This is a genomic window from Leptospira barantonii, from assembly GCF_002811925.1.
GTDB lineage: Bacteria > Spirochaetota > Leptospiria > Leptospirales > Leptospiraceae > Leptospira > Leptospira barantonii.
In genome coordinates this window covers 288,358-346,028 of the sequence record NZ_NPDS01000003.1, presented here as the reverse complement: position 1 = coordinate 346,028, position 57,671 = coordinate 288,358, and the positions used below count along the sequence as shown (strand labels likewise).

General features: G+C 44.2%; 50 protein-coding genes, 1 tRNA gene and 1 pseudogene (1 of these 52 running past the window's edge). 24 read left to right on the top strand and 28 right to left on the bottom strand.

From position 1 onward, the window contains the following. Positions 1-86: 86 nt before the first annotated feature. Entirely contained in the window at positions 87-1,109 is a 1,023-nt protein-coding gene (gene gmd, locus CH367_RS10115; RefSeq protein WP_100762356.1) for a GDP-mannose 4,6-dehydratase, read from the top strand. Between the two features lie 365 nt (positions 1,110-1,474). Here the strand turns inward: gmd and CH367_RS10110 are convergent, their stop codons facing one another. The 4 genes and pseudogenes from CH367_RS10110 to CH367_RS10095 form a co-directional block, all read right to left on the bottom strand. Beyond that, positions 1,475-2,170 (bottom strand): DNA-3-methyladenine glycosylase family protein, encoded by a 696-nt coding sequence (locus tag CH367_RS10110; RefSeq protein ID WP_100762355.1) that lies wholly within the window; start codon positions 2,168-2,170, stop codon positions 1,475-1,477. 24 nt (positions 2,171-2,194) lie between these two features. Then, positions 2,195-3,412, bottom strand: a complete 1,218-nt coding sequence (locus CH367_RS10105) for a cyclic nucleotide-binding domain-containing protein (RefSeq protein ID WP_010572707.1) — start codon at positions 3,410-3,412, stop codon at positions 2,195-2,197. A 48-nt stretch (positions 3,413-3,460) separates the two neighbouring features. Continuing rightward, positions 3,461-4,019, bottom strand: a pseudogene (locus CH367_RS10100) (tetratricopeptide repeat protein). A gap of 61 nt (positions 4,020-4,080) precedes the next feature. Next, positions 4,081-4,365, bottom strand: coding sequence for an LIC10235 family protein (locus CH367_RS10095; protein WP_100762353.1), 285 nt, complete (start codon positions 4,363-4,365; stop codon positions 4,081-4,083). Positions 4,366-4,748: 383 nt separating this feature from the next. Here CH367_RS10095 and CH367_RS10090 point away from each other — a divergent pair, with 383 nt between their 5' ends. The 5 genes from CH367_RS10090 to CH367_RS10070 all read left to right on the top strand — a co-directional run bounded on the left by CH367_RS10090 (position 4,749) and on the right by CH367_RS10070 (position 8,898). Continuing rightward, on the top strand, positions 4,749-5,441 hold the full coding sequence (locus CH367_RS10090; RefSeq protein WP_100762403.1) for a hypothetical protein: 693 nt from the start codon (positions 4,749-4,751) through the stop codon (positions 5,439-5,441). A gap of 255 nt (positions 5,442-5,696) precedes the next feature. Beyond that, a complete protein-coding gene (locus CH367_RS10085) occupies positions 5,697-6,275 on the top strand; it encodes a tyrosine-type recombinase/integrase (RefSeq protein ID WP_100762352.1) in 579 nt (192 codons plus the stop codon). A gap of 64 nt (positions 6,276-6,339) precedes the next feature. Then, a complete protein-coding gene (locus CH367_RS10080; RefSeq protein ID WP_003005878.1) occupies positions 6,340-6,675 on the top strand; it encodes an STAS domain-containing protein in 336 nt (111 codons plus the stop codon). Between the two features lie 34 nt (positions 6,676-6,709). Continuing rightward, positions 6,710-8,209: an ArnT family glycosyltransferase gene (locus CH367_RS10075; RefSeq protein ID WP_100762351.1), complete on the top strand. Its 1,500-nt coding sequence runs from the start codon at positions 6,710-6,712 to the stop codon at positions 8,207-8,209. Then, positions 8,206-8,898 carry an SGNH/GDSL hydrolase family protein gene (locus CH367_RS10070; RefSeq protein WP_244284540.1) on the top strand — a complete coding sequence of 231 codons (693 nt, stop codon included), beginning with the start codon at positions 8,206-8,208 and terminating at the stop codon, positions 8,896-8,898. Before CH367_RS10075 ends, CH367_RS10070 begins: the two co-directional genes overlap by 4 nt. A gap of 18 nt (positions 8,899-8,916) precedes the next feature. On the opposite strand, the gene CH367_RS10065 is transcribed toward CH367_RS10070, so the two are convergent. Continuing rightward, positions 8,917-9,996 carry an SMP-30/gluconolactonase/LRE family protein gene (locus CH367_RS10065; protein WP_100762350.1) on the bottom strand — a complete coding sequence of 360 codons (1,080 nt, stop codon included), beginning with the start codon at positions 9,994-9,996 and terminating at the stop codon, positions 8,917-8,919. A gap of 136 nt (positions 9,997-10,132) precedes the next feature. On the opposite strand from CH367_RS10065, the gene CH367_RS10060 reads away from it, so the two are divergent. Both CH367_RS10060 and CH367_RS10055 read left to right on the top strand, forming a co-directional pair. Beyond that, complete coding sequence (locus CH367_RS10060; protein ID WP_100762401.1) at positions 10,133-10,390, top strand: LIMLP_16025 family protein; 258 nt, start codon at positions 10,133-10,135, stop codon at positions 10,388-10,390. 5 nt (positions 10,391-10,395) lie between these two features. After that, positions 10,396-11,175 (top strand): hypothetical protein, encoded by a 780-nt coding sequence (locus tag CH367_RS10055; RefSeq protein WP_100762349.1) that lies wholly within the window; start codon positions 10,396-10,398, stop codon positions 11,173-11,175. Positions 11,176-11,194: 19 nt separating this feature from the next. Here CH367_RS10055 and CH367_RS10050 read toward each other — a convergent pair. Continuing rightward, positions 11,195-11,266: transfer RNA gene (locus CH367_RS10050), tRNA-Pro, on the bottom strand. Positions 11,267-11,331: 65 nt separating this feature from the next. Beyond that, on the bottom strand, positions 11,332-11,814 hold the full coding sequence (sixA, locus tag CH367_RS10045; protein WP_100762348.1) for a phosphohistidine phosphatase SixA: 483 nt from the start codon (positions 11,812-11,814) through the stop codon (positions 11,332-11,334). 217 nt (positions 11,815-12,031) lie between these two features. Here sixA and CH367_RS10035 point away from each other — a divergent pair, with 217 nt between their 5' ends. The 3 genes from CH367_RS10035 to CH367_RS10025 all read left to right on the top strand — a co-directional run bounded on the left by CH367_RS10035 (position 12,032) and on the right by CH367_RS10025 (position 15,376). Then, positions 12,032-12,946 (top strand): ABC transporter ATP-binding protein, encoded by a 915-nt coding sequence (locus tag CH367_RS10035; protein WP_100762346.1) that lies wholly within the window; start codon positions 12,032-12,034, stop codon positions 12,944-12,946. A 109-nt stretch (positions 12,947-13,055) separates the two neighbouring features. Further along, positions 13,056-13,763: an ABC transporter permease gene (locus CH367_RS10030; RefSeq protein ID WP_341865106.1), complete on the top strand. Its 708-nt coding sequence runs from the start codon at positions 13,056-13,058 to the stop codon at positions 13,761-13,763. Between the two features lie 92 nt (positions 13,764-13,855). Further along, complete coding sequence (locus CH367_RS10025; RefSeq protein WP_100762344.1) at positions 13,856-15,376, top strand: HDOD domain-containing protein; 1,521 nt, start codon at positions 13,856-13,858, stop codon at positions 15,374-15,376. Here CH367_RS10025 and rsmA read toward each other — a convergent pair. The 8 genes from rsmA to CH367_RS09985 form a co-directional block, all read right to left on the bottom strand. Beyond that, positions 15,373-16,278, bottom strand: coding sequence for a 16S rRNA (adenine(1518)-N(6)/adenine(1519)-N(6))-dimethyltransferase RsmA (rsmA, locus tag CH367_RS10020; RefSeq protein ID WP_100762343.1), 906 nt, complete (start codon positions 16,276-16,278; stop codon positions 15,373-15,375). The two genes, CH367_RS10025 and rsmA, sit on opposite strands and share 4 nt — an antisense overlap. Next, complete coding sequence (locus CH367_RS10015; protein ID WP_100762342.1) at positions 16,241-18,286, bottom strand: ComEC/Rec2 family competence protein; 2,046 nt, start codon at positions 18,284-18,286, stop codon at positions 16,241-16,243. Before CH367_RS10015 ends, rsmA begins: the two co-directional genes overlap by 38 nt. A 143-nt stretch (positions 18,287-18,429) precedes the next feature. Next, a complete protein-coding gene (gene trpS / locus CH367_RS10010; RefSeq protein ID WP_100762341.1) occupies positions 18,430-19,398 on the bottom strand; it encodes a tryptophan--tRNA ligase in 969 nt (322 codons plus the stop codon). Beyond that, the gene (locus CH367_RS10005; protein ID WP_100762340.1) at positions 19,395-21,224 is read right to left on the bottom strand and encodes a hypothetical protein; all 1,830 of its coding nucleotides are present in this window, start codon (positions 21,222-21,224) and stop codon (positions 19,395-19,397) included. The genes trpS and CH367_RS10005 overlap by 4 nt, the downstream gene beginning before the upstream one ends. A 6-nt stretch (positions 21,225-21,230) precedes the next feature. Continuing rightward, positions 21,231-21,824, bottom strand: a complete 594-nt coding sequence (locus CH367_RS10000; protein WP_100762339.1) for a LolA family protein — start codon at positions 21,822-21,824, stop codon at positions 21,231-21,233. 123 nt (positions 21,825-21,947) lie between these two features. Continuing rightward, complete coding sequence (locus tag CH367_RS09995) at positions 21,948-22,907, bottom strand: electron transfer flavoprotein subunit alpha/FixB family protein (RefSeq protein ID WP_100762338.1); 960 nt, start codon at positions 22,905-22,907, stop codon at positions 21,948-21,950. An 11-nt stretch (positions 22,908-22,918) separates the two neighbouring features. Next, positions 22,919-23,680, bottom strand: a complete 762-nt coding sequence (locus CH367_RS09990) for an electron transfer flavoprotein subunit beta/FixA family protein (protein ID WP_100762337.1) — start codon at positions 23,678-23,680, stop codon at positions 22,919-22,921. Between the two features lie 82 nt (positions 23,681-23,762). Continuing rightward, positions 23,763-24,104 (bottom strand): LIC10362 family protein, encoded by a 342-nt coding sequence (locus CH367_RS09985; RefSeq protein WP_100762400.1) that lies wholly within the window; start codon positions 24,102-24,104, stop codon positions 23,763-23,765. A 58-nt stretch (positions 24,105-24,162) separates the two neighbouring features. On the opposite strand from CH367_RS09985, the gene CH367_RS09980 reads away from it, so the two are divergent. Beyond that, on the top strand, positions 24,163-25,347 hold the full coding sequence (locus CH367_RS09980; RefSeq protein ID WP_100762336.1) for an acyl-CoA dehydrogenase family protein: 1,185 nt from the start codon (positions 24,163-24,165) through the stop codon (positions 25,345-25,347). After that, positions 25,344-26,039: an O-methyltransferase gene (locus tag CH367_RS09975; protein ID WP_100762335.1), complete on the top strand. Its 696-nt coding sequence runs from the start codon at positions 25,344-25,346 to the stop codon at positions 26,037-26,039. The genes CH367_RS09980 and CH367_RS09975 overlap by 4 nt, the downstream gene beginning before the upstream one ends. Before the next feature lie 124 nt (positions 26,040-26,163). On the opposite strand, the gene CH367_RS09970 is transcribed toward CH367_RS09975, so the two are convergent. From CH367_RS09970 to CH367_RS09955, 4 genes are all read right to left on the bottom strand, one after another. Next, complete coding sequence (locus CH367_RS09970; RefSeq protein WP_100762334.1) at positions 26,164-27,489, bottom strand: adenylate/guanylate cyclase domain-containing protein; 1,326 nt, start codon at positions 27,487-27,489, stop codon at positions 26,164-26,166. A gap of 273 nt (positions 27,490-27,762) precedes the next feature. Continuing rightward, positions 27,763-28,287, bottom strand: a complete 525-nt coding sequence (locus CH367_RS09965; protein WP_100762333.1) for an LIC10415 family protein — start codon at positions 28,285-28,287, stop codon at positions 27,763-27,765. 354 nt (positions 28,288-28,641) lie between these two features. Beyond that, a complete protein-coding gene (locus CH367_RS09960) occupies positions 28,642-29,808 on the bottom strand; it encodes an LptF/LptG family permease (protein ID WP_100762332.1) in 1,167 nt (388 codons plus the stop codon). Between the two features lie 138 nt (positions 29,809-29,946). Then, positions 29,947-32,265 carry a M48 family metallopeptidase gene (locus CH367_RS09955; RefSeq protein ID WP_100762399.1) on the bottom strand — a complete coding sequence of 773 codons (2,319 nt, stop codon included), beginning with the start codon at positions 32,263-32,265 and terminating at the stop codon, positions 29,947-29,949. 168 nt (positions 32,266-32,433) lie between these two features. Here CH367_RS09955 and CH367_RS09950 point away from each other — a divergent pair, with 168 nt between their 5' ends. The 3 genes from CH367_RS09950 to CH367_RS09940 are packed head-to-tail and all read left to right on the top strand — an operon-like array spanning position 32,434 to position 34,010. Further along, positions 32,434-32,907, top strand: coding sequence for a HEAT repeat domain-containing protein (locus tag CH367_RS09950; protein WP_100762331.1), 474 nt, complete (start codon positions 32,434-32,436; stop codon positions 32,905-32,907). A 15-nt stretch (positions 32,908-32,922) separates the two neighbouring features. After that, on the top strand, positions 32,923-33,684 hold the full coding sequence (locus CH367_RS09945) for a HesA/MoeB/ThiF family protein (RefSeq protein WP_100762330.1): 762 nt from the start codon (positions 32,923-32,925) through the stop codon (positions 33,682-33,684). After that, positions 33,681-34,010: a helix-hairpin-helix domain-containing protein gene (locus CH367_RS09940; protein ID WP_100762329.1), complete on the top strand. Its 330-nt coding sequence runs from the start codon at positions 33,681-33,683 to the stop codon at positions 34,008-34,010. The genes CH367_RS09945 and CH367_RS09940 overlap by 4 nt, the downstream gene beginning before the upstream one ends. Here the strand turns inward: CH367_RS09940 and CH367_RS09935 are convergent. From CH367_RS09935 to CH367_RS09925, 3 genes are all read right to left on the bottom strand, one after another. Continuing rightward, the gene (locus tag CH367_RS09935; protein WP_100762328.1) at positions 33,992-35,350 is read right to left on the bottom strand and encodes an LA_0442/LA_0875 N-terminal domain-containing protein; all 1,359 of its coding nucleotides are present in this window, start codon (positions 35,348-35,350) and stop codon (positions 33,992-33,994) included. The genes CH367_RS09940 and CH367_RS09935 overlap by 19 nt on opposite strands. Before the next feature lie 212 nt (positions 35,351-35,562). Beyond that, a complete protein-coding gene (gene lpxK, locus CH367_RS09930; protein WP_100762327.1) occupies positions 35,563-36,594 on the bottom strand; it encodes a tetraacyldisaccharide 4'-kinase in 1,032 nt (343 codons plus the stop codon). A gap of 23 nt (positions 36,595-36,617) precedes the next feature. Continuing rightward, positions 36,618-38,507 (bottom strand): ABC transporter ATP-binding protein, encoded by a 1,890-nt coding sequence (locus tag CH367_RS09925; protein ID WP_165783257.1) that lies wholly within the window; start codon positions 38,505-38,507, stop codon positions 36,618-36,620. On the opposite strand from CH367_RS09925, the gene CH367_RS09920 reads away from it, so the two are divergent. Further along, positions 38,506-40,065, top strand: a complete 1,560-nt coding sequence (locus CH367_RS09920; RefSeq protein ID WP_100762397.1) for an ABC transporter substrate-binding protein — start codon at positions 38,506-38,508, stop codon at positions 40,063-40,065. The genes CH367_RS09925 and CH367_RS09920 overlap by 2 nt on opposite strands. Here the strand turns inward: CH367_RS09920 and CH367_RS09915 are convergent. Then, positions 40,043-42,484 (bottom strand): transglycosylase domain-containing protein, encoded by a 2,442-nt coding sequence (locus tag CH367_RS09915; RefSeq protein WP_100762326.1) that lies wholly within the window; start codon positions 42,482-42,484, stop codon positions 40,043-40,045. The genes CH367_RS09920 and CH367_RS09915 overlap by 23 nt on opposite strands. Before the next feature lie 111 nt (positions 42,485-42,595). Further along, on the bottom strand, positions 42,596-44,452 hold the full coding sequence (locus CH367_RS09910; RefSeq protein WP_100762325.1) for an OmpA family protein: 1,857 nt from the start codon (positions 44,450-44,452) through the stop codon (positions 42,596-42,598). A 110-nt stretch (positions 44,453-44,562) separates the two neighbouring features. Between CH367_RS09910 and CH367_RS09905 the strand changes: the two genes are divergently transcribed. Beyond that, positions 44,563-46,197 (top strand): ABC-F family ATPase, encoded by a 1,635-nt coding sequence (locus CH367_RS09905; protein WP_100762324.1) that lies wholly within the window; start codon positions 44,563-44,565, stop codon positions 46,195-46,197. Between the two features lie 94 nt (positions 46,198-46,291). Here the strand turns inward: CH367_RS09905 and rdgB are convergent, their stop codons facing one another. After that, positions 46,292-46,882 (bottom strand): RdgB/HAM1 family non-canonical purine NTP pyrophosphatase, encoded by a 591-nt coding sequence (gene rdgB, locus CH367_RS09900; protein WP_100762323.1) that lies wholly within the window; start codon positions 46,880-46,882, stop codon positions 46,292-46,294. Positions 46,883-46,888: 6 nt separating this feature from the next. Then, the gene (locus CH367_RS09895; protein WP_010572667.1) at positions 46,889-47,227 is read right to left on the bottom strand and encodes an STAS domain-containing protein; all 339 of its coding nucleotides are present in this window, start codon (positions 47,225-47,227) and stop codon (positions 46,889-46,891) included. Positions 47,228-47,499: 272 nt separating this feature from the next. Between CH367_RS09895 and CH367_RS09890 the strand changes: the two genes are divergently transcribed. Further along, a complete protein-coding gene (locus CH367_RS09890) occupies positions 47,500-48,609 on the top strand; it encodes a catalase family protein (protein WP_100762322.1) in 1,110 nt (369 codons plus the stop codon). Positions 48,610-48,635: 26 nt separating this feature from the next. After that, positions 48,636-49,457, top strand: coding sequence for a hypothetical protein (locus tag CH367_RS09885; protein ID WP_244284539.1), 822 nt, complete (start codon positions 48,636-48,638; stop codon positions 49,455-49,457). 30 nt (positions 49,458-49,487) lie between these two features. Here the strand turns inward: CH367_RS09885 and CH367_RS09880 are convergent, their stop codons facing one another. Together CH367_RS09880 and CH367_RS09875 are read right to left on the bottom strand one after the other, a co-directional pair. Beyond that, entirely contained in the window at positions 49,488-51,575 is a 2,088-nt protein-coding gene (locus tag CH367_RS09880; protein ID WP_100762321.1) for an ATP-binding protein, read from the bottom strand. Next, the gene (locus CH367_RS09875) at positions 51,572-52,378 is read right to left on the bottom strand and encodes an alpha/beta fold hydrolase (protein ID WP_100762320.1); all 807 of its coding nucleotides are present in this window, start codon (positions 52,376-52,378) and stop codon (positions 51,572-51,574) included. The genes CH367_RS09880 and CH367_RS09875 overlap by 4 nt, the downstream gene beginning before the upstream one ends. A 423-nt stretch (positions 52,379-52,801) precedes the next feature. On the opposite strand from CH367_RS09875, the gene creD reads away from it, so the two are divergent. The 4 genes from creD to CH367_RS09855 form a co-directional block, all read left to right on the top strand. Continuing rightward, positions 52,802-54,133, top strand: coding sequence for a cell envelope integrity protein CreD (gene creD, locus CH367_RS09870; RefSeq protein ID WP_100762319.1), 1,332 nt, complete (start codon positions 52,802-52,804; stop codon positions 54,131-54,133). Between the two features lie 78 nt (positions 54,134-54,211). Next, complete coding sequence (locus tag CH367_RS09865; RefSeq protein ID WP_100762318.1) at positions 54,212-55,210, top strand: methyltransferase domain-containing protein; 999 nt, start codon at positions 54,212-54,214, stop codon at positions 55,208-55,210. Then, on the top strand, positions 55,207-57,537 hold the full coding sequence (locus CH367_RS09860; RefSeq protein ID WP_100762317.1) for an FAD-binding oxidoreductase: 2,331 nt from the start codon (positions 55,207-55,209) through the stop codon (positions 57,535-57,537). The genes CH367_RS09865 and CH367_RS09860 overlap by 4 nt, the downstream gene beginning before the upstream one ends. Before the next feature lie 69 nt (positions 57,538-57,606). After that, positions 57,607-57,671, top strand: the 5' portion of a protein-coding gene (locus CH367_RS09855) for an MBL fold metallo-hydrolase (RefSeq protein WP_244284538.1). 871 nt of this gene lie beyond the right edge of the window; the window shows 65 of its 936 coding nt (coding positions 1-65); the start codon lies at positions 57,607-57,609; its stop codon lies off the right edge, out of view.

Genomic DNA, 57,671 nt, shown 5'->3' with positions numbered 1-57,671 from the left:
TGGAAGCCATCCGGCGCGCGTAAACGGGAGAATCCGCCTCTAAACTTTCTTGCCAGATCCGGTTTTTGGGTTTTCCTGGTCTGAAGATGAAAAAAGCGCTCATAACCGGGATCACCGGACAAGATGGATCCTATCTAACTGAATTCTTACTCGATAAGGGATACCAAGTCCATGGGATCGTTAGAAGATCCAGCATGTTCAATCGGGCGAGAATCGAACATCTTCGTGGGAACTCAAACCTCGTACTTCATTACGGGGATCTAACGGACTCCAGTAACTTAAATCGAATTCTTGAAAAAGTAAATCCGGACGAAATCTACAATCTCGCGGCGCAATCTCACGTGGGAGTTTCCTTTGAAGTTCCCGAATACACCGCAGAAGCCGACGCGGTTGGAACGTTGAGAATCTTAGACGCAATCAAACAGATCGGAGTGAAAAGCCGTTTTTATCAGGCTTCCACATCCGAACTTTACGGAAAAGTACAGGCGATTCCTCAAACGGAAACGACCCCGTTTTATCCGAGATCACCTTATGCGGTTGCGAAGTTATACGCGTATTGGGCGGTCGTAAATTATAGAGAAGCGTTTGGAATTCACGCTTCCAACGGAATTCTATTCAATCACGAATCTCCTCGACGCGGGGAAGGATTCGTAACCAGAAAGATTACCATAGGCGTAGCCAATCTTCTCGCAAAAAAAGGCGCGCCGATCCAACTCGGAAACATGGATGCAAAACGTGACTGGGGTTATGCGCCGGATTACGTGGAAATGATGTGGATGATGTTGCAACAACCCGACGCGGACGATTACGTAGTGGCGACCAACGAAACACATACGGTGCGCGAGTTCGTTGAAAAATCTTTCGGGTTTATGGGAGTTCAAGTTCGTTGGGACGGAAAGGGCGATTCCGAAAAGGGATTCGATGCAAAAACCGGACAACTTCTCGTGGAAGTGAATCCTAAGTTCTACCGTCCGACCGAAGTCGACATATTAATCGGAGATCCCGCAAAGGCGAAGAAAAAGTTAGGCTGGGAACCGAAGGTCAAGTTCGAAGAACTCGTAAAGATCATGACCAAAGCCGATTGCGAAGCGGTCGGAATTAAACTTTAAGAATATTCAATTTTTTGAATTCAAAAGCGCGGAGCGGGCGATTCGCTCGCCGGGCTTTTTCCTGAAAAAGGCTCGCGACCACGCTTTCCACTGCAATCCCTCGCAGACTCGATTCTAAAACCAGAAGCTCTTTCTTTTCCAGGCTCGGGATTTCCGTTGCAATCGCTATCGCGGGGATCGTGGGTGAGGATTTTGTAGGAGCTCCGACGATTTTATAGTAAAACGAGGATCGCCCCCACCCGAGTTAGGGAGGTGGTGGTGGGCTTGTGGGAGCAAATTGCACGAGTCTGCCTATATCAGAAAACGTGGTATTCTGCAAGTGCGTTTTTCTTTGCGATTTTGTAGGAACTCCTACAAGTCGCGCTTCAATTCCAACCTTCTCCGCCGTCGACATCGGCCCAAAGATACCAGGAAAGAATCGTACGATACGGAGAATAATTCTTCAAAAGGTGAACGATCTCTTTTTTGTTGTCCTTCGAAATCCCGTAGTGTTTTTCGACGGACTTCCGAAGAATCAAATCGTTGATCGAAAAATGATCCCAACGATCCAACGCAAAGATCAAAACCATCTCCGCCGTCCAAGGCCCGACTCCCTTCAAAGAACAAAGAAGTTCCAGAACATTCAAATCTTCTAATTTACGAAGTTTTGAATCCGTAATCACCCGATCGTTATACGCTTCTGCGACGCGTTTGATCGTTTCGGTTTTGGCCTGGGAAACACCGATTCCTCTCATCTTAGAATTCGGAATCTCGAGAATTTGTTCGGGAGAAGGAATCTTTCTACTTCCCGCCAGGGCGATCAATCTTCGTTCAAAGGTAAGAGCGACCTTGGTCGAAAGTTGCTGACCCAAAACGGATTTGATCAAAACCTGATAGGGAGAACCGATCGTTTGCAGTTTACAAGGTCCGACCCCGTCGATCAGTCTTTTTGTGATCGGGTCTTTTTTACGAAGCCAGTCGGTCGCTTTTTTAAGACGATTCTCCCGATCGGAAGATTTTGCGGAAACGGAGGACGATAAGACTTTGGAAGAATCGGATTTGGAATCGGAAGAAGAGGGCATCTCGGTCGAAGAGCGCGTAACGCGTTATGCCCTTTTCTTGAGTTTGTTTTCCATCTGCGATTTTTTTCTATAGATATGAACGAGTTTTTCCAGTTCCACGAGATCCGTACAACTCAGTTTACCCTGATCGAGTTTGATCCATTTGTTTTTGGTCAAAAGATCCAAAACCAAATTCTCGTCCTTAGGATAAGAAAGACCGACCATTTTGATTAAGTCTTTGGTTCCGATTTCGAAGTTATATGAAACCTTAGGGGCGATTTTAATTCTATTCTTTTCAACAAGAGTCAATAACGTATCCGCGATTCTTCCCTGAGGATCGTTGATCATCAAGTTGGCGAGCTGTTTGTAAGCGGTCCAAATCCTTTCCGAAAGAAGAGTGATCAAACGGGTTGCGAGCTGAGGCTGAGCCTTCACCATTCCTTCGAAGTTTGCTTTGTTGATCGCAAGAAGTTGAACGTTTCCCCATGCGATCGCGGAAGCGGATCTCGGTTTGTTGTCGAGAAGCGCCATCTCACCGAAGATGTCTCCGTTCTGAAGAACCGCGAGCAACACTTCGTTCTTATCCACGATCTTTGTGATCTTTACCTTGCCGTTTTGAATGATATAAAGTTCTCGTCCCGGTTCGTGCTCGCAAAATATCATCTCGTTGTCCGCATACATACGATTGAACTTCGTGAGATCGATCGCAGGAGCCTGCATCGGTTGGTTCATCGTTTGCAGTTTCAGCTTGGCTTGAGTCGCAAACGGACCGTTCGGAAGATACTGAAGATATTTTTGAAACGCGTAAGCCGCGTGTGGACTATTCTTCTGATTGAAGTAGTTCTCTCCGATGTTATAAAGTTCGTTCGGATCTTCTTCCACAGCGGAGCGGAAGGTAAGACGAGTGATCGTCTGGTCGAACTGACGGAGTTTCATGGAGAAGTAGCGAATGATTTTCATCGCTACCGGAGTATTTCTTTGGATGAGAGTTCCGAATTGATCGTAACTCACTTCGATCACCGAAACGTCGGTGAGCGCCACTGCAGATTCGATCTGAGCGTGTTGACTCATCGCGGCGACGACGCCGAAAAAGTCTCCCGGACCTTGAACCGAATTCGGATCTTCACCGACAACCGGGTTTTCTCGGCCGATTTTGACCTTCCCTTCTCGAATAATAAAGAAACTAGGAGAATCCTTTTTGCCCTCTACGATAATGTAGGAGCCCTTCTGGAAATTAACGATTTGGAAGATCCCTGTGGACATGCTGTTGTGTTAGTATTTTTTTTGAAAATCAGAGTTCAACTGTTTTCATTATCGGAATCCGGGAATCGAAACTCGAAAAAAAGCGCTACTTTTCTCCGCATTCCGACATTTCCGTCTTTGAACCGCTTAAAATCTCCCATTCGGAGAGCTCTAAGGAAGCTTTTTCGGCCAGTTCTCGGGAAAAGGATTGGGAACAGATCGATTTGAAGACGTCTCTCGCCTTACTTTCCTCGCCGATTTCAAGATAGAGTTTACCCGCTTCGAAAAAAGCGTTCAGACCTTGGGAAGAATTCGGTTCCTGAGCGTACTGGTGCAGATTGATTTCGAGGACTTTTTCCGGACGACCGAGTCTCGAATAGTTATTCTTTAGAACCTGATAGGCCTTGGTTTTGAATTTACTCGAAGGGTAAAGAATCAGGAAACTTTTAATTTCTTCGATCGATTTATGGAATTTCCGATCCTTATAGGCTTCTTCCGCGATTCTAAGGAGATTTTCGGCCTGAGTTTCTTGGAGGGGACTCGCTTCCGAATTGAGGGAGCCGGAAAAGGAGATCCAAGTTAAGAATGGTATCAGTAAAAAAACGAAGAATCTTTGGGCCTGCAAGATAAACTCCCGAGGAGAACGGTTCCCCTCTAAAGATTATCTGCAGGTTTACCGAAAAGGTTGATTACTTTTTCTTATCGATTGTCTTGCGGTGGTGTTCGCAAAGCCTATAAAGTTTGCCCGAGGAAGGGTTCTTTTTGGAGACTTTATTTCCGCATACGATACAAAGGCCGTTGTTTCTTCTTCTTTGATAGAGAAGTTGAACTCTTTCAGCTCCGGACAGATTATATTTACTAACCTGTATTCTGAATCCTTTATATAGATAATTCCCCACTGCTTCTAAGGATTGAGATTTAACACCTGTTACCAGGGACTCAAGATCGTCGTTCGAAATTTTTTTTGGTTTCATACAGATATTTATGACGAAATCACCTAATTAAAATTACAGAAAAAAGTTAACGTTATATAATTTTTTATATAAGCGACTAAAAAAATGGAACATCTTTTTACCCCAAACAGTGATTAAAGGCCAATCATTTGAAATAATTTCTTTCCTAATTTTAAATAAGGCTAAATCGTTTTATCACTTTAATAAGTGAGAGAATTTCGATCCATCAAAGCCGACCGACGGTCGGTTCGTGAAACGAATGCGAATCAAATTCATTAAGGTAAGGATAAGAGCAAAATCACGTTTCGCTAAAATGCCGAAAAACGGCTAAAAGCTTGCAAAAAACGATGGATCTCCTAAAATTAAAGAGTCTCTTTCAAAAAGAAATAAAGGAGGTTTTTTCCATGAAGAATGAACGATTGTACTTAAACGAAACGGATCAGAACACCTTCTCAAATCAAAAACAAATTCCTAAGAATCAAAATATTGTATATAGGGTCTTTTACCCTATCCTTCTTTTCGCAATCTTACTACCGTATACGGGGTGTAAGCCGACCGCAAAGGAGCAGGTTGAAAAGATATTATCCGATCGCCGGATTCCCGTTGAGGAGAAAATTCGTCAGACCTCCTTTTTACTGTTAGGGGATCGACTGAAGGAAATTGAAATATCCCCCGGTGTTTCGTCTGACGGAACCACTACGGATGCGGTGCGAGTAACGTTGTCGGTGGGCGGAAATTCCGCGTTAACCTTTCTCGGGCAGAAAGAATATAAGGAAAGAATGAAACTCGAAGTCGCTTTATTGTCCTTTCGGCTTTTGCAGACCCTGAAGAATCTCCCGATCGAAAGTTTTAGAGTGAGCATCGTAAAACCGTATTATGTGAAGAATTCTCCCACGGATTCCGTCGAAGAATTCGAGGTTTTCCGGGCGAAAATGGAAAAGAATTCCCTGATACAGATCAAAGGTTTCGAGACTGTGGATTCTTTTGCGGCCGATGGATACGATTCTCCCGAACCCGCTGTGTTGGACGTGATGGTTCAAATCGTCCAATCTTGGAAGGTCGAACTGGACGAATTGAGTCGAGTCGAAGTGAACTGAAACGTCGAAAAAGGACTTCGGTTTTTCGGATTCGATTGTTTTCTATTCTTAAAATAGACTAATTTTTATTTATAATTCGTAATAGAAGTCGCTCCCGGCATTATTCCGATTTAGAATAATTTATGTTTTTTGAATATTCTTAAAACATGTTTTAATCTTCGAAAATTTACGGATCACGGCGCGCGAAAACCGATTTTTGTTCGCATTATTTTACGGATATGGTCAATGAACCGGAATTTTAAAAGGACGGTTTTTATGACCATAAATGAAAAGAATTCCGAGATAACCGGAAATAAAAAAATTCTCACCAATCTCGAAATCAAACGGTTGATCGACGAATGTAGAAACAACCCCAATCATTACGTTTGGATTCGATTTCTGTTTCTATTCGGATTAAAACAGGAAGAGTTGGTTTCAATACGAGTGATCGACGTAAACCTAAAGGAAAGAATATTAAGAATCCGTGGTTTTCAGCGGAGAAAGGATCGTTATCTGGACGTTCCACTTTGTCTGTTGAAGGATTTTTACGGTGCGATTCAAGGGAGAATGCCCGAGGAATATTTATTTCCTGGAATGCACGGTAGGCTACATCCGAAAACGATTCAGAAACTTCTTCAAAAATTAAAACGAAAGACAGGAATCGAAGTGAACATTCCGAAAATAAGAGAGACGATAGCCGTTCGTATGGACGCGAATGGAAACTCAATCCGATTTATCGGCGAGTATCTCGGATTTAAAACAAGGCGCGCTACCTATAAGTTGATTGGGAAAAAATCGAAACCCGAACCGGTAAAAATATTTTCTTGGGAAGAAATTATAGATATCGGAGCTTAAAAATGAGTTGTAAACGCGTTCTGAAACCTTAATTTAGTCCTAATTCTTTAAAAGGAAGCCATCTTTGGAAATTAAAACGAAAAAGATCGGTAAGCACACTCTGGTTGCGCTCAATGGTAGGCTGGATATCGGACATTCAGACGAAGTCGAAGCGAAGTTACTAGACGATGTTCAGTCCGGACAGGGCGATATCTTAATCAACCTGGAAAATATCTCTTACATTTCATCCTCTGGGATTCGTATCTTTGTCGGTATGGTCAGAGAATTGGAAAAGCAGGGAAGAAAGTTGAAACTTTGTTGTATCACTCCTCCCGTAAAAAAAGTATTCGATGTGGTTGAACTTTTAGATCTGTTTGAAGTTTACGAAACAGAAAGTTCCGCTCTCGATTCGCTTACCTAAAATCCGGGATTCATCCCGGATTCCCCTCGGGTCTATGTCCCGGAAAATATTCAATCTAATCCCGATCCAAGCGGTCCACTGGGCCTTCTTGGGATTTATCATTTCCCTTTTCATCTGGGTTCCTTTCAATCAAAGGCTTGAATTTCCGCCCGTTTGGCCGGACGAAGTCCTATTCTTTTCACCAGCTCAGGATTTTGCGGAGAATGGAACCTTAAGAACGCAGGTTCTTGAAGGTTTGATTCCCGGTATGGAAGAAACCACGTTATGGATGCCTCCTCTGTATTTTTTTACGGGCGGCTTCTGGATGAAATACGTTTTTCCCGGAATCGTAGGGCTTCGGTTGTTCACCCTTACAACCGCGGCATTTTGTATATTGGTATTTTATGGAATTCTAAATCGAATCGGATTCTCTCCTCTTTCCAATTTGTTTTCCTGTCTTCTTCTTTCTACCGATCTTTTGTATCTGCGAGTAGGTGCGATGGGGAGAATGGAAGCGGTTTGTCTTTTATTCGCTTTGGCGAGTCTGTTTTTTTTAATCCGAAGTGCGTTCGACGAAAACCCCGATCCCGTCGGTAAGATAGAATCCTTTGTCTCGGGAATATTTCTCGGGCTTTCCTTTCTTTCGCATCCGTTCGGAGCCGTGTTCGGAGTTCCCGCATTGTTTCTTTTGTGGAAAAGAAAGTCGTTGCTCGCTCCTTTGTTTTGGATCGGAGGAATGATTCCGCTCGGAGTTTGGATCGTTTGGTTGTTTCCGAGATTCGATCTGTTTTTGTTTCAGTTCGGATTGCAGTTCGGAAGAAAGAAAGAATTGTTCTCCGTTTTTTCGATTCTAACCAAGATCAAAATTCTGATCGGAGGTTATGAAAATCCGGGCGTAAGAATTCTATTCTATATTTTTCTTTTGGCCGGAATCGGGATCAATCGAAGATTGTTGAAAGAAAAGTTTCAAAGGTTTTTGTTTCTTTTCATTTGGATTTTCGGAACACTTTTCTTTTTGTTTTTATCCACCGAATTTTATTACGTGATGTATCTCACGATCCCATTGTCCGCGTTAGGCGGAATTCTTTTGGAAGAATCCGATCGAAAACGGGTGATTTACGTCGCGTCCGGGCTTTTGTTCTGCAATTTGATCGTTTTGTTTTTGGCTTATCGAAAGGTGGGTTTTTTAAATCCCGAATTCGATCTTGGAAAGAAATTTTCGGAAGAGATTGTCTCGGAATTGAAGTATTCCAAAAAGGTTTATCTTCAAGCGATTCCCGATCCCTATTTCCGTCTTAGGGAAACGTATCCAAATCAAAAGATTTTGGAATTCATTCCGGGAGAATTGCCGGTTCCTCACGAAATGTTCGTTTCCACGTTGGATTCCATCGACACTTTCGTTTTCAGCGAAGGAACCAAACGCAACGAAGCGGTGGAACGTTATCTAATCGAAAATTCTTCCTCTTTTTACAAACGAAACGTTTCCGTTTCCCCGTCGACGACTCGAAAACTCGTACGCGCTCAGGCCGAAATTTATATTCGGAAGAAAAAATGAAATTCTTGCGTTCAGGTTCGCGTTTGCCTTCGGACTTTCGCTTTCGTTTCGTTTTCGTATTTCAGAATATTCTATTTTTCTTATTCTTTTTCTTCGCGAATAACTGCGTGGGAAAAGAACACGAACAACAGGGTCTTTCCGCCTTGTTGCCCTTGGTCGGTCCTCTTTTAAAAGTGGGAATCATCGGAGATTCTCTTTCCCAAAGATCGGACGGTTTCGGTCTTCGAGAAAAACTCGGTTCCCGATTTACGGTAACGGATTATTCCGTTTCGGGTAGGGACGTTCCCGGTTGGACCCAAGCGATCGGGACTGCCTTTACGGAACAACAGGATGTTTTGATTTTAGAATTGGGAACCAACGACGTTTCCGGTTACCCCACGGATCAATTTCCGAATCACTACGAAACTCTTCTTGGAACGATTCAATCTCATACCAATTCTGCGATTCTAATCACCATTCTCCCCCCGACGATCCAGGCGGGTTATAGAGCCAATATCTTTCAGATCAATCCGTATTTGAGAAGTTTAGGTTCCCGTTATCCGACCGCCGATATGGAAACCGTATTTCTGGAAACGGAAAAGACGATTCCTTTGTATCCGACGACGGACCCGATTCACCCGAATCCGGTCGGATACGATTTGATGGGAACCGTCTATGCGGATACGATCCGAAAATTTTACGTTCGTTAAAAAGAATCGAGCCGTTTTCTATTTGCTAGAATTGTTATATTCGCAATTGAGAATGAACGGATTGAATACCTGCGCGATATACAATCTTCCATCGTATGGAATCGCGGTGCTTCCCGCCGAAATCAAATCTCCGGACGTCGCAAAAATTTCCTGAGAACTTCCGTCCGAAGAAATTCGATACACCTGAGTAGGCGCGAGATAATCCGCGTTTCGTAAGTGTCTCAAGAATTTATATACGGAAGGATGACCGACGACGAAAATTCTACCCTGTGGATCCAACTCAAGATTGTCCGGTCCGGAACTGAGAAGAATCGATTTCGGTTCGCCTAATACGGGTTTGCCTTGTTCCCTTGTGATCGGAAATTGGAAAACGGTTTTGTCGGAAAAACCGGATCTGTATAAGAGTTCCTTTCCCTGAGAATCTTTCGTATAGAGGATTCCGTTTCCGAACGAGAGAGGGTTCCCGAGGTTCGACCAAGTCTTTCCGTCGTAGTAGGAAATTTCAGCGCGTTTGAATTTGAACAAATCGTCCCAAAGATAACGTACGACTCCTCCGGCTCCGTGGTCGTTCGAAAGATAGATTTCGTTTTCGGAAACTACGAATAGGTCGTTCGGGCTTGTGATCAGCGGATCTGTAAGAGTTCCCACATGAGACCAATCTTTTCCTTTGCGTTCGAAGATTTCGATCGTGTGGACTTCGTAGATTTTCGGGTGAGAGATTACGTAGAGTCTGTAGACGTCCTTCGTTTTGAGAAGGCTTACTCCGTGTGGTCGGAAGTCCGGCGGATATTTCACGGAAATTTCCTGGGGCGTAGCGGAAGGATTTTTCAAATCGATCGCAAAGATCTTTCCGGTCTGGTCTTTGATTCTTCTTTCATGGCTTGAGACATAAAGAATCTTTTCCTCCGAGTCGATGGCCAGGTCTTCGGGACCGGGAAGTCCTTCGATTTTGGTGCAAGCCGCGCCGGATGGACCGACGGCCTTGATTTCGGCCCCGCAGTTTGTGATGTTTAAGGTGATAAGGAGAATGGTTCCTAAATAGAATTTGAAGGAGTTCCTACATTTCGGGTTTTGTTTTGGCAAATTGGGTTGTTTCATATATTTGTACGGTCTTCGAACTTTCGGGAAATCGGAAACCGGGGCAAGGAAAAAAAGCAAAAAAGTGTTTGCTATTTTTATGCACTGCACAAAAATAGCAATAGAGATCCTCGAAAGCAAATTGAGGGGTTACTGTATGGAAAACAAAAAATTAAACGACATAATCAATGCAGGAATCGGGGCCGTTCAAACTTCTCGCGAGATTTTTGATAAACTCGTGGATGATCTGAACGACGGCAAAGAAAAGATCGAAGAACGATTCGATCAACTGAAAGCCCAGGGCGAAAAGGACATGAGCGACAACGCCCTCAAACTGAAAGTCAACTTAGCTTGGGGATTGGTTCGGTTCGAAGAGATCCGGGACAATATCCTAAATCATTTTATTAAGAAATAAGATTCTTGCTAAACGGCAGAATCCTATTTCTTGCTCTCTGGATTTTAATTTCCGCCGGAGAGATTCAATCTAAGGAAATTACACTATTCTCACACTTCACTGACCCTTCTCCTCGGATTTCCGGGGAGGGGGATCTTCTCAAAGAAAGTTTCACACCGGCTTCCACTCTCAAATATTGGATCGCCTTATTCTTAATCGAAAAAAATTTAGTTGGGCCCGGATTTCAAAAAAGAAGTTTCGAAGCGCATATCCCGGATTCTCCCCGCGATTTGAATCTGAGAGACGCAATGTTTTATTCTTCGAATTCATTTTTTCTTTCGTTTTTCGAAGAGGAGCCGAATCGATACGAAGAATTCGAAAACTTTCTGATTCGAATCGAATACGTTTCCAAAGAATTCAAAAAATCTTATTTAGATAAAAAGAATATATATTTCTCGAAAGCCGTTCAAAGAACTCCGGAACGTCAACATAACTTTATGGTGGAATTTTTAAAGGACGAAGGACGATCCAAAGGAATCAACGAAGAAGATTTTTTACGCTGGAAAGAATCCGCCTTCTGGTCCGAATGCGATTCCGAAAATTCGATCGTCTACGGAAAGACCGGTTCTTTTTCGGGTGCGTTTTGGTTTTTGGGATTTTTGGAAAAGAAACAAAATCTTTGGGAACGTTGGATTCGAAATTCTCCGAAGGAATATACGGTGATTACGGTTTTACAAACGGGGCAGGGCGCTTCGAGAGAAGGCGCGATCGATTCTTTTTATAAGACCGCTCGTTGCAAACGATGACTTCGATTTAGAAAGAATCTCGGAGTGACTGGATTCGAACCAGCGACCCCTTCCCCCCCAGAGAAGTGCGCTACCACTGCGCTACACCCCGATTCTTACTAACTACAGTAAGAATTTACGAAAAGGCTCTTCTGTAAACTGAAAAATGAAAAGGACTTAGCAGAGAAAATCGGGACAGATAAACCAGATGATTTGACCGTCTAAAAATTTTTCTCGAGGAACGTTGACGGCGAGCGCGGAACCCGGTGAAAAAAGAAAACTTTTTCCGACTCCGCCGATTCCCAAAAGTTTTTCGGCAAAGATGGAAACGTCCGGACTATGACCGACCAACAAGATCGTATCCGAGTTGGAATAGTCGCGGATCATCGGACAAACGTTGGACATGTCCCGTCCTGCTTCAAGATAATCCAAGGATTCCGTTTCTTGTTCGGGTTTTAAAATGTCCGTATAAATTTTTGCGGTTTGTTTGGTTCTTTCGTAAGGACTGTGATAGATCTTTGAAATTTTGAAACCGGTCTTGAGAAAATTCGCCATCTTTCGTACGTCGGTTTCTCCCTTTGCGGTGAGCAACCTAGAACGATCGGTTCCGTCCAGAGAAGTCGTTTCTGCTTCTCCATGTCTAGCAATAATAATCTTCATGTTTCCAGAGGATTGACAGGGAATGATTCCCGAAAATCATTGATCCTTCTCAAGTGGAACCTTCGTTTGCAAGAAAGGTCCAACGTTGTCATAGCATCTTACGAAACTTAGTTTTCTTTGATATAAGTTTCGCTTTGCAGTTCCGTATCCCTTACGGAGGATATGGATTCCGCCTTCGTGCGGTTTAAGAAAAGGCTCTGATTCCAAGGAAAAGTGCATGTCCGAATTTGCAATTGAAATCGATTCGATTCAAAAAAAATACAAGGAACAAAATGCTCTCAAAGGCATTTCCTTCCGAGTCCGCCAAGGTTCTGTTTTCGGTCTTCTCGGCCCGAACGGAGCCGGAAAAACGAGTTTGGTTCGAATCCTTATGGGGTTTTCCAAACAAACCGAAGGTAACTTCCGTTTATTTGGACTTCCGTTTTCCTCTCAATTGCGGAAAAGAATCGGTTACCTTCCCGAAAAAGTTTCCATTCCCGGATTTTTAACCGGGGAAGAATTTTTAGCCTTCAGCGGAAAGTTAGCCGGAATCAAGACCTCGGCAATCCGTGAAAAGTCTAAGAGCCTTTTGGAAAAAACCGGAATCGCCGACGCGGCCGGTAAAAAAGTTTCCGGTTATTCCAAAGGAATGTTACAAAGACTCGGACTCGCGTCCGCTTTGATCGGAGATCCCGAACTGTTGATCTTGGACGAACCGGGTTCCGGTTTGGATCCGAAGGGTTACATCGATTTTAGAGAAACCCTTGTGGAAGAGAACAAATCCAAGGGCACAACTGTATTACTAAATTCTCATAGACTTTTGGAAGTGGAAAAGGTATGTCACGAAATCGGAATTCTCAACTTGGGAATTCTCGCCGCGATCGGACCTTTGGAATCCTTGAAAGAAGGGAAGAATCGAATTCTCGTCAAAGTGGAATCGATGAGTTCCGAGTTGGATTCTTATATCCGCAAAATTTCCTCCGAACAAAAGATCGTGGAAAATCAGATCGAGTTTCTTCCCGCAAACGGAATCGATCTCAGAAATATTCCCGCGGAACTCGTGAACTTAGGAGCCAACATATTGAAATACGAAAGAACCACCGAATCTCTCGAAGAGGTTTTCTTAAGAGTCACCGGAGGAAACCATGAATAATTTTTCCTGGATCCGCGATCAGATTCCGAAGGTTTTTTCGATTTCGTTTTTGACTCTGAGAGAAACGCTTCGGAAAAGAATCGTATATTTCATTTTTATAATATCCGCTTTGTTTCTATTTTTAAATTTCACCTGTCAGCTTCAGATCGGAGGACAGGATCAATCCGGGAATCCCGATTTTCAAATTTACGTCGTGTTTTTGTTTTTCGCGTTTTGGAATACGGTTCTCGCGTTGTTTCTTCCGGTTTCTCTTTTGGGAGAGGAGCTGGAAAACAAAACGTACATTCCGATTCTTTCCAGACCCGTTTCTCCACTGACATACATTGGCGGAAAGTCCTTGGGTGTACTTTTGCTCATCTTTGCGAACGCCGTTTTTTTAATCGGAACGTATCTCGTAAAACAGCAGATCGGCGGCGGGAATTTTTCCTGGGATCTTTTGAAAGCCTGCTTCACTATGTTTTTCGTTTTTTACTTTCTGATTCTTTTCGGCTTTGTTCTTGTTTTGAGTTTCGGTAAGAACGCGGCCTTTTTCGGCGGACTTGCGCTTCTTGTGTTTTCCACGTTCTTGGACTTGTTCATCTACGAATCGGCGGCGGCGAGTATGGTACAGACCTCGGATCTGAAAAAACAGATTCTCGAGGTCGTTTATTGGATTCTTCCTCAGGAAGGAACGATCTTCTTTTTCTCGAGTTCGCTTCTTGCAAAAAGTCTTTCCCAGGTCCATTATTACGGAGAATATTCTCTGATCCAAATCGGAGTCTGGGTCGTTCTCTGTTTCGGCTTAGTAAAAGTTGTTCTGGACAGGAAAGAACTCTAAACATAAAGTACCGATTGACAAAACTTTAAAGAGTCATAATTCTACCTTGGGTCGACGTTCAAAGGACCCGAGTAGAATTTGGAAATCGGCACATGAAGATTCAGTGGTTTCACTATGAAAAGGAGGGTTACTTTCTCTCCGTCAAAAACGTCAACGAGCCGATCGAATCCCTCAATCCACTCTATTTAAGAATCACTCATCTCAATCGTAATATAGATAAGATCATCAGCTTTCTTCTGGATCGTTATCTTCAGTATCTGGATATCACACCTCTGCGGGAATGTATCTTTTCCATCCTACGCGAAACCATTATGAACGCGGTAAAGGCCAATCAAAAGAGGGTGGTCTTCAAGGAAGCCGGTTTGGACATCAACGATCCGAGTCAATACGCGACCGGTATGGAAAAGTTCAAAGAGGAACTGATCGCCAATAAGGATCTTTACACAGATCTTCTCGAAAAAAACGGTCTTCACGTTTTGATCACGTTCGGTTTTAATCAGAATAGTTTTCTTTTGAAGGTCGCGAACAACGTGAGCATTCTTCCCGAAGAGGATCAAAGGGTTCAGGAAAGAATTTCGAAAGCGCACACATACAACGATCTTTCCGAAATTTTCGAAAATCACGGAGACGAATCGGAAGGCGCCGGGCTCGGGCTCGCGATGTCTTTGCTGATGTTGAAAAACGAAGGAATCGAAGGGGATTCTTATCGGATCAAATCCGAGGAAGGAGTCACGTCCGCTTATATCAAAATTCCTTTCGGTTTTAAAAAGAGAAACATCAATCTTCAGAAAACCGGAGAGATCTTATCGGAGCTGGACACTTTACCCACGTTTCCCGATAACGTAAATCAGATCATGAGTCTGATCAACAAACCGGATTCTTCGATTCAAAACATCACCGAACTCGTGGGAAGAGACGTATCACTTTCTACGAATATTCTAAAACTTGCAAATTCCGCTTCGTTTTCACAAAGAACGAGGGTGGAAAGTCTGGAGGATGCGATCAAGGTGATCGGTCTTTCGGAATTGAACAGCATTCTTTTGAGTTTGGGAACGAAAAAAATTCTCGAGGAAAAATACAAGGAATTCGAAGCGATCTGGGAAAGGTCCAGTCTTTCGGCTTTTATTTGCAGACGTCTCGGGGAAAGAATGGGTTGGAAAAAACAAACCATCACCGTTCTTGTTTGTGCGGCTTTGTTGCACGACGTGGGTCGAGTCATTCTTATCTCGCTCGAACCGGAGATTTCCGCAAAAATTTCGGATATATTGGGAAACCGTTCTTTCCCTTCGCCGTTGACTTTGGAAGAAGCCGCATTAGGAATTTCTCATACGACCTTGGGGGGAATGATCTGTGAGAAATGGAATTTTTCGGATACGATTCGCGTTTCCGCCGAAATGCATCACAGACCTCTTCTGGTGAAGAAGGAATTTCAAGATTCGGTTTTTTCGATTTATCTTTCGGATATGATCATAGACATTTCACAGGATCTCGCCGATTTTACGCTGATTCAATCCACTGTATTACAGTATTTTAATTTTAAAAAAGAAGGGGAGTTCTCCGAGTTTATGGAGAATATTCTTCAGGAATACAAGGACTTCAACAAGAAGTCTTAGATTACATTCAGAATTTTTGATATATAGTTCGAGAGAAATTTTGCGGCGTTGTGGAAATTCTCGGGACTCAATTCTTCCGGTCTTTTATCCAGATCGATTTTCACGTTTTCCAAAGAATTAAAACATTCTTTTCGAAACGTTTCTTCCGAAAAATTTTCGGAGGAACGAATTTCCAAAGGAAGAGAAGTGATCGGTGCGTCCCGAAAAGAAGAAGTTAACTTTTTTCTTTTTCCCCAGAACGCGGTTCTACAAAGACATTCGAGGGCGAGGAACCCGAATTCGTTTTCGAAAACCGGAGAAGCCTTGTATTCCAAGATCGAAGAATCCACGTTCGGTCTCGGATAAAACGCTCCCGCTTTAACATCCTTTTTTAAACGCCAACTTCCGTAAGCGGAAAGATAAAACCGGATCGATGAAGGTTCGTTTGAAATTCTTTTTGCGAATTCTTTTTGAACGAGAAAGGCCGCGCCCTTTAATCCTTTTAGATTTTTAACGGCGCTTAACGTAAGTTCGGAGGAAATGTAATACGGAAGATTTCCGAAAAGATAAACCGATTGGTTCGAATATTCGGAAAGAAAATTCAAAGCGTCTCCTTCTTTCAATTCGAACTCGGGAAGATATTCTCGCAACCAGTTCGCGTAAACCGGATCGATTTCGAATAAGGTTACAGGTTTTTGAAATTCGAGCAGGCCGTGTGAGATCGCGCCGAGCCCCGGACCGATTTCCAAAATTCGATCGATCTTGGATACAAGGTCGGAACTCAGACAAGAAAGAATGGATTGGATCGCGTTCGGATCGATTAAAAAATTCTGCCCCCATTTCTTCAAAGGTGCGGAGGACTTCGATTCCAGAAATTTACGGATCTCAGTGACTTTCCGAAACGGGTATTCTCTGGAGCTCATCTTTTTCCAGAAACACCCAACTCCCCGAAAGCCCAAGCAGTTTTCGGTTTCGATTCCAGACTTCCGAGTCGTCTTTGCTTCCGTAAGGATGTTCCAAAAGAATCCAACCGCTTCCGGTTTTTGTTCTTTGGGCCAATTCCGTAAGAGAATCCTTTTTTGTATGAAAGAATACGATCTTAGAGGAGTCGCCGCTCCTTGTTTTGGAAAGAGAAATTTCGCGGAGCGGAGCGGATTGTAAGAATTTGAACCCGGTCGCGCGGCTCCAAGGTTCAAAATCTCGACCGGAATATAGAAGTTCCGTTTGAGGGTGTTCTTTCAAACAACGAAAGGCCCAGGTCAGACAGGATTCGTCTTCTACGAGAATTTTTTCGAGAGGGCGATTGTTCCTGTGTTCGCAATAATTTTTTTGAGAGGTTCTAAACGCGGCGGAGATCGTCTTGAATCCGTACTTGCATTTTCCGGAAAAGATCAATGAATCTCCGTTGCGTAAGATAAAAAAGAATCTGTTGTTTACGATTTTATTCTCCCTTGGAAACCAATCGGGTGAACGATACAGAAGAATGTGAATCCCACAGACGGTTATAAAAAATAAACAGAACAGAATCGGATAAAGGTTTTTGATTCTTCGTTTTCCACGGTTCGGGGAAGAATATTCCGAATTTTGAATGTTTTTTAGGAAGTCGTTTTCGTTTTCGTTTTTGTCGAGGTCGGAACGCGGATCGGTTCCCGCTTTCGCTCCAAAATTCGAAACGGAAGAACCGGGAAAAACTTTTTCCAAAACGTAAGCAAAGAACAAGGTTTCGAAACAAAGAAAAATCCATCCAATCATTCCGATCCAAACCGCGTCTCCCATCTCTTTGTAAAAGCCGAGAGGTTTGGAAAGAGATTCGGACAAATAGATCAGAATTTGAATTAAGAATTCCGTAAAGGACCAAAACGGTTCGGTGATCGGAGTCAGTTTTGTTTCTTCCAAAAGCAAAGAAAGATAAAGGATCGGCAATAGAATTCCGGCGAGAGGAACCACGAGCAGATTGAGAAGAATCGATCCGAAACTGAAAGAGCCGAACGCGAAAAGTAACACGGGCATCGTTCCCAGTCCGGCCGAAAACGAAATCGATAGATTCTCCTTAAAGAAAGAAGTCAAAAAATTCTCATCCGAAAGAAATCTACAAACGACTTGAATCGGATAAGAAAAAAGGAATATTCCCGCGACCGCTCCGAAGGAAAGACAAAAAGATACGGTGTAGAACCGGGAAGGATCGGAGATCCACAAAATCCAAGCGGAACAAAGAAGAAGATCGACCGCGCGTAGTTTTCGAAAGAACAATCCTTGTGTCAATAAAAGTCCGGCGAAGATCCAAGCCCTTGCAAGAGAAACCGGATAACCGAGCGTGGATAAATAAAGAAAGCCGGTGAGAAGCGGAATGATTCTCGGGATATTGTGACCTAAGCTCGGGATCAAAGAAAGAATTCTATACTGAACTCCCATCAAAATTCCGAGATGAAGGCCGGACGCCGCGAATAAATGAAGAATTCCTCCTTCTTTGGCCTTCGTTTTAAATTCTTTGGAAAGTTGTTTGGCTTCTCCGAAGATCAATCCGAGCGCGACTCGATTGGAATTTTTTTCGAGATCCGCGCCTTTTAGATCGAGTAAAATTCTTTCCCGAAATTTTTCTTGGAAACGTTTTTCCGGCTCTCCGAATAGATTCTTTTTCTGCGCGGGTACGAAGTTGTTTTTCGGATGGCGTTCGATTGTGAATCGCTCCGGATAAAACGAGGTCGCCGCCGTGAAAAAGAATATTCCATAAATAAAATATTCGGATATTTGAATTCGTTTTTTGAAGAATGTTCCGATCAGCGATCCGATCGAAAATGCAAGAACGAATATTCCGATCCAGAGAAGGGCGGTTCCGGGAAATAGAAGATCACATACGATTCCGGTCAGGGTTCCTAAGGAAAATTTGGAGAATGCGGAGCAGGGCAACCAATTTCGGATATGTTTTTTCATATCCTTTACGGTTCCGGGTTGGTTCGGTGCGGAGGTCGGGGGATTTGGTCGGAAGTCCGGCCGCTCGCGGATACTTTGTAGTCTCCACGAGTGTAGGAACTACCACATTCTCCGCAAAAAACGAAAAGATCCCGAGCTAAAAACTAAAACCGATAGATGCCAAGTTCTTTACGAACTCGGTCCAAAATTCCCGTAATCGTTTTCTGCGCTTTTTCTTGTCCCTTTTTCAACGCTTCTTCCACAAAGGTTTTGTCGGCTTCGATTCGTTCTCGTTCTTTTCTAAAAGGAGCAAAGTAATCCAGAGTATCCTGCAAAAGTTGTTTTTTAAGATCTCCGTAACCTGTGCCGGGAGTTAAGAATCTTTGTTTGAGAAATTCTCTTTCTTGAGCGTTTAAAAACAAAGAATGAATCGCATAAATATGACTTTTAGAAGGATCCTTCGCTTCGTCCACACCCGCGGAATCGGTCATGATGGACATTACGGATTTCTTAAGTTCTTTTTCGGAATCGAAAAAGTTGATCGTATTGCCGTAAGACTTGGACATCTTCTGACCGTCGGTTCCGGGAACAAGCGCGGTTGCTTCGTCGATTTCCGGTTCCGGAATTTTAAAGACAGGACCCACTTCACGATTGAAAGCGGCCGCTATATCTCTCGCATATTCCAAATGTTGTTTTTGATCCTTGCCGACCGGAACACGATCTCCGTCAAACCCGAGAATATCCGCGGCCATCAAAACCGGATAAAAGAAAAGACCACCCCTCGGATGAAATCCTTTTGCGACTTTGTCTTTGAAAGAATGCGCGAGTTCCAATTGATTCACGCTGATCGAATGACTGAGATACCAAGTCAATTCGGTGACTTCGGGGACCGAAGATTGAAGCCAAAACGTACAACGGTCCGGATCGATTCCGAGCGCTAAAAAATCGCAAACCGCGTTGTATGTATTCTCCCTTTGTTTTTCTTTTGAGGAGAATGTAGTTAAAGAATGCAGATCCGCAACAAAACAGAATAAGTCCGTGGTTTCCTGATATTCTTTGAGTTTTCGAATGACTGAGAAGAAATTTCCTAAGTGAAGTTTACCGGAGGGCTGGACTCCTGTGAGAATCCTCATGCTTCCTCCGATCTTGTTGTTTCGTAAGGTTTACCGGCAAGTCTTTCGTATTCTTTCATCAATGAACCGAGTTCCGTATCTATTTTTTTATGTAAGGTCAATTTAGTGATCGTGGTTTTGTCTTTGTAAATCACGGCGTAGTTATAAAGTAATTTCGCCATTTCCAAAAAGACGAAGTCGAGATTTTTTCCGTTCAGACGATTTCCCGAAACGACCGTGGAGTCGCAGTACGGAATGAATCTATGAAGAATTTTGATTTCTTCGATCACCTTTTCTTTCGAAACCAAAACGCGTTCGTTCAACTTGCCAGTCGATTCATATTGTTTTGCGAGAAGATGGTTTTCCACGATGATGTTGATCTTCTCCGCAAACTTGCCCATAAAACCGGCCGCGTCACCCAGAAGTTTCAAAAGATTTTGGGTGATCTGGTCTTCTACACCCGCGGTGGAAGTCGTATGTTCGTTGTAAGTTGCGAAGCTGTATTGAAAGCTCGGATACTTTTTGTTGAATGCGTCCAAAAGACGGAGTAGGTTGTTGATCTGTTCTATATCACCCTTAAAAAGACCGGGCAACATAATGATCACGTCTCTACTCTGATTTTTAGATCCTACTTTAACGGTTCCTTCCAGAATCGGAGCGTAAGAAGCTTGGAAATCCCTCAACAATAAATACATCAACTTGTGGGGAGTTCCTTTGAACGAAGATTTGATCGAAGCCGATTGCATGTTTTCGGGAACGTGATTCTCGAAGTAGTCGTCTACAATGAGATTCAGAAAGTCGAAGTTCATTCTTCCCTTGTCGTCGATTCTGAAATATCTTTCGCGTAGGCTCTGCAATTCTTCCTTGCGGTTCAATCTGGTTTGAATGTCGTCCGCGAGACGGATCAGAGTGGTTTCCACTTCTTTGATGATATCGGAAGAACCTTGGAACTTGGTTTCGTTGATCGGAGGAACGTTGAGTTGTTGAACGATTTCTTCCCAGGTGATCATTCGTTTTGTCGCGACGATATGAAAGGCGCGGATCGCGTCGGACATTCTCGGTCTTCCGTTTTCCAAGTTGAGACCGTAAGAAAGTCCGGCCATAATCTGAGGCATTCTCGGAACGAGCTTTTCATCCTTACGAATCAGTTCGGGAACCTGAGTCATGATGATATCTTTGGAATCTTCACGGCTCAGATGTCGTGCATAATAAAGTTCTAATTTAGTCGCGCGGTTCAAAAAGATTTCCGGAGAAATCTGATCGATGAATAAACTATCCAAGGAAATGATGCTGTTGAGTAGTTTATTAAAATTTAATACTACGTTATAAACGAGCGGTTTCCAATATCTCCAACCCTGTTGTTCGCAGAATCGAAGCGCCTGAATCGTGGCAATGATCTGATCTTCTTTCAAAAATTTGAATAGGTTTTGAACTCCGGGTGCGATCTGAAGTTTCCTTCCTAAAAAACCTACGTCGATCGTTCCCGATTCTTTTGCAAACTTATTGATCGCAGGATTTCCGCCGAATAGATTTGCCAAGAAGCCGACTCCACCTCCTCCGGAGGAGGTTTCGGTTCTACGAGCGGCCGGTTTCGCCGCGGTCTTGGCAGCGTTCGAAGATTTATCGGAACCTCTTTTGGATTTGTCCGCGTCTTCGAACTTCTTATTTTCTTCCTGTTTTTTCTGTTCGAACTCTTCATCGACCTTCTTCATCAAATCGATACGGATAAAGATATCGTTCGACTTTTGAATGACTTCGTCGATCTGCTCCTGATGTTCGGGGCTTCTCTGTTTTCGATAGAGATCCGCAAATATCTTATGGGCGTCGGTCCTTGAGTTCAGAGACAAGAGAATTTATTCCTTTTCGTTCAGAGGGTTTTCAACGATCTGCGCGCTGGAAGGAGCGCTGAAGTTGAACAAAGAAGCCGAAAGTCCTACGTTAGTTTGCACGCCGGAAAAACTGATCGAAGTATATTCTCCGGTTCCTCTGTGTTTCATTCTTAAAGATTTCGGGGTGTTGTCGGGATTCATTGTTACGACGATTTCTTCGTATGTTTTAGTCGACGATTTGAGTCGAATGGATCCTCCAACTTGAGCCACATCTTCATAACCGCTTAACAATCCGAAGACGCCCCCCGTACTTCCGCGGAGGTCTTGTTTGCCGACGATTGCTCTTGCTGGAGAATAGAACCAAAGAAATCTTCCGTTGGAAGATACAACTCTACCGTCTGAGAATTTGACGTGTAAATAGTTCGGTTTCTTAAAGGAAAGTGTTCCGGAAATTTCGTTATTGATCGTAACGCTCGCTCTCAATGAGCTGATTTCTCCCATTCTTCCTAAGAGAGCGTTGAGTCTGTCTCGTCCAGGATCCCCTGAAACAGAAATGCCGCAGACCATGATCAGTCCTGCGGCACCTGGGAGGATTCTCCTGATTTTCAAAAATGCCATAGTTTCAAACTATGGGCAAAGGTTGATTATCCAAGTACTTTTTTGAATAAAAACTCATGCTCAACTCCCTCTAACGCAATTCCGCTCTCTACGGATCGCGAAATAGGTCGTTTCGCAGGTTGATTATCCAAGTACTTTTTTGAACTCTGCAGTAACCGCAGGAACAACCTCGAACAGGTCGCCTACGATACCGTAAGTCGCAACTTTGAAGATCGGAGCGTCTCCGTCTTTGTTGATTGCAACGATATACTTGGAAGATCCCATCCCAGCTAAGTGCTGGATCGCGCCGGAAATTCCGCAAGCGATGTAGCAATTAGGAGAAACGGTTTTTCCCGTTTGCCCAACTTGGTGAGAGTGGGAAATCCAGCCCGCATCCACAGCCGCGCGAGAAGCTCCGAGAGCCGCTCCGAGTGTGTCCGCAAGTTCTTGAAGAATCGGCCAGTTCTCAGGTCCTTTGATACCGCGACCACCGGAAACGATGATGGAAGCCTCGGTCAATTGAACCTTAGATCCTCCGCTCAGATCGGTAGAAACGATTTTTACTTTCGCGTCACCCGCAGAAGGAGAAGCCGCTTCAACAGCGCCCGCACCCGCTTTCTGAGTGATTTCTTGAGAGTTAGGACGAACGGTGAAAACTTGAATCGCGCTTGTAACTTTGAAGTTAGCGTACGCTTTTCCGGAATAGATCGGCTTTTTCGCTACGACCTTTCCTCCGTCAACGGAGAATCCCACAACGTCCGCAACGATTCCCGCTCCGATCTTAACGGCTACGCGAGGAGAATAATCTTTTCCTTGAGAAGTGTGTGGAAGAAGAACAACCGCAGGGTTTTGCGCTTTCACAACTTCCGCAACGATTGTGGAATAAGTTTCAGCGTTGTATTCTCCGGAGTTAACGGTTACGATCGTGTCCGCACCGACTGCCGCTAATTCAGGAGCGTGTTTTTCAACTCCGCTACCGATAAGAAGAGCCACAACTTTTCCGCCGATGGAATCAGCGATTTTCTTTCCTGCAGAAGTGATTTCTCTGGAGATTTTTTTAAGTTCTCCGTCTTTCAATTCGCCAACAATTAATACGTTGCTCACTTGTGTTCTCCTTATATAACCTTAGCTTCTTCTCTGAGAGCTTTAACGAGTTGAGATGCGAAACCGTTCGCGTCCGCGGCTTCCAGTTTTCTACCTGGAATTCTTGGTGGAGGAGGTTCGAGTCCTACAACTTCGATTTTGCTTGCTGGGCTTCCGAGATCCGCGGAGGATTTCGTTTCAACAGGCTTTTTCTTAGCGGTCATGATTCCTTTAAGAGAAGGATAACGAGGTTCGTTCAGACCTTTTTGTGCAGTGAGAGCGACAGGAGTTGAAGTTTCAACGGTTTGAGTTCCGCCTTCCACTTCTTTCGTAGCTTTTACCGCAGTTCCGTTGATTTCAAGGCTAACCGCGAAAGCAACGTGAGGAATGGAAAGAAGTTCAGCGACTTGAACCACTACTTGAGAAGAATCAGTATCGATGGATTGTCTTCCTCCGATGATTACATCGGCGCTTTCCGCTTTTGCGAAGTTAGCGATCAATTCTGCTGTATTGTTCGTGTCGAAAGGAACGTAGTTATCAACTTTGATATGAACTGCGCGGTCTGCGCCCATAGCGTAAGCGGTTCTAAGAGCTTCTACGACTCTGTCGGGTCCGAGGGAAACGGCGATTACTTCGCCACCGTGTTTTTCACGTAGTCTGATCCCTTCCTCGATAGCAAATTCATCATAGGGAGAGATAATCCATTTGATTCCGGCTTCGTTGATGGATTTATCCCCTACTTTAATACTGGTTTCGGTGTCAGGTACCTGTTTCACTAATACGATGATTTTCATTAAATGGGTACTCCAAAAAAATTAGTGCTGTTAACACAAAAATCTTGTGTCTATGTCGTGCAAACCACTTTTTTAAACAGGTCTAAGCGGTCTCATCCGTTGAGAATAGATATTTCAACCAGTAGTAGGTCCAGATCATAAATCCGATTACGATCAGAACGTTCGCGTCCGTTTTTAGGAAAAAAGCAAGTCCCCAAAATAAGGGCAAAAGCATCCAAGCACAAAGAGACAGAAGTAGGAAGACCGATTCTTTCCGGAAGGGAGAATGGAGAGCTTCCTGAAACCGAGAACGTAAAAAGGACAAACGAAAAGATATCGAATTATTTTCCTTTTGGGCCCCGCTCTTATAAGATAGAATCAAAAAAAGTCCACAAAGGATTGTCAAAATGAGTGCGTAGATCATAAGATAGTTTTTGGAAAACAAAGATTCTCTGTCGAGCTGTTTTAGTCGTGGGGAAGAGGATATTAGAGAAGAGGACAACATGAGAGCAATACTTGAAAAACCGAATGATTTATACAACCCGACTGAGAACCATCTCGCTCTTCGGGAAAACGTAGCAAAGTTTGCAAAAGAGAATATGGATGCTCAGGCGAAAGAGCACGACGATCACGAAACCTTCAATCTTCCTCTGTTCCGAAGAATCGGTTCCGAACTCGGACTTTTCGGAGTAACCGTTCCCGAAGAGGACGGCGGAATGGGAATGGACGCGGTTGCGGCCGTAATCATTCACGAGGAAATGTCCGCATACGATCCGGGTTTTATGCTGTCGTATCTGGCTCACGAAGTATTGTTCGTAAATAATTTCTATCATAGTTCCAGTCCGATACAAAGAGCGAAGTATCTTTCGAAAGTGATTTCGGGAGAATGGATCGGAGGAATGGGGATGACCGAACCCGGAGCGGGAACGGACGTGCTCGGAATGAGAACCGTCGCGGTGAAGAAAGGCGACAAATACGTGTTAAACGGTTCCAAGCAGTACATCACCAACGGAAACACGGGAAGCGTATTCTTAGTATATGCAAAAATGAGCAAGGACGCTAAAAGGCCGACCTCGTTCATCGTCGAAAGTTCCTTTCCGGGTTTTAGCGTAGGAAAGAAAGAAGAAAAGATGGGAATGCGTTCCTCTCCGACGACTCAGCTTATATTCGAAGATTGTGAAGTTCCTGCGGAGAATTTAGTCGGTCAGGAAGACGGCGCTCTCGTTCACATGATGAGAAACCTGGAGATCGAAAGAATCACCTTAGCGGCTCAGTCTCTGGGAATCGCAAAACGTTGTGTGGACGTTATGGCCGATTATACGATCCGTCACAGAGAAGCGTTCGGAAAAAAACTCGCGGAGTTCGGACAGATCCAAAGATTTCTAGCGGAATCTTACGCGGACTACCAAGCGGCTCGGGCCCTGGTTTATCAAGTTGCGAGCGGAATCAATCCGGATAGCAGAAATTCTTTAGGCGCGGCTTCCGCAAAACTCGTGGCGACTCAAATGGCAGAACGAGTGTCTCGGAATGCGATCCAAGCCCTCGGCGGTTACGGATATTGTAGAGAATATCCCGTGGAAAGACTTCATAGAGACGCAATTCTTCTTTCGATCGGAGGAGGAACGAACGAAGCGATGCAGAAAAACATCGTAGCGGACTTGAAGAAAATCTACGAAGGAACTCCTTGAGTCGAAAGAATATTCAACTTACGGAAAAGCTGGAAGATTATATCTTCCGGAATTCCGTAAGGGAGCCGGACTCTTTCCGAAAACTTAGGGAAGAGACCGGCAAGATGGCGCAGGCCAATATGCAAATCAGTCCCGAAGAGGGACAATTCCTCGGTATTCTTACCAAACTCACCAACGCAAAAAGAATCATAGAGATCGGAACATTCACGGGTTATTCCTCGTTATGTTTTGCATCCGCGTTGCCCGAAGACGGAAAAATTCTTTGTTGTGATATCAGCGAAGAATGGACAAAAATCGCTCGCAAGTATTGGAAAGAAACCGGTCTTGAATCCAAGATCCGTTTGAAGATCGGATCTGCATTAGAAACTTTGCAAGTATTGATCGATTCCAAATCGGCTCCGGACTGGGCGCCCGATTTTGCATTCGGTCCCGCGTCGATCGATTTGGTTTTTATGGACGCGGATAAGGAGAATTATCCGAATTATTATCCTCTCGTTATGAAGTTACTCAAACCGGGCGGGCTCTTGATTGCGGATAACGTTCTTTGGGATGGAAGTGTGGCCGATTCTTCCCATCAAGAACCGTCCACGATCGGAATCCGTAGGCTCAACGAGATGATCTTTAAAGACGAATCCGTCGATCTCAGTTTGGTTCCGATCGCCGACGGAGTTTCGTTAGTCAGAAAAAAATAAATCTCGTTGATTCAAAAATTTTAAAGTAAAATTGAGGGGTTTCCCGCGTCGCAGAATCGAGCGACGTATTCAAAGAAACGTCGTGTCTTATTTTGCTCGTTCTTCAGCGTTTTCGCTCTTACAATTAAACCTTATCCAACTCGTAAACGTCGACCGGTTCTTCCCTTCCTTTTACTTGAATGGAAGAAAGATGTTTGCCCGAAATCGTTTCCTTGATATCGTCATAAACGGCTTGAGTGACCAAAAGTTTTGTTCCGAATTGTTTATTCAACTGTTCGACTCGGGACGCGAGATTGACCACGTCTCCGATGATCGTATATTCTTTTCTCGTTTCGGAACCTACGTTACCCGTCATCGCTTCGCCGGTATGTAAGCCGATTCCGATGCTGGTTTCCGGAATTTTACCTTCTTGATTTAAGAATTCTATTTTCTTGAGAATTTCGCGGGAAGCGTCGACCGCATTCTTTACGTCGTTCGATCCGTCCGAAAGGGGAGCGCCGAACACGGCCATAAAACCGTCTCCGAGAAACTTATTGATCATTCCGTTGTGCTGATTTACGATATCGATCAGGTGCGTGAAGATGTAGTTCAGATAATCGATCACTTCTCCCGGAGCTCTTTTTTCGGAGAATCTCGTGAAGTTACGAATGTCTAAAAACATAATACAAACGCTTTTGAACTCCGAAAAATTTTCGTTCTTCTGTTCCAGAAGTTTATCCACGACGTCCGGCGAAACGTATTGGCCGAACATTCCCACCACCTTATTCTTTTCCTGAACCGCGGAAATCGCGGAAATCAAGGAACGTTTTAATTGATGTCCTACCAAACCGGCGGCGATTCCGCCAAACAAAAGCAAAACCGCCTTGGAAATAAATGGTGCGAATGAATTGAAGAATTGAACCGGCATAGGAATCGGATTCTGTGGAATATAATAATATGCTAATGCGAAAAGTTCCACACCGGCCACAAATCCGGTAAACGCGCTCAGCCAGAATTCGAGGCGTAAAACCGAAAGAATGATGAACACGAAAAAAATCATCACCGCGGGAGAATATAATGGAATCAAAGGTGAAGCGAATATTCCTATGTTCAACCAGATCAGCAAACCGATCGCGGATATTTCCACGAAAACGTTTCCAAATCTTGCGACGCCGATGAGATTCTTTTTATTTCTCAAAAGATACTGGAAGACTTGGTTCACTACGAATTCGTAAATTGCAATTCCGACATTGACCCCGAGAACGGGATAAAAAGGAAAACGAGTTCCGATTTCCTTCGAGATCTTATCGTAGAAAAGTGTGAATACGATTGTCAGTAAAACGGAAGAAAAAGAAAAAAAGATGAATAGAATTTTCGTGCGAACGATTTCGCTTTTTAGAATTTCATACGTTAGCGGATCTATCGTCCGCTTTTTTGATTTATCATTTGTCTCTTGAGTTCGACTCACAATTTTGGCTCCAAATAATTTACCGATCCAACTTTAACGAAGTAACTTCAATCAAAGTCGGGGTATCATTGGAAGGCGGGATCAAAAGGAAACTATAAATCCTAGAAGCAAACGAAAAAGAATCAAACTAATAGTCGGTTTGTTTGATAAGAATCAAAAGGAGATCTGCGAGAAAATGAAAGGTCGCTTAACGTAAAAGTTGGATCTTGGATTCTCGAGAATCGGAATCCGATGTTCGGGAAAAACGGGGAATCGAATTGAAAAATTCCCCGATTCTTATTCTTTAATCAATCTCTCGATCGTTCTTTCGGAGAGTTGTTTCATCTGAACGTTTTTGCCGGTGATCGCTTCCAAGGATTTGGAAAAATTATCCTGTCCTTTCAACATTCCCACGGAAAAAATATTTTCGGATTCTACTTCTAAGTTACGGATCGCGTCAGTGATTTTGTTTTTCTTTTCCTGAATCTGCTCTTTGAGAACGGCTTGGTCGATATCCGGATTCTCCGCAAGTTCTCTGAACAAAGGAGTTTCTCCGAACAGAATGTTGATGAGTTCGCTGTTAGGCGTACTTCCTTCGTTCAGAACTCCGAGTTTCATTTGCTCGCGAGTGAATTCACCTTGAAGACTTGAAAGGGTTTCCTGAATTTTCAGATAACGAGATGTGAGTCCCGAAGAAAATTCGGTTTTGTCCAGACTTCCTTGTCCTTCTTGAGTGGATACGGTTTTGCCGCTAACGGAAGACCGTTTATCGCGGATGAGCTTTTCCGCAGAGCTTATCAGATTTGTGAGTGGAACGTCCATGTTCTTTCCTCCTCTTCAGAATTCAGATCCGGAAAGAATACCGACTATGTTGTAAAACTTTAGAAGGGACTTCTTTCGTTGAATACTCTATGTCGCATCAATGATCTTACTTCTGTAGACAATCTATACTAGATATCGGACGGTACCCGGGAAATAAATGAATTTTTTTTCCGAAATTATAAAAAAATTTCGGCTCGAACTAAAGGTGTTAATAATTTTTTGACTGCTGTGGCCGTAGTTCCGACCCAATTCGAGATCCACGGATCAGGTCCGATTTCGGGCAACGTTCTCGTTCTGTCTCATCCCTACCGGGCTTTTGCGATTTTTCCTCAAATTGTAACCTGAGTGAAGATCTCAGAGGTTCATTTTACGGAACATCCAAAGGCACAATCCAAGAAAAAGTCCGGGTGTAAGCCAAACTCCCAAGAACGGAGGAATGACTCCGTTTTCTCCCAGAGATTTCCCCGCGGAATTGAATATATAATAGATCAATACGACTCCGATCGTGATTCCCAGGGACGCGACTCCGGCCGTCTTTTTGGTGAAATAACCCGCGATCGTTCCGATTAAGGTTACGATGATCGTCATCATAGGAAGTGCGAAAACGGAATGTCTTTCGGTGAGAACGTCTCCGTATGAAAGACCTTTTTGAATTCTTCTTTTTTCCTCTTCGCCCAATTGAATGAGATTCATCTCTTCCACCGAACCGGCGGGAACCTTAAAGTAGGTCGGGTCCTCGGGAAGTTCGTATTCTTTTTCATCGAAGGATTCTTGCGAACTCAGTTTCAGATCGTTGTCGAAATGCCATTCTTCAACGCGTTTCATCTTCCAAAGTCTGCTTTCGTAGTTGTACTTCGCTTTCAAAGAAGATATAACGGTTTCGGGAGAGCCGTCCGGTCTGAGTCGAATATAATTGAATCCGCCGTTGATCTCGTCCTTATCAGGATCGTAAAAATACAAATAATAGAATCCTTCCTTTCCTTTTACGTGGAACTGATACACGCTGTTGGCGAGTGTTCCCATTCCTTCGGTAAGAGTGTCGTGTTCTATCTTTGCCAATTTATTGACCGGTCTTACGATGAACTCGGTTCCGATCAACATAACGACCCACATCAAAATTCCGAAGAGGATCAAAGGCGTTACGATTCTAAAGAATGAAACACCGGCGGCCATCATCGATACGAGTTCTTTGTTCACCGAAAATTGACCTACGGTAAAACAAATCGAAAACATCAAGGACATCGATACGACCGTGGTCGATATGATTTTAGGAAGACTGTAGAGTAAAAATAATGCGACGTGATAACGAGGCGCCTTGGTCGTCGTGAAGTTTCTCATGTTGTCGTTTACAAGAGAAAGAAGCATGATTCCCGTAAGAAGGACGACGGTTCCGATAAAGATTTTGAAAAACTCTCCGAACAAATACTTGTCCAAAATTTTCGGAGGAAAGAATTCTTCCTTCCACTTATGAAAGAAGGGTCGAATCGAATTCGGATTGAGTTGAATCGAAGGTATTTTCATTCTTTTTCGAAATCTCGAACCATTCTCGCAGAGTTCCCGCAAATGACAACACCGTTTGATTCGCATCCAGATGGAATTGAATCGACTTCGGACTCGCCATTCTCGCGCGGTATTTTGAGTTTGTGTCCGCGAAAATTCTTATCGAAAAACCGCAAAACTTGTGAGATACAGCGCGCCTCCGAGAATCGAGGTCGCGACCGCAAATCTTAGAAAACCGGGAACCAATCCGTCGGCGGTTTGAAAACGATCCCATAGATCCAAACGTTTTTGAAGTTTGCGTTCCTTTCCCGGCGTGATCGTCGGATAATTCGGAACCGCTTTCGAAGCGATCGGCGCAGGTTCTAATTCTTTTTTCGGGTTTCGGATTTTTTCGGCGATCTTGGATTCCGCTATCAATAACTTTTCCAAACTGATTTGTTTGAGCGCGTATAAAATTCCGATGGCCTCGTCGATCCAGGAGTCCACAACTTCCAACCATTTCTGCATATTGTCTTGGGTCGCCGGAGTGAATTCGAACTTGCTAAAACCGGAATTCCAATCCTTCAATTCCAATTTTTCCAATATCTCGGAATCTAATATTATACTTTCCTTATGTTTGTGAATTTCGGAAAGAGCGTCGTAAACCTGATTGCCCGCCGAGACAAGACGAAGCAATTCCGCGGAACTTACGTGACGATCCGCGGTGACGACCGCGTATACGTTGTTCAATAAACCTCTGCCGTCCTCTAAGTTGGCTCTTAAGTGATCGGCGTAATGGAGAATCTCCAACAAACCCCGCAGATATTCCGGCCATCCCTGACCGATTTGTTCCGCCGCTTTGAGATGAGCGGAGCGGCATTTTTGATCGTGTTCGAAGAGTTTGGAGTAAGCTCCGTCGCAATCCCGATTTAGATCCTCGATCACTCCGGTCAGTTCGCGCTTTTTCAATTCTCTTCCGCGAAAACGTATGATTCCGTCGGGCGGAGTAAAATATCCTTCCTGAAGCGCGGTCAAAAGATTTCTTTCCTTTTCCAAGGAGCGAATTCTTTCCAATTGTTCGGATAAACTCGGAGGATAAAGACTTTCTAATGTTTCTTTGACGTCCGAGATCGGATGTTCGTAATAATCGTTCGGAGATGACGCATAACGTGTAAAGGATCTTCCCAAATACGCGCCCCTGTATTTGCTGTTCAGATATTCCTTCGCGTAAAACTTGTCCACCGCGTCGAGGATTTCCGGATCCTGTTTGAATTCGGTTCCAAAACCGGAAAGAATCCGATCCGTAAATTTCTCTCGTAGTGATTCCGCGTCGTCGAAGATCAACCAACTGCTTCTATCATCCAAGACGTTCGGCACATATCTTTTTTTCGCATTCGCTTCTCTTTCGTGATTGTACGGATGGGTCGCCCACATTCTCGGAGGTTGTGCGATTTCGGATGTAAAAACACGGTGACGTTCCGGATTCTCCGAAGGCATTATCGGAACCGTTCCGTAATTCGGATCGTTCCAAAGTTTTCTGGAATGATCTATGATTTTGGATTGAATCGGAAATATATCCTTCGCGGATTTTCCGGATCGAATCTGATCGGAGATAAAACCTTGTGTGGTTTCCCAAGCTTCGTCCGCCGCTTGTAACTTATGAAGTGCGTGGATCAACGCGTCGCTTCCCGTTACGGAAACCGCGACCAGGTCCGCTTGAAATTCCATCTCGCGTGAAAGAGCCCTTTGTGCTAATACGACAACATTGAAAAAAGATTCCAATGCGGATCTCAAGGACCAGATGATTAAACGAAGAATCCATCCGATCCACGCGACTCGAATGTCGAAACGGGAAACCGAAAGTAAAAAATTATCCAACGCGTCCCTGCTTCCGATCAGATGAGAAGCGACTTGTTGCGCGATGTACATCCAATTTCCTACGGCCATGCTACGTTGTGCGAAATGGCCGAACTCGTGCGCCAATACCGCCTTCAATTCGCTGATGCTCAAAACGTTTACGAGCGCGAGTCCGATCTCCAAATTCTTTTTGGAAGGAAATATAAAATTGAGAATCGAAAGATCGTAAAACACGCAGGCGTTCACTTGGGCGGAAAGAAAAACACGATGTGGTCTTGGCGCTCCGGTTTCGTCCGCCAATCGATGAAGAAAGTGAAACAACTGCGGTTGAGTTTCTTGGGTGATCTCGAACGGATCACCCAAATTTCCTTTCTTAACGAAGAATAGCGCCTTCACCATAAAGAGCGCGATCAAACCCGAACCGATTCCGGTGATCCAAGAATAAACTTCCCATCCCGGTCCGAAACCGTGGACGAATAAAGAATAAGAAGCCCAAACGAACCATCCGCATAAGGCGAGATAAACGAGAATAAAAAGAATCAGACCGAGAACGGTAAACCAGAGATTCCGTTTGTGCGCCGGATTCAAACCTGTGAGATCCGAGGGAACGTGCGCGGGATTAGCGGGGTATAAATGTTCCATAACAACTTCCTTGAATTCGAGGATTTTGCGACCGTCCATTCTATCGGTAAAGTAAGAAACGAAAGACACAAAATGAAAAGAACCGGCGGAACGGGTGCAGTGAAGACGAATATTTAGATTGACGCTTCCGTTTCTTTACGCGATTCTTCCGAAGGAAAGGAGTCACTCATGAAATTTCGTTCTATTCTCATTCTTGCGCTCGTTGTATCTTTTTCATCCGGCGCTCTTCTTGCGGAAAAATCCACCGAAGAACATATCAAAACTCTTTCTTCAGGTTCCGATTCCGAAAAATACGAATCCGCAGTCGCACTTGGAAAGAATAAGGAAAAGTCCGCAATTCCGGAACTCATCAATCTTCTCAATCGCAACAACGAACCTAAGATCGCAACCGCGGCGGCAATCGCCCTCGGAAGAATCGCCGAGCCTGGCGACGCGGCGATCGCTCTGAAGAACAAAATTATTTCCTCGGAAAACGGAGATATCGTTTACGCTTCTTTGGCTTCTCTTTTGAACATTTCGACTAAAAACGAAAAGCTCGAAGATTCCACAAAAGAAGCATTCGAATACGCGGATAAAAATCGCAGAGGCGACGAATTCGTTTCCGACTTTCTGGATCTTATCAAAAAGAAATTAAAACTCTGATTTTCTCCTAAGACCTTGTTGACCCCTCCGGAAATCAGCCGGTATTCCCGGAACATTCTTCTGGATGAAGTAAAACGCAAGGGTCAGGAAACGTTAAAGTCCTCTCGCATCACCGTTATCGGCGCGGGAGGATTGGGTTCTCCGGTTCTTTATTATCTCGCCGCGGCCGGTGTCGGAAAAATTCGAATCGTAGATTCCGACGTTGTGGACACCACCAATCTTCAAAGACAGATTCTTTTCAAACATTCCGAGATCGGTTCTTCCAAATCGGAATCCGCAAAACAGAGAATCGAAGAATTAAATCCTTTTATAGAAATCGAATCCGTTCCCGTTCGTTTAAGCGCGGATAACGCGGAGAATCTTTTGAAGGACAGCGACCTTGTTCTGGAAGGTTCGGACAATTTCGAAACGAAGTTTCTCGTAAACGACGTATGTTGTTCTTTGAGAATTCCGTTTCTCATCGCCGGAATTCTCCGTTTCGACGGAATGGTGTTGGGAGTTCGTCCCGGAGTCGATCCTTGTTATCGTTGTATCTACGAAACCCTTCCGCCCGCGAACGCGATCCCGAGTTGTTCCGAAGCCGGGGTGATCGGAAGTATGGCGGGAATCATCGGAAGCGTTCAGGCGACCGAGGCGGTAAAGTTTCTATTAGGATTGGTCGACGAAAAATCGAAAGGTGTTTTCGGTTCCATTCTCCAGTTGGAGGCGAAGTCCATGGAGTTCCATAAGGTTTCCCTAATGCGTCGTTCCGATTGTAAAAGTTGCGCACATATATGAGTAAAAAAGAATATTCTAAACAATCACAGGGATATGAGGATCAGTCCGATATTCTCAATGAATTCCGAACGCTTCCCGGAGTGGGTAAGTCGATCGCTATGGACTACTGGAATCTCGGTTTCAGAAGTTTGGACGAGATCGGAAACGCGGATCCGGAAGAATTATACGTCCGTTGTTGCCAACAACACGGCGGTTACGTGGATCGTTGTATGCTCTACGTTTTTCGTTGCGCTCATTACGCTCTGAACACCAAAAAACCGAATTCGGAAAAACTAAAGTGGTGGAACTGGAAAGATTCCGAAAAACCTCAAAAGTCGAAACGGTAATTCGCGCCGACTTGAAAATACGTAAGAATCGTTTTGGAATCGAGTAGGATCGGAATCAGAATTCTCGGTCCGAAAACCTTCAGACCGATCTGATCGGGATTCGAATCGTTGTCCGAGATATAACCGGTTTGAAGCGTGTTCTTCAAAGTCATGTTGCTCGCTTCCGCGAATAAACTCAGGTTGTTGTAAACCTTCGCGGAAAGTTTGAGATTGACTTCGGTTCCTTTGGAAGTCCACCAATAATCCAAACCGGTCGTGTTGAGCGCGGTCGTTCCGATGGAATTGTCGGTTTTGTATTCGTAGTTTTTCGAAGAGGACGGGGTGTTTCCGCTGATTCTTAAAATTTGTCCTTGAAGAGTGAATCGTTCCAAAAACTTAAACTCGAAACCGATTCCGAAACTTCCTCCTCGGAACGTGCTCGTATATTCACGAAAGCTAATGCGTGTTGGATTGATGCCCGTCGCCGTGACTCCTCCGAAACTGTCCACTTCCTCGCTGGTTCTGGTCCAAATTCTTTCCACACCGCCCACGACCTGAAGATCCAAAACCGGATGCGGATACGGAGTAAAACCGACCCTCGAAGAAACTTTTTGAAATTTGGTGTGCGCGTCGCCCATAAGAATGTTGACCGCTCTGTCTCCCGAAGAACCGCCCGAGCCCCCGCTACTTCCGTAGGATAGGGTTTGAAAGCCGGTCGGATCGATCGTTCCTTTCGCTTCCGTTCCTCTCAGCTCGAACGTAAAACGGTTCCAAGCATATTTGATCCGAGTCGTAGAACTGCTGTTAGGCGTTTTGTAAGGATTGGTGAGAATTTCCGCCTGACCCGAACTGCTGAATAAAAGTCCCGCGTATTGAATGGTTTGATAAAAAGGCCGTAACTCGGTTTGTTCGTTTCCGCTTCCGACTCCAAACGATGCTTCCAAATAATGACGTTTCGAATTGACGAGTTCCTGTTCGCGCTTCTTGGCTTTTTCTTCCTTTGCCTTGAGCTTGTCCTCGTCGAGTTTTCGTTTTTCCGATTCGGCCTTTTGTTTTTCTGCGAGTTCGGATTCTTCTTTTTTCTTTTTCTCCGCTTCCTCTTTCTCTATCTTCTGAGCTTCTTCCTTTTTGGAAGTAGGCTCCGTGATTTTTGCGAATGAGATCTTTTTGATCTGGGACTTTTGATAAACCTTGGTCGTTCCGTCCGTAAGTTTGAAGGTTACGGTTTCCTTGTCTTGGCCGACTATGTTTCCGTCCAATTTTTCTCCGGATTTTAATAGAATGGTTTCGCTTCGAAGAGAAGAAACGGAAAAGACACAAACACAAAGGAGGAGAATGAAGTATGAAATAATTTGTTTCATAAAGCTCTTTATCGGAAAGACGTTATCGGGAATGTTAACACAGGGTTTAAATACTGCAATTCGATTTAGATTTCCCGAGATTAAATTCGATGGAAAAGAATTTCTTTTTCTTACTTGAGGGAGGTCGATTTTTTGAAAGCAAAACGAAACGGAAACCGAAAAAGTAAGATTACAAGCGTAATAAAAAACCCGAAACGAAAATCGAAAGGTTGTTATGCGATTCTTTCTTTGAGAAAGGAAACGAGTCTTTCTTCCTTATCGAGTTTGTTTTCCAAAAGAAGAATTTTCAGATTCTCGGGCGGTTTTGAAATTTTGACGAGATCCTTTTCGGTACAAACGAGATAGTCGTAGTCCTTGGAGATCGTGTCCAAAGCGTTTTCGTCTTCCATCGTATAAGAATGGTGATCCCGAAACGCTCTGGTTTCCAACTCGAATGGCTGGAACTTGCGGATCATCGAAAAGAAAACTTCGGGGTTTCCGATTCCGGTAAACGCGTAGATTCTTTTGCCGTAAAAAATCTTAGGAGAATCCAACTGCAGATCCGGCGATAAAAGTTTATCCGGCTCCGATGTAAAACGAAGGATTCCTTTCGGAAATTTCTTTTGTATGTTTTGTACGGTTCTTTCCACGGAGGATTCGTATTTGGAGAACACGATCCAATCGGCTCTGTTCAAAGAGGAAATAGGCTCTCTTAGATTTCCGGCCGGGATCAGAAATCTTTCCTTATGAATTTTACTCGAATCCAATAATACGACATCGATATCCCTTTCAAGTCTATGATGTTGAAACCCGTCGTCCAAGATCACGATCGGATTCTCCTTTAGATTCGATTCTTTTTTAAACCTAAGATAAGACGCGAGTCTGTCCCTGCCGATCCAAACTTCCGCAAACGGAAGATGTTTTTTTAAAAGAAGAGGTTCGTCTCCCGCTTCTCTCGGACTGGATTGTTGAGTTACCCTATGTCCGTTTTTGGATCCGGTCGCTCCGTAACCCCTGGATAAAAGAACGATCTTCTTTTCGGGAAATTCCCTGTGAATGAGTTTTGCAAGATGAATCGAAAACGGGGTTTTGCCGGTTCCGCCCATGGAAAGATTTCCCACGCTGATCACGAACGCGCCCGGAAGTTTTTGTTTTTGTGTGAGCTTCTGATCAAGAAGAAAAATTCCGCGATATACGAAGGACAACGCGTATAGAATCGGAAATAGAACGACGTGCAGAAGTGAAAAGGGAGTGAAGGATTTCATTAGAAAATTAGAATATTTTAAAATTAAACGATTTCGGAGGATTCTACGAATTGGATGTCGTAGAGTTTTTTATATTTTCCGTCGAGTTGGATCAACTCGTTGTGAGTCCCGGATTCCACGATTCTTCCGTCTTCCATTGCGAAAATTCGGTTCGCGATTTGTACCGTGGAAAGACGGTGTGCGATGATGATTACGGTTCTGTTTTTATAAAGCGATTCGAGCGCTTGTTGTACGAGTCTTTCCGATTCCGTGTCGAGCGCCGAAGTCGCTTCGTCCAAAATCAGAATTTCCGGATCGAGAAGTAAAGCGCGCGCGATCGCGATTCTTTGTCTTTGGCCGCCGGAAAGCATCACGCCTCGTTCGCCCACGATCGTATCAAAACCATCTTCGAATCCAAGGATGAATTCCATCGCAAACGCTTGTTCGCACGCGGCGTAAAGTTGTTCGTCGGTTACGCTCTGGTTTCCATAACAGATATTTTCGCGGATCGTTCCGTTGAATAGAAACACTTGTTGAGCAACGATTCCGATTTTTTTTCTAAGATTGCTCAGATCCATTTCGCGGATGTCTATGTCGTCGATTAAAATTTGTCCTTCCTGAGGATCGATCAAACGAGGGACAAGATCGACTAACGTGGATTTGCCGGCGCCCGAAGCTCCCACGAGCGCGATGGTTTCCCCTTTCGGAATTTCAAGGTCGATTTCCTGGATCGCGGGATTTTTGGCTCCGGGATATGTGAAGGTTACGTTTTTAAGACGGATTCCTTTCTCCATTTTTTTTAGGAACTTAGGACTTGCAGGATTTTGAATGTCCGTTTCCTGATCCAGAAGTTCGAACACCCGATCGCCCGCGGAGATCGCGCTTTGGATCGAGTTGGAAAGCATACTCATCTGTTTGAAAGGTCGCATTAAAAAAATCAGAGTTAAAAAGAAGGCCATAAACATCCCGCGGGAGAACGTTCCGTCTTCCATCAGAAAAGCCCCGAAACTTAAGAAGATCACGGCGACGATCGAGCTGAACAATTCCGTCAACGAAGGCCCGACCTGATGATAAAAATGTCCTTTGAACGTTTTATCGGAAAGATCCTGATTGAATTCCCAGAAACGTTTCGCTTCCGTCTTTTCCATCGAGAACGCGCGGATGACTCGGATTCCCGAAATCACTTCTTGAAGATGTCCGTTTAACGAGGAAAGACGTTCCTGTTGGTTTCTGGTGGCTCTTCGGATTTTATCGGCGAACGCGGAAACCGGTCCCATCACGATCGGAACGATGATAAAGACTGCGAGAAACATCTTCCAGCTTAGATATAACAGAAGAAGCAAGTGTGTGACGATATAGAAAAAATCGGTGATCGCATCCTTCAAATCGGAGCTGATCAACTTGCCGAGAACTTCCACGTCGTTGATGATTCTACTCATCAGAATTCCGGTTTTTTCCTGAACGAAATGATTGAGCGGAAGGGTTTGAGCCTTTGCGTATAGCTCCGCCCTTAGATCCCGAATCGCAAGATAACCCGCCGAGTTGATGCAGTAAACCGCCGCCGCGAGAAAGATCAGTTTTAAAAGATAAACCGGAAAAACGATAAAACAAAAAAGTAAAACGAGTTCGTCATGACTCATCTTCTTCAAGGAAGAATTGAGTTGCACCTTCCACTCTGCGAGTTGCAGTTCGATGGATTCCACACTCGTAAAAGAATCCTTTTCTTCCTGACGTTGTAGGAGGGCCTTGTCTTTTTTTGTGAGAGAAATTTCGAAATTCGTTTTTTCTCCCGTACCGAGAGAATCAAAGATGGGAATCAAAGAAGTAAGAGAGGCTCCGTTTAAAACCGAAACGAGAAAAGACAATACGATCCCCGAAATCAATCTGTATTTGTACTTGAAGGAATACTTTAGGAGCCGTTTATAGATGTTCATTGACAGGTTTAGTCTTTTGAATACTTCTCTACCCTTTTTTGCAGGAATCCTTGTTTTGTCCCTTCTTTTTTCCGGTTGTAATTCTCGGGAAGAAGATCCGGAAGAATTGATTCTTTCCATACCTTCGGATCCGATCAGTTTGGATCCGATCTTTTCCACGGACTTATCTTCGCGAACGCTCGGAAAATTTTTATATCCGTTTTTGTTTCAAAAAACACCCGATGGAAAACCGGCGTATCAACTCGTGGAATCGTTTGTGTTATCGGGCAAGGGCGAGGTTCGATCACTCAAGCTCAAACTGAGATCGCATCTTTTGACGAACGGGGAAGAATTAAAATCGGAACAGGTTCGCGATTCTTTACAAAGGCTGATGACGACGCCCGGTCCGAGAAGAAATCAATATTCGTTTATCAAGGAAGTCAACGTTCTTTCGGAAAAGGAAATCGAGCTGAAAATTTCCGGCGGACTCAGACAAGCGGTGGACGCTCTTTCCATGCCTCCGGCAGGAATCGTATGTTGTAAAACAAACGAAGACGAAACACTCGAAGCCGAATCCTTTGAAACATTAGAAAAGAATAATGCTGTTTCGATTCCAAAGGCCGGCAAATACGTTCTCAAAGAATGGAAGAAGAACAATTATATCCTTCTCGAAAAAAATCCGAACGTCGCCGAGGATCTTCCTAAAAAAATCCGGCTGAGGGTTTTGGCTTCGGCTTCCACCGGAGTGTTTCTTTTTTCCAAGGGGAGAATGGACCTCATGCGTCTTCCCAATTTTCTATTAAAAAATCCGCATATTCAAAAAGAGAATCTTCGTTTTCGAAAAGGCGCGGGCGTTCAATACGTTGCGATCAACGCGAAAGAATCTTGTTTCGACAATCACTTTAGAAAAGCGTTGAATACCGCGGTCGATCCCAAACTTGTGATCGATAAGTTGTTGGAAGGAAACGCCGATTCCACGTTCGGATCGGTTCCGCCGGAAACGATCGGACAATCCAAGATTCAGGAAGTGGTCGCGGGAAATCCGGAAATTCTTCTGATACAAACTCGTTCTCTCGAAAGGGCGAAGGAGTATCTCAAAAAATCGTCCTGTTATCCTAAAATTCTCGAGCGAGAAATCGATTTTAGAATGCGAGGAGACGAAGAGAACAGCGCGAACGGATTGGCTTTGGCCGGTTTTTTAAAACAACTCGGATTGAAGGTGAAAATCAGTCCGATGGAAAAGGCGATTCTTTATAAGGAGAATTCCGAAGGCAAAGGAGATCTAACGTTACTTTTTTGGTACGCCGATCTTCCTGGAGCTTGGAACTTTATCGATCCGTTGTTTTCGGGAAAGGATAAGGGCAACGGTGGGAACCGAGCGCATTACGAAAACAAGGAACTCGAAATTCTTTTTTCCAAAGCGAGAAGTTCCGATTCCTTAAATCTGGAATCGGAAACTACCAAGGTTTTGCAGATTCTTCTCAAGGAATATCCTTGGATTTTTCTTTGGTCGCCGTATGAGGCTTTTCTAATATCGGAAAAGGCGAAACGTTATCCTAGTTTGGCGGATTTTCTGTAGACTCGGGAAGTTCCAGTTCCACGGAATCTCCGTCCCCGTCTTCCGCTTGCGGAAGAATCGTTCTTTCGCCCGAAGCAGTTCCCGGTTCTTGGAAAGAATTCTCCTGTGCGGTCGTAGTGGATGTCGCACCGGAAGGAGCCGGAGGTTGTTCGCCGATATAATAATACTGACCGTACAAAGGATACATACAAGGTACGGAAGAATGAAGCAACAAACCGGTCTCTCCACAAACGTCCACCTTCACAAAATCACCGTTAAACGGTTTGACGAGAGTTTCCGAAAAACCTATGTTTCTTGCTACGTAACTCGCATAACGAAACCAGATGTTTCCGCTGATCGCGGAACCGGAACCTTCAAACGGAGCGCCCACGTCGTTTCCGATCCACACCGTGGTTACTAAATCCGGATTCACACCCGCGAACCAAGCGTCTCTTACTCCTTTGCGAGATCCCCATTTCTTACGCGCTTCTTTCGGAGATTGAACGGTTCCCGTCTTACCTCCCATTGGAAAGGAATCTTCCGCTTTGAGTTTGAGCTTCATCGTTCCTTGTTCGCTTAACACCGCTTCGAGAAGATTGATCGTTTCCGCACAAGCGACTGGATCGAGAATTTGAATCGCTTCGTTCGGATCCTTGAGAGGAGCGGAAAACATTTCGCTTCCTTCAAAGTCCGTGATTCTTAAGATCTGAATAGGAGTTACTTTTTTTCCGCCGTTTGCGATCGTCGCGTAGATCAAAGCGAGTTCCATCGGCGACAATTCTCCGGAACCGAGTGCGAGAGAAAGATTGGGTTGGAATCTTTTTTCAAGAGTCGCCTTATCGATGTCGAGGATCATCGAAACTTTTTCCAAGAAGTCGTTCACTCCGAATTCGTTTAACAATTTTACCGCGATCGTGTTGATCGATTGGGCGAACGCGATTCTTGCGGTGGTTTCCCCTTTAAAACCTTTGTACCAGTTCTTAGGAGAATAACCTCGGATATTGATTCCTTCGTCCATAACCTTGGAGGACGGAGTGATGATTCTATTCTCGAAAGCGATCGCGTAAACGAGCGCCTTGATCGTGGAACCGGGTTGTCTGAGCGCGGACACGGCGCGGTTCAGTCTGAATATATTAGAAATTTTGTAACTACCAACCATCGCCTCGATATAACCGTTGTTCGGGTTGATCGAGATCAATGAACCGTTCATGTTGTCTATGATGGATTGTTGGATTCTCGCTTCTTCGGAGTCGCCCTTTTTTACGTAAGCGGCTTTGACGTCTCCGAGCTTTTTGCGAACCGATTCGATTCCTTCTCGAAGCGATTTCTCCGCGGCGTCTTGTTTATCGTAATCGAGAGTCGTGTAAACGTTCATACCTCTCGTTTCGATATCGATTTCGGAAAACGTATCGAGGATATGCTGACGGATTCCGTAATTAAAATCCGGAGCGAGGTTCACGGTAAAATCCTTATCAAAACCGTATCGTGCGATATCGGAAGAATAGAATTCTTTTTCTCCGTCTTTCGTGATATCTACCTTGTAAAAAGAACGGAACGATTTCACACCCGCGTCCAACTTCTTCGCAAAATTCTTACCGATGCTCGAAGGGTTCGGATGAAGATTTTGATTCTCGGACATCGGAGTTAATACGAGCCTTTGTCTTTTGAGCGCGGTTTTTAAACTGCGGACCGGATTGTAATTGGAAGGAGCGGGAATGATTCCCACAAGCATCGCGGCTTCTTCCGGGGTCAGTTCCGTTGCGGCCTTGTTGAAGTAGTAACGACTCGCTTCCTCAACGCCCGTGTTTCCTTCTCCCAAAAAGATACGATTGAGATACATGGAAAGAATTGTGTTCTTGTCGAACTGACTTTCGAGATAAAAAGTACAGTAGAATTCCGTAATCTTATTGAATATGTTTCTCGCGCCGAGATCCAGAGTCAGCTTTGCGAGCTGTTGTGTGATCGTGGAACCGCCTTGTTTTTGAAACGTGGTCAGGTTGATTAGAATCGCGCGCAATAACGCGGTGTAATTGATACCATGATGATTGTAAAATTCGCGGTCTTCCGAGGAAAGGAGCGCCCACACGATGTTTCCGTGTTCTTTGAGATTGTCCGTGCGGATCGGTTTGAACTTTCTTCTGGAGAATTCTCCGATTAACTTTCCGTTTCGATCGAGGATTCGAATCGGACGAATCTGACTGACTTCGTAATAATTTGTGACCTCGTTTTTAAACTTATCGAGGTTCGAGACTACCTCGTCCTTTTTCGAGAGCCAAACGACGTAAGAACCTCCGATCAAAAACGAGGAGATCGCGATGAACGCGATCGTCGCATAACGGAGAATTTGTCTCCAATGCGCTTTGGAAAAGAGGAATAGTTTTACAAGAGTTTCTTTGATCGAAATGAAAGCGGAGATTTTTTTTTCGTTATCGGATGCCATCGTTTCCTCTTATCTGCTCGGAGCTCAGAGAAAGACAATAGAAACGGCCTGAACTTTGTAAAGTATTAGAAATCTTTTCGAGTATAATTCCGGTTGGAATCTACTCGAAGATCATTTCTTCTTGAGAATGGTAAAGTTCACCCTTCTGTTTCTTTTACGGCCTTCGTCCGAATCGTTTTTCGAAAGGGGAACGGAATCGCCGAAACCTTTGGTCTGAATTCTTTCCTTGGAAATCGAATGTTTTTGGGAAAGATATTCCGCAACCGCGGTTGCGCGTTTTTGGGAAAGAATCAGGTTGTCTTTTTTCTTTCCAACGTTGTCGGTATGACCTTCGATCTGAATTTCGATCTCGGGATTTTCCTTAACGATTTCGGCGAGACGATCGAGTTCCGGCGCGGATTCGGGAGCGATCTCGAAGCTCTTAGATTCGAAGAATAAATTATTGATCTGGATCGTTCCTCGTTCTCGGATCGGAGGAAGTTGTAAAACGACTTCGACCTTTTCCGAAAATTTCTTTTTGGAACTGAGGTTCAGGTTTTGAGAAACGGGAAGATAACCTTTCTTCTGCGCGTAAAAACCGTAGTTCTCGCCGAATGGAAGAACGATCGAAAAATTTCCGGTGGAAGGATCGCTTTTTGCGCTTCCGATCTTTTCGTGAGACTTTAGAGATTCGTAATATATATCGGCGGACAAAGGATTTCCTTCCGTGTCCAGAACCTTACCGTCGATCACGACGACTTTTTCGGGACGCATCTCTTTCGGAAGATACGCCATAAACAATTGACCTTCCTTGCTGATATACGCCCAGTCGCTGTTGGCGGGAATCGAAAAGAAGTTCACACCTTTCAGGTTTTCGGAAACTTCCACGGGTTTGGTCCACTGATCCCAACCGTCTCCGATTCTTCTCGTCATGTAGATCGAAAGGCCTTTGTGTCCGTCGCTTGAAAAATAAAGGGTTCTATCGTCGCTCGCAAGAAACGGAGCCATCTCTTCGTGATCGGTGTTGATGACTTCGCCTAAGTTTGCGCCGAGCGGAAACGTTCCGTCGCTTAACATTTTACTCGCGTAAAGATCGAGCTTGCCCTTCGAGTCCTTGTGTTGCGAGGAATAGATCAGAATTCTTCCCGAAGACGAAAGAGTGGAACCGCCGAACACTTCCTGACTGGAATCGTTTTTCTTTCTGTAGAGATTGTAAAAATCAGGAAACTTTAATATACTCGGTTTCGACCAGGAATCCTTTTCCTTAAAACTTTTATAAAGAGGAACTCTTCTCGTGATCTGTCTCGACTTCTCGTCGTATTCGGCTCTGAGTTCCTCGATTTTTTTTCTGTACTCGTTCGAGTTCTTGGAGGAACGCGCGGCCAATTCTCCCTTGGTCTCGAAATCTTTTCCGAGTTCGTCCATGAGTTCCTTTTCTCCGAACGTGCCGAAGACGAAAAGTTCGTTTCCTCCTGGAAGCGCGGAGATCACCGCCGAAGGCATCTCGTTGTTCAAGGGCGCGGTCATTTCCTTTCCGTCTTCCCAAAAACCTTTTTCATCCAGTTTGGAAAACCAGATCTTCTGCGTTCCGGACTTGCCTCGTTTGATGTAGGCGGTCCAGAAAAGATATTTCCCGTCCGGAGAAGCGTTCGGATTGAACGCGAATATATTATGATTTACGTAATCGGGAATTTTTTTGATCGTCCAGGGTTTGATCTCTTTCGAATCGAGGAAAGGAGCGATCTCGTAACGAACCGGATTGCAAGTGGAACCCTTCATGTTGCAGAGAATTCTTACGGTTTTATCGTTGAGTTTGGAAAGTTCGGAAGTGATTTCGTTGGATTCGATCGGGACGTATGCGTTTTCGGTGGCGAGTAGTTTTCCGAACTGGAGAATCTTACCGATCAATAATTTATCCTCGGCTTGAAGGCCGGTCAAAAACGGAAAACTTAGAATCAACGGAAGAATGGATCGAAGTTTAGAACGCATACGATATAAACTTCGGAAGAATTTCAAAAGTCCTTAATTCTCCTTTTTCTTGGCAAAAAACCCCTTCTTGAAAATCATGGTCATGATTCTCCCCTGGCAGGTATTCTCTAATGATCAGCACTTCCGGATTAACCCTAAATTTTGGTAAAAAAATTCTTTTTGAGAACGTTTCGGTTAAGTTTAAGGAGAATTGCAGATACGGTCTGATCGGGGCGAACGGTTCCGGTAAGTCCACCTTTATGAAAATTCTCGCCGGCATGGAACAAGCGGCGAACGGCGCGGTTTCCATCGACGCCGGATTAAAACTCGGTTACTTAAAACAGGATCATTACGAATACGAAAACGAAACCGTTCTCAACACGGTCATCATGGGGAATCCCGAACTCTGGGAAGTTTCTCAAGAACGCGACGCGATTTATGCAAAGCCCGAAATGTCCGACGAGGATGGAATGAAAGTTTCCGAACTCGAAGAAAAATACGGAGAACTCGGAGGATACGAATCCGAAAGTACCGCCGGTGAACTTCTCGAAGGTTTGGGAATTCCCACCACAAGTCATACACAAACTCTCGCTTATCTGACGGGCGGTTTTAAACTCCGCGTTCTTTTGGCTCAGGTTCTATTCCAAAAACCTGATATTCTTCTTTTGGACGAACCTACCAACCACTTGGATATCAAGACGATTCACTGGCTGGAAGAATTCTTAACCAATTACCGCGGCGTTGTCATCGTGATTTCTCACGACCGTCACTTTATCAATTCGATCGCGACTCATATCGCGGATTTGGATTATCAATCCTTAACCGTTTATCCGGGCAACTACGACGACTATATGGAAGCGTCCACGATGGCCCGCGAACGTCTGTTAGACGAAAACAAACGTAAGAAGGAAAAAATCGCCGAACTTCAGGACTTCGTAAACCGTTTTAGCGCGAACGCGAGTAAGTCCAAACAAGCGACTTCCAGACAAAAACAAATCGAGAAGATCAAACTCGACGACGTCAAACCTTCTTCCAGGGTTTCTCCTTATATCCGTTTTAAAATGAAAAAGCCCCTCGGTAAGGACGTGATTCTTGCGGACAACGTATCCAAGTCTTACGATCGACCGATCTTCAAGGACTTTACGATCAACATCACCAAGGGAGAAAAGATCGCGATCATCGGAACCAACGGAGTCGGAAAGACCACTCTTTTGAAAACTCTGATGAAACAACTCGAGCCCGATACGGGAAAGGTTGCGATGGGGGATTCGGTCACTTCTTCGATCTTTCCTCAGGATCATAGAGAAGGAATATTAGAAGACGCTGATACGATTGTGGAATGGCTTTATAGATACGCCGATCCGGGAACGGAAATGGAAGAGATCCGCGCGATTTTGGGAAGAATGTTGTTCAGCGGCGATATGGCCAAAAAACCTACGAGCGTTCTTTCCGGGGGAGAAAAATCCAGAATCATCATCGGAAGAATGATCATGACCGGCGACAACCTTCTCGCGCTCGACGAACCTACCAACCACTTGGACTTGGAAACGATCGAAGCGTTGAACTACGCATTGACCATCTTTGAAGGAACCGTGATCTTTGTTTCCCACGACCGCGAGTTCGTGTCCTCTTTGGCGACTCGAGTGATCGAAGTTTCCACCGAAGGAATCCGCGACTTCAAAGGTTCTTACGAGGACTTCTTGGAAAGAGAAGGCGCCGAGTTCTACAAACGATTGTCCGGCGGGCCCGTTTTGACGGAATCTTGACGATCGACCTCGTTCGTGGAAAGAGCGTCGTTTAACGAACGAGTTCCGCGCTCGGATCCGAGTTTGTTCGATTATCGTAAAATTCTAATATAGTTTAGGATTTTGTTTTTAAGAATTCCAAAAGCCCTTCGAGGGCTTTTTTTCTATGCGAAACCGAATTTTTTTCCACTTCCGGGACCTGTGAAAAAGGTTTTTGAAAGGGCGGATAAATAAAAACCGGATCGTAACCGAAACCGTATATTCCGATTGTATCATATTCTTCGGAGATGATTCCTTCACATTTGCCTTCGAAAGTATGTTCGGTGTTTTCGTCCACGTAGGCGATGACGCAGGCGTAATGTGCCTTACGATCCGGGTTTCCTTTTATTTTTTCCAAAAGCAAACGTGCTCGACCTTCGTCGTTCAATCCTTCTCCGCCGAATCTCGCGGAATAAACGCCGGGATCTCCTCCGAGTGCGGAAACACAAATCCCCGAATCGTCCGCGATCGAAGGAAGTTTCGTCAAACGGAACAATTCTTTCGCTTTCAAAAGAGCGTTTTCGGCAAACGTTGTTCCCGTTTCCTCGACGTCGAAAGAAACGTTCAGATCCTTTGGCGTAAGGATCCGAATTCCGAGCTCCATGAGAATGGAGCCGACTTCTTTTACTTTATGGGAGTTGTTTGTGGCGAGAGCGAGTTGCTTCAAAAAGGGTTAACGATTCAGTTTGAATTCGTCGAAAGCGTCTTCAATATTGGGAACCACTTTGAAAACCTTGTCCAACATGGTGATTTCGAAAAGTTGGAGAAGATCCTCGTCGTTTACCACGATGATGATATCGCCTTCCGCACTTTTGAACTTCTTTTTATAAGAGACAATGATGCCTAACGCAGTGGAACAGATATGATTCACTTCCGTCAGATCGATGATGATCTTAGGGCTTGGATCGAAATTGTGTTCGCTTAGGTTTCGGTCCAATTCTTCGCTGTCCGATTGAAGAATCGATCCTGCAATTTTGATGATATGAATATCGTCTTGTACGGTTATTTCCATGGGGTTCCCGATACTTCTGTGGCTTTTTGATTTTGGTTTTTCAACAAAAAAACGAAGTTGGAATGGGATTTTGACGTGTTTTTTGATCATTCAGACTTTTTCTATGTCGCTTGGAAGGAAGAATCCTAAAAGAAACCGTGGAAGGACCTTCGAAGCGCTTTCATCGGAACCGTGTAAGGCGCCGAATTACCATTCTCCAAAAATAAAAGAGAAGAATTTTCCGAAATTTATGATTCGATCCTTGAAACTTTCGAACTGGTGGTACTTGAAGAATGGGAAAAAAGATCGGATATATAACGCTTGGAATTTTTATTTTAATCGGTTTGTTGTATTGGGTGGGGCAGGGGCCGAGGGTGGAGATCCCTAAGGATGTAAAACCGGGAGCCGAATTCGTTTTTCCGGGCGAAGAGGAAACCACTCGGGACACTCTCGCGCTTTTAATTTCTTCCCTTAAGGAAAAATATCCAAAAGGCAACGAAGCCAAAAGGGACGCACATCCTTTCGCGCACGGTTGTGTGAAAGCGAGTTTTACGGTTCTACCTTCCGTTCCCGAAGATCTTAAATTTGGAATATTCAATTCTTCTAAAACGTATTCCTCTTGGATCCGTTTTTCAAACGGTTCCATCACTAAAAAGCCGGACTTCGAAGGGGATATTCGAGGAATGGGAATCAAGTTGTTGGGAGTGGACGGTCCTAAGTTGGCCGAGGATGAAAAAAGAACCCAAGACTTTTTACTCATCAATCATCCCGTTCTTCCCGCGGGCGCTCCCGCGGAATATCTTTCCTTGTTTAAGGCGGCATTCGCTAAAAAACCGATGTCTTATTTTTTCGGAGGAATGCCTTGGAATTGGAAGTTGACCGCGTTGAAAGAATCGATTTCGATTCGAAGAAAAAAAATTCCGGACGTTTTGGAAATCCGTTATTGGAGTACGACTCCGTATCGTTTGGGAAACGATTCCACTGCCGTTAAATATTCCGCGAGACCTTGCGAAACAAAGGATCTTAAGGTCCCCGAAAATCCTGCGGAGAATTATCTGCGTCAAACTATGGTTTCTCATCTCAAAGAAAAGTCGGTTTGTTTCGAGTTTATGATTCAAAAACAAGGGAACCCGATTTCAATGCCGGTCGAAGATCCTGCAGTTCATTGGGATGAAAAAGATTCTCCGTTTGTTCCCGTCGCAAAGATCGAAATTCCGGTTCAGGATTTCGCGACCGCGGAACAGGATCGTTTCTGCGAAAATCTTTCCTTAAATCCTTGGCATTCTTTGGAAGCGCACCGTCCTCTTGGAGGAATCAATCGTGTTAGAAAACTTGCATACGAATCGATCGCAAAATACAGACACGAACAGAACGGTGTAAAACAGATCGAACCTTCGGAATGATTTTCGATTTTCTTTGGAGGAACCGGATGAAACGTCTTAGGTTTGTATTGATATTCTTTCTTGTCGCATTAACGAATCCTTCGTTTTCTCAAACTCAGGGAGGTTATTACGCGTTTGTTTATTCCAAAAGCGGAGTGATCGGTTCCATCGAGTTCAACGGAATGACGATCGTTCCCGAATCGAACAAGGAAGACGTGACCGGTCAAATCGATTTGAATATTTGGATTCGTCCCGGTGTAAACAAGATCAAGGTAAAAGGAATTCGCAAAAGAAAAGAGGACGAGTTTGCTCCTCGGTTAAAGGCGATTCTTTATCTCGCACAAAAGGGTCAGTTCCCGGACGAGGGACAAAAGATCGCGGGGTTTGAATGGCAAGAAGGAGAGGGCAAACCGGTTCTTCCTTTGGAAGAAGAGATTAGTTTTACTCCGACCGAAGTTCCTCCTTCCGAACTCTGGAATATTGCGGAAGAAATTCAATTGAATTCGGAGGATAAGGAAAAGATTCAAAAGTTGATCTCCGATCTATACGACGCCTTTCGGAAAAAGGACGAGAAAAAACTTTTTGATCTGATGGAATTCAGAGCCAGAGAACTTGCAAAAGCGAGATACGAATCTCCCGAAGAATATACCGCCGATTTGAAAAAAGGAATTCAATCCGTTTTAAAATCGATCGGAGGTCAGTTGGATAAACTCGATCTTAAGAATCTTCAATATCAGGTGATCGCGGATAAGAAGGTGGTTTTCGTGACTACAAAATCCGGAAACAGTCCGATCGAAAATAAAAAGAAAGGATACTCGGCTCCGATTCATGTTTCCAAGGTTAAGGGAGAATGGATCATTTCGCGTTAAAAAGTCGATACGCGAATTCGTCCGAGCGAGTTAACGGTTGTCGAACGAACGCAGAATCTCCTCGATTTGAGACACGTTATACGGCTTTGTAAGAAGGTCGTCCATCCCCCTTTGGACGGCTACGTCCTGGATCTCCGGGGCCGCGTTTGCCGTTAGACCGACGATACGCACAGACTTTCCTTTCGGGAATTTGCGGATGATTTCCGTCGCGGAAAGTCCGTCGATTCCCGGCATGTTGATATCCATAAAAATCAGATCGTAGTGCGAACGTCTCACCTTTTCGACGGCTTCCATTCCGTCCTCGACGAGGGAAGGTTCTATATTCTTCTTTTTTAATATTCTTCCGAGAAGTTTTTGATTGATCGGATTGTCCTCGACGATCAAAACTTTCAGCTCCGAAAAATCGGATTGTTCCGAAGTGGTCTCGTTCGATGAGGAATTTTCGATCGTTTCCGTCTTTTCCGAAGTCGGAATTTCAAGCCGAAGTTCGAACCAGAATCTGGTTCCGATTCCGGGCTGACTTTCTACTTGGATTTTTCCGCCCATCAACTCGACCAATTTTTTGGCGATCGACAATCCGAGTCCGGTTCCTCCGAAATTTCTCGTGATGGAAATGTCGGATTGAACAAAAGGCTCGAAGACGGAATTGAGTTTGGAAGCGGGGATTCCGATTCCGGTATCGGAAACCCAGGTTCTAAAACGCACCGATTGATTCTTTTTTTCTAATATATGAAATCCGATTTCTACGGTTCCTTCCTTGGTGAACTTCGTCGCATTCGATACGAGGTTCGTAAAAATCTGACCGATTCGAACCGGATCTCCGTTGAGAGTCTCCGGAAAATCGGAAGGAAGTTCGATCTTCATTTCGTTTTCGTTCTTCTCCGCTTCCACGCGTAAAAGCGCCGTTAAATCCCGAAGAAGTTTTTCCATACTGAACGGGATCGATTCCAACTCGATCTTACCCGTGTCCGCTTTGGAAAAATCCAAAAGGTGATTGATGATCTTGAGTAGATTGTCCCCGCTTCTTTGGATCAACTCCAACGAATCCTTTTGATCCGGAGCTAGGGATGTCTGTAAAAGTAATTCAGTAATTCCTAATATTCCGGTCATCGGCGTTCGGATTTCGTGACTGATATTGGACATGAAAACGGTTTTGGCGAGATTCTCCTGTTCGGCGATTTCGCTTTTTTCTTTGAGCGCCTGATTCAAAAGCGCCAGGGTTTCCTGTTGAAGATGAAACGAGGTGATGTCCTCGAAAAACCAAAGTCTTCCCGGCGCGATCTTCCCCGGCAAAAGAACACAAGTGACTTCGAAGAGTTCTGTTTCGGGATTCTCGAATTTCCACTGGGTCGAGAACTTCTCCAATTTCGGATTGGATAAGTTTCGATTTACTTCGAGTAAAATTTCCTCACGATTGACCGAGGACTGCATCAATCTAGTCATCGCGTTGGAAACTTCCCAAGAAGAAACGTCTCCTCCTTTCGGAAAAGAAAGCAAGGCCGCCGCGCTTTCGTTGATCCAGGTTTTGCCCGTTCCCGAATCCATAAAGATGATCGATTGAGAACTCGTCTTGACGATCGAATCCAACTGAGTATGGACGGAATTTAGGGAGATCTCCTTGTTTTTGATCGAAAATATTTCCCGAATTCTCGGAGACAAACCGGTTAATACGTTTAGAAATTCGGGAATGTTCTCTTCGTTTTCTGAATATAAGAATAAAAGAATGTTTCGAATTCCGGTTTCCGAACTCGGAATCGGTAAAACGAGGGCTTGTTCGAAGTTCAATTCTTCCAAAGCGTCGAAGTTGGAGAATTTTATCTCTTCGCGTTTGAGGACGAATGCGTTTGCTGGTTTTTCGTTCGGATAAGAAAGGGAAAGAAATTCGGTATTGGTTTGTCGCAGGGAAAAATCGAAATTCGGTTCCGATTCCGAGATTTTTAAGGAAAGAGGATCGCCACTTTCCAATAATATTAGAAAATCAGCATGAACCGCTTTTCTACAAAGGGCGTAAAACGCCCTCATCTCCTCCAGATACGAACCTTTGGAAAATAGTTCGTAGCAGTTTCCGTAAAATTCGTGAATCGTTTCGAGGGATTTGTTTTCGGAAGAATCTTTCATCGAGCCGGTTCTGTTTCGAAAAAGGATTTTAATTCTCGGATCACGGACTCCGGAGAGCTAAAATGCGGAAGATGTCCGGTTGCGGGAATGGAACGAAAGGTCGCTTGCGGAATATTCTTACCGAGATATTCTCCCGCTTCCATAGGCACCGCGATGTCGTCTGACGGTTGCAGAATCAATACGGGATGTTTGCTCTGAGGAAGATCCTTTCTGTGATCGGATTGAAAGATCGTTCTCGCGACGGACAGTCCGATGTCGGGGCGAATTTCACGAAGTGAAGACGCGAAATTCTGCGCCAGCTCGGGACGATCCGGATTTCCCATGGCCATCGGAGCGAAACCTCCCGCCCATGAAAAAAAGTTGAGTTCCATCGCGGCGTAGAGTTGATTCAGATCGTTCTGTTCGAATCCGCCCTTATAACCCGTGTCGTTTAGATAACGGGGAGAGGCGCTGATAAACGCGAGTTTGGAAAATAATTCCGGCCTTCGGATCGAAGCGATGAGACCGATCATACCGCTTACGGAATGTCCAACATATAAAGAATTTTGAATGTGAATTTCTTCCAAAAGAAGGATCAAATCCTCCGCGTAAGCGTAAAGATTGGAATATCGATCCGGACTAAAAAAGGAAGGATCCGTTTTTCCGGAACCGATCGTGTCGAACAACACGAGTTTATAGTCGTCTTTGAGATGAGGAACGATTTTGTTCCAAGTGGATTGGTCGCAACCGAATCCGTGTCCGAGCACGATTGTTCTGTCACCGGAACCGATCGTCTTCAAATTGTGGCGAGACGCTCTTTGCATAAGTCGTTGTTTATTCCCGATTTGTTTTTAGTCGAGGTTCGTTTTCATTTAAGAAATAAGACTCTTTCAATTCCGGATTTTAATCGATTTCCTTTGGAAATACGATCAAAACAAACGCGTTGAAACGAATTTATTCCGCCCGTATTTTTTGGAATAGAAAATTATGAAACGAAGGGTTTTATTCTAACATCGATTTTCCAAGGTTGATACAATTCGTGCGGGTCGACGAAACCTTTGGCGCATTTCCGTTTTTTTTAAGACGCAGATTTAGAATTCTCGATCCGCGAAAACTTACGTTTAAAAAAGACCGGATACCCCGATGAGGAAAAATTCTTTCGTATCGAATTATAAGTCGTTGTCGAAGCGGAGTTTTGCGCGACACGATAGGCTTGACACCGCGGAAAATTATATTAGATTTTGATCATGGAAGTAAAGACTCCCCTCCAACAGTTGTTTCTTTGGTTTCGGAATTCGCTTACGATCCGGATTGTCGGGATCGGAATTCTGGCTCTTTTACTTTTGATTCCTTCCTTTATGGTTTCCAACCTGATTCAGGAAAGGCAACAAACACGAAACGAAGCCGAAGCGGAAGTCACTTCCAAATGGGGAGATTCTCAGACGATCGGAGGTCCGATCGTTTCGGTTCCATTTTACGACTCGATCAAAAACGATCGAGGGGAAATAGAAAGTATTCTACGTTATGCGCACTTTCTTCCGGAAGAATTGCAGATCACCGGAACCGTGAAACCCGAAAAAAGATACAGAGGAATTTATGTGGTTCCTTTGTATCAGGGAGAATTGATCCTTCAGGGACGTTTCGGCGCCTTGGACAAACATTCTCTCCCGATCTCCAATAAGGATCTGCTTTGGTCCGAAGCTTTTCTTTCTCTCGGGATCAGCGACGTAAAAGGAATCCGTGAAAAAATTTCAGTCGATCTCGGCGGAGTTAAGAAAGAGATGGGACCGGGAACGAGAAGTAACGACGTTTTTGTTTCGGGTGTAAGTTTAAAAACTCCTTGGGACGCGACGCGTTCGAAAGAATTCTCCTTGAAACTTTCGTTTAACGGAAGCAAGGAATTGTTCTTCTTGCCGATGGCAAAGGAAACGAAGGTCAATCTGGATTCTCCTTGGCAAACCCCTTCTTTCGAAGGCGACTTTTTACCGGACTTCCGAGACGTTACCAACTCCGGTTTTAAAGCGAACTGGAAAGTATTGGAACTCAATCGGAATTATCCTCAGGATTTTATAGCGGATTCACAATCGAACGGAATCAACGGATATCGTTTCGGAGTTCGTTTTCTTCTTCCGGTCGACGAATATCATAAGACCGTTCGCTCTTCCAAATACGGCGAGTTGTTTTTGCTTCTTACATTCATCACGTATTTTTTCATCGAAGTTTACAAAAAGGTAAGACTTCACTTTATCCAATATCTTCTTTTGGGTTTCGCGGTTCTACTTTTCTATATTATGCTTTTATCATTAACGGAACACATCCCGTTTAACTTGGCGTATTGGATCGCGAGTTCCCTGATTCTCGGGCTCGTCACATTATATTCCAGAGCTTTTTTTAAGGGAGAATTCGTCTTTATCGTCGCAGGCGGCACGATTTTTGTTTTCTATCTATTCTTCTTCGCGCTTCTTCAACTCGAGGACTTCGCATTGTTGGTGGGCACGTTCGGATTGTTCGTGCTACTTGCGGTCGCGATGTATTTTACGAGAAGAATTCAAGAATTGGAATCGGATAAGGATTCTTAACGCAAACGAGTCGTTCCCGGTTTTTGCGTTTGAGAAAATGGATTGTGAAAGAATTCGAATCCGTTGAATCTGACGCCCATGAAAGAATTGAATCGGAAACAGTTTTTAAAGTCCTTTCTTTATTTGTATTTGAGCGGATTCGCTTTGGATCTGCTTTCCAAGGATAAGAAGGAACAGAATCTTTCGCAAACGAAGGAGAATTCGAATTCTTTAGACGCGAATCTCGAATCGAATTTTAAAAACGTCTATCTCGATCCGAAACTCAAGGAAGAATTCTTTCTTTTTCTTCAAAACGTATATCATCTTTATCCCGAGGAAAGTTTTCATAAACTTATATTCGATATCTCTAAATCGAAACAAAACGATCGTGAAATCTACGAAACGATTCTCAAGGAGATTCCTCGGATCAAACCTTTTGCGGGAATCATTACATACGCTCTTCCCGCTCTCAAAAAACAAAAATTAGAAATTTCTAATGAAGTCGTGGACCTTCTGGGGGAGGGAAGTTCCGTAAACGGTTATATGGAAATCGGAACCACGGGGCGATACGTCGGAAGTCTCAAAAAGAAACTGAAAATTTCCGGCGATCAATTCGTGTTGAACGATCTGGAACCGAAATACAACCCCGAAGATGTGGCGGAGAGAGGACAACTCGGTAAGGTCGGCAAATTTGTCGCGTTAGGCGATTACGATCCGATTCCTAATTCTGCGGTCCAATCGGCGAGTCTGGATTTGGTTACGAACTTTATCGGCTTTCATCATTCTCCCGCAAAACGGTTGGACGGTTTTATCGAATCGATCGCGCGGGTTTTGAAACCCGGAGGAAAATTAGTTCTCAGGGATCACGACGTGAATTCGAAGGAAATGAAATCGATCGTCGCCTTGGCTCACGATGTGTATAACGTCGGTTTGGAGATCTCCTGGAAGGAAACGGCGCAACAAATCAGGAACTTTACTTCCGTTGCGGAGATCGAAGAAATGGTGAGCAGATTCGGTTTAAAACCTTTGAAAAAATACGTTCTTCAAAAAGGCGACCCTACTAAAAATACTTTGATGGCTTTCGAAAAAACCGCATGAAAAAAACAGCAATTCTTTTAGTCTTCTTCTTTTTCGGTTCTCTTTTTGCCGAACCTACGATCGTAAACGACGTAACTCAGATCAATCCGATTCCGGTAAACCGGGTCGTAGTTCCGACCACGTTAGACGAAATACAAAATCTCGTCAAAAATCAGGAAGGTCCGATTTCCATAGGAGGCGGAAGATTCTCCATGGGAGGTCAGATCGCGACCGAAAACGCGTTGTTTATCGATACGAGAGAATTCGATAAAATTCTTTCCTTCGATCCGAAAGCGAAACTGATCACGGTCGAACCGGGAATCACCTGGAGAAAACTTCAGGAGTTCATCGACCCATTCGATCTTTCGGTTCAGATCAAACAAACCTATTCCAACTTTACGGTGGGAGGTTCTCTCAGCGTAAACGCTCACGGAAGATATATCGGTTACGGGCCGATGATCCTTTCCGTTCGTTCCATTAAACTCGTGTTAGCCGATGGAAAATCGATGAACGCGAGCCCGAAAGAAAATCCGGAATTGTTTTATGCGGCGGTGGGCGGTTACGGCGGAATCGGAATCATTACCGAAGTCGTTTTACAACTCACCGATAACAAAAAGGTAAAACGATTCGTAAAAAAACTTCCGATCACGGACTACAAAAAATTCTTCTTTGAAAACATACGCAACAATCCTAAGGCTCAGTTTCACAACGGTGACATCTATCCTCCCGCTTATGAAAACGTGAACGCGGTTACTTGGGAGGAAACGGAAGAATCCGTAACCGTTCCGGATAAGATCGTTCCGGTGAAAGAAAGTTATTGGCTCGAAAATCTAATATACTTCTGGTTAACGGAACTTCCTTACGGGAAGGAATTGAGAGAATCCGTTCTCGATCCTTTGTATTATCGCAAGGATAGAATCGTCTGGAGAAACTACGAGGCCAGCTACGACGTTCAAGAGTTGGAACCTCCGACTCGAAAAATCAGCACGTATGTTCTGCAGGAATACTTCGTTCCCGTGGAGAAGTTCGACGAATTCTATCCGTTGATGAGAACCATTCTTCGGAAACACGACGCGAACGTGATGAACATTTCGATTCGTCATTCGAAAGCGGATTCGGGTTCGTTGATGGCTTGGGGAAGAACGGAGGTTTTCTCGTTCGTCATTTATTATAAACAACGCGTCTATGCGAGCGCCAAAAACGAAGTGGGAGTTTGGACCCGAGAGTTGATCGACGCGGTTACGAGCGTGGGCGGAGCTTATTATCTTCCGTATCAATTGCACGCAACCGTAACTCAATTTCACAAGGCGTATCCGAACGCGAATCGTTTCTTCGCATTAAAAAGAAAACTGGATCCGAAATATAAGTTTAGAAACAAACTCTGGGACAAGTATTACTTTCACAACGAAGACGATCAGAAAATCAGACTGACCCTGGATTCTCTCAAGGATTATTCGCGCAACGAGGATCAGACCTTTCTTACCTTGCCGGAATGGTATATCGTTTTTAGTTCGGACGAATATGCGAATTTTTTAATGCATTCTCGACCGAGTGCGTTTCCGTATTTCGGAAGTATCGCGCAATTCTGGAAAATGTACGGAAGAGTGATCGTCAAAACCTGGAACGACTACGAATTCAACTGGGGGTATCACCTCATGATCAACGTAATCGGAGTCAGTTATTCTGCGGAATTGATGTTGAAATCCTTGTATGAAAATACGTTCGGAAGATGTACGGAATGGATCGCCGGGACCAACGGACTTAGTTCCGAAACCAACGTGGAAGCCTATATGCAAAAAGTTGCAAGGGATTATACGGACTTCGTAAGACTTCGGCCTTGGTATGAGTATCCGTTCTATTCCAAGTTCAAGGAATTTTGGACGATTCGAGACGGAGACAATACGAGTTTCGTTCGAAGATGGGAAAGAAGATTCTTCTTCTCGACGGAACTTCTTGTCAAAGCGTTGTACGGAAAATTGATCGCGCTCGGAACCGAATCCGTTTACGCTCCGGAAACTTTTGAAGTAAGGGCTTGGGTTGTGGAGAATGGAAAAGGTAATATACGATCGATTCCGAGATACGAAGCGTTTACAAAGGCCGTTCCCGAAATCGTTAAGAAGAACGTTTCCTTTGTGGAGATCGCGGGAAATCGAAAAATTCTTTTGACGTTGATTGTTCCTTCCGAAACAAATCTTCGAGATCGGGAAGAAGTGTTATACGAATGGAATATTTTGACCGAGCCGAATCAAAAACGAGTGGCTGTGGTCGCCCCCGTTTCAAGACTTCATGAGATTCTAATAAACTCGGAAAAGAACGGATTTAAGGTGGATCATATATTCGACTATTGATCGAGAGATTTTATATTCGAATTTCAAATCCGTCTTGATGATTTCCGTTTATTTGGAATTTTACGAAACATGAGATACCTTTTACAACTTTCCTGTTTCATCTTATTTCTTTCGTGTGCGGTGACTTCGTATTC

What these genes read in the sequence shown, in the direction of transcription:
- CH367_RS09950 (WP_100762331.1), top strand. Translation starts at nt 32,434, where the DNA reads ATGAAATTTCGTTCTATTCTCATTCTTGCGCTCGTTGTATCTTTTTCA.
- CH367_RS10035 (WP_100762346.1), top strand. Translation starts at nt 12,032, where the DNA reads ATGTCCGAATTTGCAATTGAAATCGATTCGATTCAAAAAAAATACAAG.
- CH367_RS10105 (WP_010572707.1), bottom strand. Translation starts at nt 3,412, where the DNA reads ATGTCCACAGGGATCTTCCAAATCGTTAATTTCCAGAAGGGCTCCTAC.
- CH367_RS09875 (WP_100762320.1), bottom strand. Translation starts at nt 52,378, where the DNA reads ATGCAAAGAGCGTCTCGCCACAATTTGAAGACGATCGGTTCCGGTGAC.
- gmd (WP_100762356.1), top strand. Translation starts at nt 87, where the DNA reads ATGAAAAAAGCGCTCATAACCGGGATCACCGGACAAGATGGATCCTAT.
- CH367_RS09860 (WP_100762317.1), top strand. Translation starts at nt 55,207, where the DNA reads ATGAAAAAAACAGCAATTCTTTTAGTCTTCTTCTTTTTCGGTTCTCTT.
- CH367_RS09955 (WP_100762399.1), bottom strand. Translation starts at nt 32,265, where the DNA reads ATGGAACATTTATACCCCGCTAATCCCGCGCACGTTCCCTCGGATCTC.
- CH367_RS09925 (WP_165783257.1), bottom strand. Translation starts at nt 38,507, where the DNA reads ATGAACATCTATAAACGGCTCCTAAAGTATTCCTTCAAGTACAAATAC.
- creD (WP_100762319.1), top strand. Translation starts at nt 52,802, where the DNA reads ATGGAAGTAAAGACTCCCCTCCAACAGTTGTTTCTTTGGTTTCGGAAT.
- CH367_RS09935 (WP_100762328.1), bottom strand. Translation starts at nt 35,350, where the DNA reads ATGAAACAAATTATTTCATACTTCATTCTCCTCCTTTGTGTTTGTGTC.
- CH367_RS10015 (WP_100762342.1), bottom strand. Translation starts at nt 18,286, where the DNA reads ATGAAAAAACATATCCGAAATTGGTTGCCCTGCTCCGCATTCTCCAAA.
- CH367_RS09990 (WP_100762337.1), bottom strand. Translation starts at nt 23,680, where the DNA reads ATGAAAATCATCGTATTAGTGAAACAGGTACCTGACACCGAAACCAGT.
- CH367_RS09865 (WP_100762318.1), top strand. Translation starts at nt 54,212, where the DNA reads ATGAAAGAATTGAATCGGAAACAGTTTTTAAAGTCCTTTCTTTATTTG.
- CH367_RS09980 (WP_100762336.1), top strand. Translation starts at nt 24,163, where the DNA reads ATGAGAGCAATACTTGAAAAACCGAATGATTTATACAACCCGACTGAG.
- CH367_RS10075 (WP_100762351.1), top strand. Translation starts at nt 6,710, where the DNA reads ATGTCCCGGAAAATATTCAATCTAATCCCGATCCAAGCGGTCCACTGG.
- CH367_RS10090 (WP_100762403.1), top strand. Translation starts at nt 4,749, where the DNA reads ATGAAGAATGAACGATTGTACTTAAACGAAACGGATCAGAACACCTTC.
- CH367_RS09915 (WP_100762326.1), bottom strand. Translation starts at nt 42,484, where the DNA reads ATGGCATCCGATAACGAAAAAAAAATCTCCGCTTTCATTTCGATCAAA.
- rsmA (WP_100762343.1), bottom strand. Translation starts at nt 16,278, where the DNA reads ATGAGCTCCAGAGAATACCCGTTTCGGAAAGTCACTGAGATCCGTAAA.
- CH367_RS10070 (WP_244284540.1), top strand. Translation starts at nt 8,206, where the DNA reads ATGAAATTCTTGCGTTCAGGTTCGCGTTTGCCTTCGGACTTTCGCTTT.
- CH367_RS09965 (WP_100762333.1), bottom strand. Translation starts at nt 28,287, where the DNA reads ATGGACGTTCCACTCACAAATCTGATAAGCTCTGCGGAAAAGCTCATC.
- CH367_RS09960 (WP_100762332.1), bottom strand. Translation starts at nt 29,808, where the DNA reads ATGAAAATACCTTCGATTCAACTCAATCCGAATTCGATTCGACCCTTC.
- CH367_RS09895 (WP_010572667.1), bottom strand. Translation starts at nt 47,227, where the DNA reads ATGGAAATAACCGTACAAGACGATATTCATATCATCAAAATTGCAGGA.
- CH367_RS09885 (WP_244284539.1), top strand. Translation starts at nt 48,636, where the DNA reads ATGAAACGTCTTAGGTTTGTATTGATATTCTTTCTTGTCGCATTAACG.
- CH367_RS09910 (WP_100762325.1), bottom strand. Translation starts at nt 44,452, where the DNA reads ATGCGTTCTAAACTTCGATCCATTCTTCCGTTGATTCTAAGTTTTCCG.
- CH367_RS10065 (WP_100762350.1), bottom strand. Translation starts at nt 9,996, where the DNA reads ATGAAACAACCCAATTTGCCAAAACAAAACCCGAAATGTAGGAACTCC.
- CH367_RS10085 (WP_100762352.1), top strand. Translation starts at nt 5,697, where the DNA reads ATGACCATAAATGAAAAGAATTCCGAGATAACCGGAAATAAAAAAATT.
- CH367_RS10025 (WP_100762344.1), top strand. Translation starts at nt 13,856, where the DNA reads ATGAAGATTCAGTGGTTTCACTATGAAAAGGAGGGTTACTTTCTCTCC.
- CH367_RS09890 (WP_100762322.1), top strand. Translation starts at nt 47,500, where the DNA reads ATGGGAAAAAAGATCGGATATATAACGCTTGGAATTTTTATTTTAATC.
- CH367_RS10095 (WP_100762353.1), bottom strand. Translation starts at nt 4,365, where the DNA reads ATGAAACCAAAAAAAATTTCGAACGACGATCTTGAGTCCCTGGTAACA.
- sixA (WP_100762348.1), bottom strand. Translation starts at nt 11,814, where the DNA reads ATGAAGATTATTATTGCTAGACATGGAGAAGCAGAAACGACTTCTCTG.
- CH367_RS10060 (WP_100762401.1), top strand. Translation starts at nt 10,133, where the DNA reads ATGGAAAACAAAAAATTAAACGACATAATCAATGCAGGAATCGGGGCC.
- CH367_RS09880 (WP_100762321.1), bottom strand. Translation starts at nt 51,575, where the DNA reads ATGAAAGATTCTTCCGAAAACAAATCCCTCGAAACGATTCACGAATTT.
- CH367_RS09940 (WP_100762329.1), top strand. Translation starts at nt 33,681, where the DNA reads ATGAGTAAAAAAGAATATTCTAAACAATCACAGGGATATGAGGATCAG.
- trpS (WP_100762341.1), bottom strand. Translation starts at nt 19,398, where the DNA reads ATGAGGATTCTCACAGGAGTCCAGCCCTCCGGTAAACTTCACTTAGGA.
- lpxK (WP_100762327.1), bottom strand. Translation starts at nt 36,594, where the DNA reads ATGAAATCCTTCACTCCCTTTTCACTTCTGCACGTCGTTCTATTTCCG.
- CH367_RS10000 (WP_100762339.1), bottom strand. Translation starts at nt 21,824, where the DNA reads ATGGCATTTTTGAAAATCAGGAGAATCCTCCCAGGTGCCGCAGGACTG.
- CH367_RS10110 (WP_100762355.1), bottom strand. Translation starts at nt 2,170, where the DNA reads ATGCCCTCTTCTTCCGATTCCAAATCCGATTCTTCCAAAGTCTTATCG.
- CH367_RS09905 (WP_100762324.1), top strand. Translation starts at nt 44,563, where the DNA reads ATGATCAGCACTTCCGGATTAACCCTAAATTTTGGTAAAAAAATTCTT.